Here is a 57,671-nt window from a genome sequence, read left to right as displayed (position 1 = left end):
TGGCCATAGTGTACACCATAAGAAGAAAACTTAAAAATAATGTTCTCATATAAAAGTAATTAATGACTGATTATATTTTTTATTGTATTCCAGTAGCAATATTACGGTATCCCAGTTTCGTTTTTCGGGACTGAGAAAAAAAAATGAAAGTTTTTTTTGGGTATTCAAAATTACCCCATCTACAGTTATTTTTTGTAAGCCAAATGTAGAGGTCTGTATAGGAAAATCTTCTTCTTTCTACTATCTAAACCTATTTTTACAATCCGAAAACTATACATCAATTTTTATATCTTAAAAAGACTACAACTCATCATCTTATCTTAGCACTTATAATCACAACATCTCCTTTCATTACAACATAAACAGCACCTACACTTAGTATGTATCAACCATCAGTATAACTAACATCATCCCCACATCACTTTTATCGATCATCGGCACATTACATATTTTCATCGCATCATTGTGTTTTACCTCGCACTAGTTGTATCGACCATCGGTGTGTCGACAGCTTTCCCCCGAGGTGTAAAACCAACCCGCGCATAAGAGTAAGACTCTCCAATTGCGCGGAAGTCTTACTCTTATGCGCGGGCCAGTTGTAGCTCTCGATTATCGCCGTTTATATTGACTGATATATCCTTTATAACGCTCAGGATCTTTTCTAAAAGCATATTTGCCTGTGTCCCGAACCTCATCTACAGCCTCTTTAAGATGGGTAAAGGCTCTATCCCGGCTTTCTTTGGCTTTAGAATTATCTAAGGTAGTTCCATTAGCTTTGGCCAGTAATTCGGCAAGAGCATCTGATTTCTGTGCTGCCAGTTCTAAGTTTCGAAGATCGTATTTCGTTTTTTCGAGTTCTCGCACATTGGCTTTACCCAATACACTAATATCCATCAAATCCTGGATCATATCTGCATCCCCTTCTCCATCTGCAATAGCTCGTACACGAGCGATAAGGTCTGGTCTTTTTCGAAACGCAAAGCGCAAATCGGCTAGCAAATCATTTCTAAACTCGTATGCTTTAGGAGATTTTTCTTTCCAAACTTTGGAGGCTTCCTCCCGGCTATACCGCTCTTTCATCCACATGGCCTGAGCATATCGACAAGCTCCCGTCCTAATAGGTAAATCTTCTATAAACATCTCCCAACCCAGCCCTTTGGCTAGTAATACTTCTTTGTCTTCCTCTGTCCACACATACAAGTTTTCAGCTTCCTGAATAAATACATCAACTGGAAGTGTTGGTGCCTTTATTTTTTCTTGTGGTAGTGCTTCTAATACGGCTAATTTTACGTCATAATTTTCTTTAGACATGATATTAGTGTTTTTGTGATCTATTGCATGCTATAAAATTTTACAATACATCATAGTTAATAAATAAATTGTGTATAATGATAAAACATACTAGTTCTGAAAAACGGAACTGGAAAAATGAAGTTTTTTTAAGAATGGGGACTAGGTTTATGATTTTGGATCTCATATGTAGCATTTGACTTTACACAATCCACACTTCTGGTTACCCTCCAAAACCATTAAGAATATTTGTTTTTTGACTTTTTGTATAGAATCCAAAAGTAAATCCTACCGGTTCGGCATACACAAAACTTTGTAGAGTAATGTCATACTCAATAGGAGCATTTAAAGTTTTCATGGTATTAATAATGCGATACAGTTTGGTTTTTGAAATTCCTAACTTAGAGATCAGTTCTTCTGGCGACCCCGTAGCTTGCATGCGAATGAGTTGATCCATTCGCTCTATCAATTGTATTTGCTTTACCATCAAATTCATAACTATAGATTAAAAATGTACACTGTACTACGAAATATGAGAAATTGCTCTTTTTAATAGTATTCTTTATGGTTTTGACATCGTAATAAAAATCGAAATTATGGTTTTTCCGTAAGAGATAAATACAGATATCTGTAAACTCCGATGTATTTTAAATTTTGTCTAAAGACATTTACATTTGACATCAAATTTTTGAAGGTAGTACTACGCATCGGTATTCGAAATTGCAAAAAAAACAATACTTTTATCCCATGAATCTGTAATCAAAGTATATGATGCCTATCAACGAACTTCTTATATTTGCCCTTGCCTCTCTAATTATGGTTTTATCTCCCGGACCTAATATGATCTACCTTATTTCCAGATCCTTATCCCAAGGAAAAAAAGCTGGGATTATCTCTCTTTTTGGGGTTATCTGCGGATTTTTATTTCATATTCTTATGGTATCGTTTGGGTTAACTGCCATATTCTTTGCAGTGCCCTATGCTTTTGTGATTGTTAAGTTTCTGGGGGTTGGTTATTTATTGTATTTGGCATACAATACTATTAGATCTGGTGGCACTAAAATATTCGACACCGATCGTTCTTTAAAAGAAGACAAACCTTTTAAGTTATTTAATATTGGGCTTCTTACCAATGTACTCAATCCCAAAATGGCATTGTTTTACTTGTCATTTTTCCCTCAATTTATCAAACCAGAATACGGATCAATTTTAGGGCAAAGTTTTCAATTGGGAATCATACAGATTATTATTAGTTTTTCAATTAATTTTGGTATCGTTATTTCGGCAGCAAAAATGGCGGGTTGGTTTGCCAAAAATCCATTATGGGTAAGGGTTCAAAAGTGGTTTATGGCTTCTGTATTAACAGGATTAGCTGTAAAAATAGCTTTCGCTAAAGCGAAATAACAAATACAATTCAAAATCAAAAAGTAAAAACTTCCTATTTGAATTGAATGCTATATTTGTAATCTATGACATACTTAAAACTTAATAAATCAGATTATAAGCTTCTTATATTTTACTTTATTCTAGCTACTCTCTGGGATGCCGTTAGGTACTACATTTTGGATATGTCCTTATTACAATATGTAGTAAACCTACCTCTTTTTTGGGTAAAAACAATTATTCTACTCTTTCTTTTTAAATACCTCATCATAGAATTACTGGTTAAGAGCAAAAAGTATATTCTGTTTTTTATTTTGGCACTGGGAAGTGTTATTTTAATTGGTTTTGGATCTCTTATCATTGAGTTTTGGTCTAATGGTAATCCACTAGATTTTTCTAATATGAGGACTCATTTATTTTTTAAAAGCTACTATAATTCTGCAATAGATATTGCCATGCCTCTAGGGTTATTATTGGGCAAAAAGTACTATGAAAACTTTATAAAAGTTAATCAAATTGAAAAAGAACAACGAGAAACAGAGCTTAAATTATTACGATCACAGTTTGATCCTCATTTTTTGTTTAATAGTTTAAATACTATGGATGCGCTTATTGATTCTTCTCCTCAAAAAGCAAAAGTGTATACTGCGCGATTAGCTGCATTGTATCGCTACCTAATCCAAACCAAGGATCAGGAAGTTGTCTCTTTGAAAGAAGAAATAAAATTAGCCGAAAACTACTTCTTTCTTATCAAAACTCGATTTGGGCATTCTTATGAATTCAAAATACCAGAAACCAACTTACCAAAAGACAAGTATTTACCTACTGGAGCATTACAGACTGTTATTGAAAATGTAGTAAAACATAATAAACCAACTAACGATCAAATCATTACTACGCAAATCACGATTACCGAAGATAATATCCTGGTAAAAAATAATACCTCAAACATTTCAGAAACTAATCATTCTTTGGGAAGTGGGTTGAATAATATAAAAAAACGGTATCTTTTGCTTTCTGATAGAGAAGTAACTATTGAAGAAAATAAGGCGTATTTTACTGTTTCGCTACCACTTCTAACGTTAAAAGATTAAAACGACATTGTTGATCCTATGCATATTCTGATTTTAGAAGACGAAATTCCGGCTTATGAAAAACTTGAACTATATCTTACTGAGTATTTTGAGTCACATCTTACTTTGGATTGGTCCAGATCGGTAAATGAGGCCACAGTTTTGTTATCCAAACACCAGTATGATTTAATCCTTTCAGATATTCAATTATTAGATGGCAATGCATTTGATCTCTTTGATCAAATACCAATATCTTCTCCTATTATCTTTTGTACTGCCTATGATACATTTCTATTAGATGCTTTTAAAACTAATGGTATTGCATATATCCTAAAACCCTATTCAAAAGAAGAACTTTCTGAAGCACTTCGTAAATATGAAACTCTTATTGCATTGCCAAAAAACACGCCTTCTGTAGGTAAAAATGTTTTTAAAGAGCTTAAAGAATTAATGACCCCCGAAAAAAGACAATTCCTAAAACGTTTTGTGATTAAAAAAGGAAATGGCATCAAGCTAATCGATACAAGTACAATATCACTAATTGAGGCTTATGGAGATTTTTGTAAGATCACAGACACCAAAGGCAATATACATAGTACAACGCAAAAAATAGGCACTCTAACCGATCAATTAGATCCAAAAATTTTCTTCAGAATTAACAGAAGTCAAATGGTGAATATTAATCACATCAAAGCAATGGACAACCACAGTAAAAATAGATTATTAATTATCCTGGATGGAGTTGAGCAAAGTGTAATCACAAGCTCAAGTACAACTTCTGCATTCAGAAAATGGGTACAATTTTAAGCATGTACTTACTTTAATTCTTCAACGGCAAAAAGAAACGCTTTACTGTTCTTTTGCCCCAATTCATCACTATTTTAAGATTAGCTTTTGGGTTACATGCTATATTTAGCTCAGGTTATTACTAAAAATATGAAAAATAAAATTGTAGTCGTGTTGATTAGTTTTTTAATGCACCATGGATTTGGGCAAGAAAACGAGTCATACTCTAAATTATTAAAAGAAGCCTGGGATTTATACCAATCTCGAGAATTCTATACATCTGGACAAAAATATACAGAAGCATTCGCTGTATTAGACAATCAATCAAATATGTCTAACAAAGAGGTTTCTAATCGATTTAATGCTGCATGCGCCTGGGCATTAGCAAAAGAATCTGATGCTGCATTTGTACAATTATTCAAAATAGCAAAAGAGGGAAAGTTTTCTAACTATAAGCAGCTAACAAATGATGGCGATTTAAAATCTCTATATACTGATCCAAGGTGGAAAAAAGTCACAGAAATTGTAGCAGCCGAATATGAAAAAATTAAACCTTTATCTAAGGAAGAATTAAAATCAATTTTCGAAAAATATAAAGATGCTCATCAAAAAGTCTTTAAAAAAGGATCTACAGTAGCAGATGTAGACTTTTTATATCGTTTTTACACCTCAGATTTTGAATATAACCACCCAGGTTATGGCGATATTTATTCCAGAGAATTGCTTTATAACAATACCGTTAAATACTTAAAAAAAGGTAGGTATAATGATTTTCCAAAAAGCAAAATTGTAAATATGATTATTGGATTAAATGCTATTGTTATTGAAGAATTACAAGAAAATAAAACCGAAAGTAAAATGACGCTTATAAAATTTAGAAAAGATAAAATCTACTATATCGAAGAATATTGGTAGTCATGAATCAATCATCGACCATTATGATTTGGTATTAAAACAAATCAATTATTAGAAAAAAACCTCATCAATCACATTATGAAAACGAATAATTTCTCTATAATTACAATCCTTTTATTCACATTTATTTTTACCGGGAAAGCGCAGCAATCTCATGAATCTTCATTATCCAAAATCTCCTCTTCCCCAATCACTTATGCAGAAAAGATTACTTTTCATTCTAAGATTCTGGATGAAAATAGAATAATGAATATTTACGTTCCAGAAAGTTTTCATGTAGCATCAAAAGATCATACTTATCCTGTAGTGATGATAAGCGGTTCTCATGGTGTTAAGTTTTTTCAAATGATATCTGGAGTTATACGACATCTAAGTTCTGTTACTCGAATGCCCGAAGCTATTGTTATTAGTTTTGAAGAAGAAACACATTATGCTCCTAATGTATATGCCAACGGTATGTGGGGAAGTAGAGAGAAACTCGAATTTAACGCCGATCCAGATAAATTCACAAAACATCTTAAAGAAGAACTATTTCCTTATTTAAAAGAACAATATCGCGCTGCTGATTATAGAATGATCATTGGAGTATCAGGAAGTAGTGTATATCCACTACACACATTTGCAAAGGAGCCAGATCTATTTCAGGCGCATATTACTGTTGCTACAGCAGATATGATCGGTATGGGCTATAAGTCCAACACCACCTTCATAGATACTTTTGAAGAGAGTTTTGTTAAAAACCCTAATCGAAAAGCACAATTCTACCTGGGTGTCTCTGAAAATGATATTAGCAAAGACAAACCATATATCAAAAACATGGAGGAGTTGAAAAAACGTTTATCTCCATTTACTTCAAAAAACTTAAATTTAAAAGTTGAGGTCATCCCTAATGAAGATCATTATGCATGTATCATAAAAGCACTGCTTTCCTCAGTAGAAATGATTTTCCCGAAAGAAAAATGGTCTCCAAGATTTAGGGAAATTATTAAACAACCCGGTAATGCTTTAAAGAATATTGATGCTTTTCATCAAAAACTCTCAACAACATATGGTTTTCCTATCCTTCCAAAAGCTGAACGATGGAATAGTGTAAATTCTTTACGATTTATTGGTGGAAAATTATTGCAAGATGGAAGAGTTGAAGAATCTATACAGGTTTTTAAACGACGAATACAATACCGCCCCCGATCTCCATGGGCATATAGCAGTCTATCTGAAGCATTAGAAAAAAACAATCAACTCAATGCTGCATTTGAAACTCAACAAAAAGCAATAGCGCTCGCCAAAGAATATGATACCAAATACCTATCTGAATATGAAGAGCAATTGGCTAAAATTAAAACCAAACTCGAGAAACAAGGTAAACGATAATTTCTACCCGTTGTGCATTTTGATATTTTTGAATCCCAAATTCGTCAATTCGAGTGCTTCGACCATAGGAAGAAGTGTATCGAGAATAGGATTTGGGATCAAAAAAGCTATTCTCGATACAATTTTTCTTCGTTTCACTATGAAAAATCACTCGAATTGATGCTTTTTTTATAGTATTAATTTTAAAATACACAACAGGTTAATTTCTATTATTCAATACATCTTATCACTATGAAGATTAAAAATCCATTTTTACTATGTATCCTATTTAATTTTCTCTTCTGTTCTTCATTCTCGCAAATCCAGATAACAGAAAATACTATAGGAAAGAACTTTATAATTCCTTCTAAAATACTAAATGAAGAAAGAAAAATTCAAATCTTTCTACCAGAAGATTATAATAATTCTTCAAAAAAATACCCTGTAATTTATATATTAGACGGGCAACGGCTTTTTCTTCATGCAGTAAGTTTATCACAATCCTTTAAAAAATTTAAACTCACCCCAGAATGTATCATTGTCGGGATTACAAATACATATCCCAAACGATTTGGTCATTTTAGTTCTGGAGCAAAAACCTTTTTAAGTTTTATCACTCAAGAACTTATTCCATATGTAGATCAAGAGTTTAAAACATCTGAAGAACGATTATTGTTTGGATGGGAATATGCTGGTGGGTTTGTTATTGAGACTATGACCAAAAACCCTGAGCTATTTAATGGATATCTGGCAGCAAGTCCTTTTCCTATTCATGATACAAGTTTACCCATATCAGTAAACAGAATGAAATCTCTGGATAGTATCCTCAACTCTAAGAAAAAACTCGAAACTTTTCTGTTTTTTACTTCTAGTATTCATGAAGGTGTAGTAACAGACGGTACCGAATACCTTAAAAACAAACTAGAATCAGAAGCTCCCGATACCTTGAGGTGGGAATATACCTATCTACAAAACGAGGAGCATCGCTCTACCCCATATCACACCCTTTATCATGGTTTAAAACAGTATTATCATTACTATCCAGAACTTCGGTTTAACTCCTTAGAAGAATATAAAAAATTGGGGGGAATGGATAATGTGGTTACCTATTATAAAAAGAGAGCAGAACAATTTGGTTTTCCCGAAAAAGTTGCACAACCTACAATGTGGAATCTTGTAAAAAAAGCTTCTGATGAAGATAATTATACCGCATTCAATACTTTTATGAATCAGTTTAAACCTAATGATTTTCTCGAACACCTAAGAACAAATTGGGGATGTGTTTTTGCTGCATTTTACATGAAACACAACCAACCCGAAAAAGCAAAGGAACTGTATGCTTTTTTTAGTAAAAAATCCCCTAACTCGGCACGCCCGGTTAATGGATTGGGCGATGTTTATCGTGTTTTAAAAAATAAAAAAGAAGCTATGATTTATTATAAACGTGCTATTCAACTTGGAAAGAAAAATTCTGATTGGAGATTACAAGAATATAAAAAAGATCTATCTGATTTAAAAAACGAATAAGCTCCAAGATCAAATCATTAAACTGTACATATCGGTTATAAAAAACCTCGCAGAAGATGCTAAGCTTATTTTAGCATCTTCTGCGAGGTTTATAATTTATCGTTGAAATTCTTACATCGAAGCCGAAATAGTTTCCATAGATCGATCTACTTTTTTCACCAATCCTGATAATACTTTTCCTGGTCCAACTTCGGTAAATGATGTTGCACCATCTTTGATCATATTTTGTACACTTTGTGTCCATTTTACAGGTGCAGTAAGTTGTGCGATCAAGTTCTTTTTAATTTCCTCGGGATCTGTAACTGCTTTTGTTGTTACATTTTGATACACAGGACAATTAGGTATATTAAATGTTGTAGCTTCAATCGCTGCGGCCAATTCTTCTCTAGCTGGCTCCATTAACGGAGAATGAAAAGCTCCTCCTACAGGTAATACCAGTGCTCTTCGAGCTCCTTTTTCTTTCATCAACTCACATGCTTTTTCGATAGCTTCTACTTCGCCAGAGATTACTAATTGCCCAGGGCAATTATAATTTGCTGCTACTACAATTCCATCTATTGTTTCACAGCCCTGCTCTACTACTTCATCTTCTAATCCCAAAACAGCTGCCATTGTAGATGGTTTCAACTCACATGCTTTTTGCATAGCCATCGCTCGTTTGGATACCAATCGTAATGCATCTTCAAAATTAAGAGTTCCGTTAGCAACTAAGGCAGAAAATTCACCTAAAGAATGTCCCGCAACCATATCTGGTTTAAAACTATCTCCTAATACTTTACTTAAGATAACAGAATGTAAAAAGATAGCAGGTTGTGTTACTTTAGTTTGTTTTAACTCATCTGCTGTTCCTTCAAACATAATTTTGGTAATCTCAAACCCTAAGATATCATTTGCTTTATCAAAAAGTTCTTTAGCGATATCTGAGTTTTCATATAGATCAAGACCCATTCCTGAAAACTGGGCTCCTTGACCAGGAAATACATATGCGTTCATATGATACTGTGTATTTAAAATTTTGACAAAAGTAAGGATAAAGTTGGTACGAGTAACTAGAATTTTTGTTTTGGGCGTCCGGGCGGGCTATTCGTTACAATTCCTCGTATTTTTAACCTTCGACAACACTTCGCCAAGCTCAGTATAGTGAGCTTAAAAAGATAATACTTCGGGATTTCTACTACTATCCCTGACGCAGACATCTCGTTTCAAATTAAGAATACCTATTCACAATACTCTTTACTTCATTGTAATATAAACTCCCAAACAGATTAAGGTGAACCAAAAGGTAATACAATTGCCAAATCGATAATCGATCTTTCCAATTCCCAACAAGAGGAAAAACTTCATTATAGACATCAAACACCCGAGAATTAAAACCGCCAAAAAGATGCATCATACCCATATCCATTTCTCTGGGTGCATAAGCAACTGCCGGATCAATAAGACAAGGATATCCCTGCATATCAGTCATAAAATTACCATTCCATAAATCACCATGAATCAGGCTAGGCTTTTCGTCTGGAATTTCATCTTTAATCGTTTTATAAAATGCATCTAAGTCTGAAAATTTAAATCCTTTTTGTCGCGATAATTCAAATTGTGGTTGTAATCGCTGGGTTACATAAAATTCGTATGCAGAATCACTTATTGTATTGTACTGTGGTAGACTCCCTATATAATTATCATTTTCAAAACCAAAATAAGATTCGTTTTGTCGATGTAAGGCCGCTAATTGTTCTCCAAACATTTCCCAAAAATCATCTGTTTGTTTTCCAGAATCAATATATTCTAATATCAAAAAAGCAATATCATCAAATTCGCCAAAATGAATAGTCCCGGGTATGGTAAATGTATTGGAGTCTTTTAATCGTTGTAATCCCTTGGCTTCTGCCTCAAACATCCCAGGAAATTTTGAAGCACTATTGACTTTGGCAACAAATTTTTGTTGATTTGTATGTATAAGACAGACGTCATTAATGTCCCCTCCTGATAATGGCTGTATCGCTATTATCTTTTCTGAAAGTAATTCTTCAAAATGAGATGTAAGCTTTAAAGAGCGCATTATTTTTTGATATACGTCAAATACGTAAAAGGATACTTATGCTTTTCGTCTACATCATGAAATTGTTCTTTCTCCAACTTCCAGGCTTTAGCATCAATTTCAGGAAAAAAAGCGTCCGCTTCAAAAGACTCATGTACCCGGGTTAACTCTATACAATTTGCATAATCCATCCCCATCGTATAAATCTCGCCTCCTCCTATAATAAAAGGTTGTGCATCACCTTTAGCAATTTCTAAAGCATCCTGCATGTTGTGCACTACTATTACACCTTCTGCCTGATAGTTTGTATTTCTGGTAATAACAATATGTACGCGATTTGGAAGTAATTTAGGAAAAGTTTCAAAAGTTTTACGTCCCATAATAATATGATGACCGGTCGTTAGTTTTTTAAACCGTTTAAAATCATCTGGCAAATGCCAAACCAGATCATTATCCTTACCTAAGGCATTATTTTCTCCTGCCGCTGCAATCATTGTAATCATATTCTTAGCTTCTTTTAACTCTCCCACAATCTCTGATGTTTTTCCTTTTATAAATCCTTCTTTCTTTTTAACCAATTCTGCTTTGGGGTACATTAAATCTACATCTTTTTGGAGCAAAGCAATTTCTTCTTTTTGTTTGGTAATTAATCGTTCCATCTGCCGATCTGCCCACTCTTGCCCCATAAATGTACTAAACAACCATACATTACAAAAATGTATTACCAAAAGGAATGCCCAGGACAGTATTGCAATAATATACCAGTCTATCCCTAATAACGTAACCTCTTTTCCATAACCAAATACTAGATTAAGAATTGCTAAGAATATTGATCCAACTATAAAAATAATAAAGTGTTGAAATAATCTTTTTTTCTGAATAACACGTTTACGTGCATGCTCATATAGCTCACGTTGCTGTGGATCAATTTGTGTTGTTTCTTTCTTTTTTGAAAACATATTAATGCTAACTTAGTACCGGCGAGTAAAGATATAGTTTTTACCAAAAAGCACTAAAATTACTTATGAAGAATTTAAGAAAAGAGTTTCCTGTTTTATCTCATAATACGTATCTCAATACAGCATCTTCTGGATTACTTTATGATTCGCTTTTAGATTTTAGACAGGAGCATGATTTAGATTTTCTTATTGGGGGAAGCCTGTTTAGAGATCATCAACAAGTTTTTTTAAATAATGTGCGTAAAACTATCGCAACATTTTTTGGAAGTTCTGATAACAATGTGGTATTAACTCCTAATTTTTCTTTAGGATTCAATACAATATTGAGTGGGTTAGATAAAAATAAAAAAGTCTTATTATTAGATGAAGATTACCCTTCTATTAACTTTGCCGTGACCAGTAAAGGATTTAATGTTTGCTATGCTACAATAGATGCTACAGTAGAACAAAATATTGAAAGTGCCATACAAAAACACAAGCCTGATATTTTTGCATTTAGCTTAATACAATACATTAATGGCATTGCAATAGATCTTGATTTTCTTACTTCATTAAAAGCCAAATATCCTGATGTGCTTTTTATTGCTGATGCTACACAGTTTTGTGGCACTAGAACTTTCGATTTTAATGCTTCGGGAATTGATATTTTGGGATGTAGTGGTTATAAATGGTTACTGGGAGGATATGGTAATGGATTTATGTTGTTTAACCATCGAATATTAGATCAGATTACACCTTCTTCATATATCGATGCTGCTACCAATACCAATTATGATCCATCATATACAAGTTTGCAAGCAAGATTTGAATGTGGCCATTTGGACACCTTTAATTTTGGAAGCTTACAATATTCTCTGAATTTTCTGAACAAAATAGGCATCGCAACTATTGAAGATCATATGAACAAATTATGTGAGTATGCAAAATCAGAATTCACCAAACTAAATCTATTAGAAGAAGATGTGGTAAAGCGACAAAAACATAGTACTATTTTTAATATAAAGGGCGATCAGGAATTACATTTATATTTAAAAAAACATCAAATAATTACTTCTCTTCGTGGACAGGGTATTAGAGTTAGCCTTCATTTTTATAACACAAAAGAGGACCTGGAAAAACTACTTGATATACTACATCGTTATCGTTAATATCTTATTGTTAAATGTTGATTAAATTACTGATAATCTGACATTTCCTTCTTTTCGTTTTTAATGTTTTGCAGTAACTTAGTTTTTAATTTATTAACCAATATTTAATAGTATATAAATTATGGCGATTACTAAGCAATATTTAAAATCTAAACCTATTTGTAAAGTTACTTTTATTGTTCCTGCGAAAGAAGCAAATAATGTTAGCGTAGCTGGAGAATTTAATGAGTGGAATACAGAAGCTACCATTTTGAAAAAGTTAAAAAATGGAAACTTTAAAGGAACCATCAATCTTCCTAAAGACAATAAATTTGAATTTAAATATATTGTAGATGGTGAATGGACAAATGAAATCGAAGCTGATGGATATCAGTGGAACGATTTTGCTGCTACAGATAATAGTTTACTTGTAATATAAAACTAAAGACTTCAGCTTTTATCAGGTTAAATTAATTTTTAACTCTAATAAAATCTTATAAGGTGTTGAAACGTGTTAATCCACAACCTCAACACCTTTCCAAAAGGCAACATAATCTTTAATTTGTTTTGCTAAATCACTGGTATTTGGATAATACCATGCCGCATCCTTGTTTTCTTTTCCATCTACCTCGATTGTATAATACGATGCCACTCCTTTCCATGGGCAATTGGTATGCATATCACTGGACTTAAAAAATTCTTTTTTTATTGCTTCTGGCGGAAAATAATGATTATTTTCTATCACTTTGGTGTCATTACTTTCTGCTATCACTTGTCCGTTCCAAATTGCTTTCATATTCTGGGTGTTTTTTTGTTTTTTATTCTTCTTTTGTAATTAGATAATCTTTGTAATCGTTATTCTGATCTGAAAAAGATTTCACAATTTTCAAACCAGATTCTTTTGCCAGCCACTTTACAATATCATCATCATATTTCTGAGAAATCTCGGTATGAATACTTTCCCAGGCTTCGAAGTGAACTTGCAACGACAAATTATCAATATCGACAGTTTGTTTTTCTTTGCTCACCAAATAACTTTTAGCAGTTCCATTTTCGGGATCATACGTTTCCCAATGCATGAATTTGTTCAGATCAAAATTTCCATTAAGTTCTTTATTGATTCTTGCTAAAACATTTTTATTAAAAGCTGCTGTTACTCCAGATTTGTCGTTATATGCATCCAAAACTTTCTGGGGGTGTTTTTTTTGGTCAAACCCTATAAAAAGTAGATCACCAGTATGCATTGCATTGTATAATTTTTTCAAAAACTGAATGGCCCTTGCGTGTAATAGATTACCTATATTAGATCCCAGAACCATAATTACTTTTTTACGGTCGCTCATATGCTTTAATCGATCTAAGACTTCAAAGTACTCACCTATTTGTCCTTGTACAGCAACTCCAGGCATTTCCTGGTTTAAGTTTTTTACCAATCCATCAATAGCATTTTCGCTAATATCAATAGGGTTATAAGTAAAATTATAGTGTTGATTTAACAATTCTTGCAATAACACTTTTGTTTTTTTCCCGTCACCTGCTCCCAATTCGATTAAGTCAAAACCTTCTTTATGGGTATCAAATTTTTGAATAATATCAGATTTGTGAGTTTCAAAAATTTCATATTCTGCTCGTGTGAGATAATATTCTGGTAACGCCATTATTTGTTGGAAGAGTTCATCTCCTATTTCATCATAAAAAAATTTAGACGATAAATATTTTGGAAACGCAGTTAAACCTTCGCATACTTCTTTCTCGAAAGTAGAAACCAGTACTTTTTGATCTTTAGAATTCATGTGAAAAAATAGAGTTATTAATCCTTCACTAATCGCAATCCTGTAAATTGCCATCTAAGGTGTGGGTGAAAAAAATTACGATATGTTGATCTTGTATGGTTTCGTGGTGTAGCTACCGATCCTCCTCGCAACACTTTCTGATTTACCATAAATTTTCCGTTATACTCACCTAATGCCCCAGGAGCTTTTTTGTAGTTAGGATAAGGCGAATATGCACTTTCTGTCCATTCCCATCGTATCCCCCATTTGAAAAGAGATTGTGCAGTTTCCCATTCGAACTCGGTTGGTAATCGCTCTCCTTTCCATTGGGCAAAAGCAAATGCTTCAAAGAACGAAATGTGAGTAACCGGAGCTGTATAATCCACTGTTTTTAATCCCCGCAAGGTATATTGATAGTATTGTCCATCTATTTTATGCCAATATAATGGAGCTTTGATGTTATCTTTATGTATCCAATCCCAGGCTTCTGCATGCCATAACAAGCTATTTTCATACCCTTTATCTTCGATAAAATCAAGATATTCTCTATTTGTTACAAGTGCATTTGCAATGGTATACTCTCTAAGGTATACTTTATGTCTACCAAGCTCATTATCATAACAAAATTTATTTCCTTTATATCCAATCTCATAAACACCTTCTTCTACGGTACTATATTCAGGAGTTTGATCATCATTAGAAATAGGGTTTTCAGAAAACGTATCATTATATTTAGGAAACAACGGATTATTTCCCAATATAAATTTTATATCTGTAATCAATAATTCCTGATGTTGTTTTTCATGATGGATGCCAATCTCTACCAATTCTCTAATTTCTGGATCATCATTTTCCTCTAAAAAAGTCTGCAAGTGCGAGGTAATATAATCTCTATATTCATATACTTCACTTACTGTTGGTCTAGAAAGATTTCCCCTATCGGTACGTATTACCCGTTTCCCAACACTTTCATAATAACTATTAAAAACATAGGCATACTCTGGATGAAATCGTTTAAAACCTGACACATATTTTGATAGAATGAATTCTTCAAAAAACCAGGTAGTATGTCCTAGGTGCCATTTTGGAGGAGAAACATCTACAATAGGTTGGATGACATAATCCTCTATCTGGAGAGGAGCACAAATTTCTTCGGTATCTGATCGGGTTATTAAAAAGGAAGTTATTAAGTTATCTGTAATGATCATAAAAAAGAGTGTATACGACTTACGTATACACTCAAATTTACTGATTTTTATTATTTTTTATCCTATAACAAGGTTAATCCAATGTTAAAATTAGAATATCTAATCTATATATTACTGTGGTTTTCTAAAAGTAATTGGAACAGTATAAGCGATGGCTATTGGTTTTTCTCCCCATTTACCGGGTTTCATCTTAGGTATGGCTCTAATAATTCTAATAGCTTCTCTTTGTAAGTATCTATGTGCTCCTGTAACTTCAAGTACTTCTACCTTTCCTTTTTTATTTATAATAAACTCTACCGTTACTGTACCGCTCAATCCTTCGTTCATAGCAATTTCTGGGTACTCAAAATTTTGAATAATATGATTTCTCAATTTTTGGTCAAAACATTGAGTAGGGGCCTGTCTTGATCGATCACATTTTGGCCACATCGGTGTGATTCCTTTTTCATTCGCATTTTCCTGCGATAAAATTATTGCATCCTGGGAAAAAGAAATTCCTGAAAGCAAAAGTGTTAAAATAAGTAATGTTTTTTTCATCGTAGTTCATTTAAAATTTGGGCTTAAACTGCAACCCTTCCCTTTATATGAGAGTGTGGATCATAGTCTACTAACTTGAAATCATCAAAAACGAAGCCAAAAATATTTTTCACCTCTGGATTAAGTATCATTTTGGGCAATTTTCGAGGTGTTCTAGATAGCTGAAGTTCTAGTTGTTCTGTATGATTATTATAGATATGAGCATCTCCAAAAGTATGTATAAACTCACCTGCTTCATAGCCACAAACCTGCGCCATCATCATGGTAAACAAGGCATAAGAAGCTATATTAAATGGTACTCCTAAAAAAATATCTGCACTACGCTGATACAATTGACAAGATAGCTTGCCATTAGCAACATAAAATTGAAAAAAAGCATGACAAGGAGGCAATGCTGCCTTACCATTAGCTACATTTTCAGAAAATGACTTTGATGTATCTGGCAGGACACTTGGGTTCCAGGCAGATACTAACATACGTCTACTATCGGGGTTGTTTTTAAGCGTCTCTACTATTTCCTTGATTTGGTCAATTTCATTACCATCCCAATTACGCCATTGATGACCATATACAGGACCTAAATCTCCATTATCATCGGCCCAATCATTCCAGATACGAACACCATTTTCCTGAAGGTAACCTATATTAGTATCTCCTTTCAAAAACCATAATAATTCGTGAACTATAGATTTTAGATGTAGTTTTTTGGTAGTAACCATAGGGAAACCTTCACTAAGATCAAAACGCATTTGGTAACCAAAAACGCTTTTTGTACCTGTTCCAGTTCGATCTTCTTTTGCATTTCCATTTTCAATTACATGATTCACAAGATCAAGATATTGCCTCATATTCTCTCTTACAGTTTATGTTAATCTTTAAAGTTAAAAGTGCTTTCCAAATATACAAAAAATAGCATACGAGATACTCTTTAATTTATTGATTTAAGGATTGTTGTACAATAGTTTTTAACAATACATTATGAATTAAACTATTATCCTATTATCATTCCAGCAATTGTAGCAGATAACAGGGATGCTATCGTACCTCCGATCAGTGCTTTCATACCAAATTCAGACAATGTTTTTCGCTGACCAGGTGCCAAAGAACCAATACCACCTATCTGTATCCCGATTGAAGCAAAATTTGCAAAACCACATAGCATATAAGTAGCCATAATCACAGATTTATTATAGGTAAAATGTAGTGCGCTAGCTGGGTTTTTTAGATCTGCTAATTGTATATATCCTACAAACTCACTTGCTGCCAATTTAATTCCTAGGAGTTGACCCATTAAAGCTATATCTTCTTTGGCGACTCCAATCATCCACATTAATGGCGCAAAAAGATAACCTAAAATAAGTTCAAGAGATAAGCTTTGGTAGGCTGTGTTTGATGCTATCCAAGTATTTACAGAAGTGATGTCTCCAACCCAACTTAACACACCGTTCAGCATAGCAATAAAGGCTACAAACACTAATAACATAGCACCAACATTTACAGCTAGTCTTAAGCCTTCAGTTGTTCCGTTTGCTATAGCGTCTAAAATATTAGATCCTATTTTTTCTGAAGAAACATGCACGTCTGTATTAATTTTTTCTGTTTGCGGAAATAGTATTTTAGAAATAACAATTGCTCCAGGAGCTGCCATTACTGATGCTGCTAATAGGTGTTTTGCAAATTGTAATCGTAAAACCGGGTCGTCTCCTCCTAAAAACCCAATATATGCTGCCAGTACAGCTCCAGCAACAGTTGCCATGCCACCGATCATAACTAATAGCATTTCAGACTTATTCATCTTTTCTAAATATGCTTTAATTAATAGAGGCGCTTCTGTTTGACCTAAAAAGATGTTACCAGCAACACTTAAACTTTCTGCTCCAGATATCTTGAGTGCTTTGGTCAACAACCAAGCTAAGCCTTTTACTACTTTTTGAATAATACCTAAATAAAATAATAAGGAAGTTAAAGCTGAAAAGAATATAATAGTTGGTAATACTTGAAAAGCGAATATAAAACCAAAAGTATCCATATCTACAACCAAACCTTCAAACAGAAATTTACTTCCCGCTCTAGTAAAGTCTAAAACATTAACAAATAGGCCTCCAACCCATTCAAATATCGTTTGAACAAACGGTACTTTTAAAACTCCAATAGCAATTATTAATTGAAATCCGACACCTAATCCAACTGTTTTCCAATTAATAGCTTTTCGGTTACTGCTAAATAAAAATGCAATTATCAGAAGTGCTATCATTCCTAAAACACCTCTCCATAAACTACTAAAAGAGAAACCCTGGTTAGGTATAAGTTGATTAACTTCTGCAACAGGAGCTACTTGTACAGTTTCTTCCTGAGTAGTAAGAGCATATGATATATTATTTTTTGAAATGACCAGCGTAGAATCAGTTAAGGTAGTAACTTTATATCGTATTAGGGAATCCTGAGCTGTCTCGGGGAAAAGTAATAAAACGCTATTTTGCTGTAAATAATCTCCTTGTAGCGTTTCTGAAGCACCATTAAAAGAATATGAAAACTGGCCTTGTTCTAATGAAAGGTAATCTCCATTTTTAACGGCAAAAGTTTCTTCTGGAGTTCCATTAACTTTTTCTAAAATCCATTTTTTCTCTATGGATTGTGCTGATAATATGGTGAAAACAAATAGTGATAACAGAAAAGTAAGTAATCCTTTCTTCATAAAAATTGAACTCATTTAAAATAGATTAGATCTTTAATGCTGACATACAAATTAGCCTCGTTTGGAAATTTCATCGCGAATCCTTGCTGCTAATTCATAGTCTTCATTAGTAACTGCCTGATCAAGCATTCGATTGAGTTCTTCAATAGATAAGTCTTTATAACTTGTTTCTTTACCTACCATTTCAACATCATCAGAAACCAGTTCATCTACCAAAAGACTTTCGGGATCAGTCTCATCATCCTTTTTAGGATTTACTTTAAGATATATACCAGCCTGATCCAAAATATTTTTATATGTAAATATAGGAGCTTGAAATCGTAAGGCCAATGCAATAGCATCGCTTGTCCTGGCATCAATGATTTCTTCAATTTTATCGCGTTCACAAATAACACTGGAATAAAAGACACCGTCTACCAGTTTATGAATAATTACTTGCTTCACTATAATATCAAACCGATCTGCAAAATTCTTAAAAAGATCATGGGTAAGTGGTCTTGGCGGTTTTATTTCCTTTTCTAAAGCAATAGCTATAGATTGCGCCTCAAAAGCACCTATAACAATTGGCAACTTTCTTTCTCCATCCACCTCACTTAAAATTAGCGCATAAGCACCATTTTGGGTTTGACTGTATGATATTCCTTTTATGTTCAGTCGAACTAAACTCATATTGCTCTCAATAAAAAAGGGCTGTTTGAATATGCGGATTTTTACATAGGTTCAAACAGCCCCTAATTGGGCACAATTTATGAAAATTATGCGTTATTCGATTTAAATTCTTTTAATTTTTCAATAAGTTTTGGCACTACTTCAAAAGCATCTCCTACTATTCCGTAGTCTGCCGCTTTAAAGAAAGGTGCCTCGGGATCGTTATTAATCACCACTTTTACTTTACTGGCATTAATCCCTGCCAAGTGTTGAATAGCTCCAGAAACTCCAATAGCTATGTACAGGTTTGACGCAACTGGTTTTCCTGTCTGTCCTACGTGTTCGCTATGAGGTCTCCATCCCATATCACTTACTGGTTTTGAACATGCGGTAGCGGCACCAAGCACTTCTGCCAGCTCTTCTATCATTCCCCAGTTTTCAGGACCTTTTAATCCACGTCCTCCTGATACTACAATTTCTGCATCTGCGATAGAAACCTTATCTGTAGCTTTATCCACAGCGGTTACCTGTACTCCAAAATCGTCATCAGAAAGTGACGGATCAAAAGCCTCAGAAGTTGCAGATCCAGCATTTTCCTTAAGACCAAAAGCATTATTGGATAGACCAATCACTTTAACATCAGTTGGTATTTCTGTAACATTAAATGCTTTATTGGTAAATGCAGTACGTTTCACTTTAAAAGGAGAAGCACTTTCTGGCAACCCTACAACATTAGATGCATATCCCGCATTAAGGTGCACAGCTAATAAAGGTGCTAAAAATTTACTATCTGCTGTAGAACTTACCACAACAACCTTTGCTCCTTCTTGTACTGCTGCTTGTTTTATTGCATCTGCATATGCTTTTGCATTAAATGTAGATAGTTTATCATTTTTTATCTCTAAAACTTTATCTACTCCATACGCTCCTAATTCACTACTATCTCCTCCATTTATACTTACAGCGGTTACAGTTGTACCAAGCATAGCAGCAACTTCTTTTGCATAAGATGCTACTTCGAAAGCGGCTTTTTTAAATTTTTGGCCTTCACTTTCTGTATATACTAAAATTGACATAAAAATTTTGTTTAATTTTTCCCGAATCTGTTTCAGGAACTGTTTGATTGTTTTGTTAATTTTCAAAAGACTCCGAAAGGAATTCGGAATGATTTAGTCTTCAATTAAATCACCTTAGCCTCGTTGTGTAATAATGCAACCAATTGATCTACATTATCAGGAGCTACTAATGTTACCTCTCCTTTTGGAGTTGGTTTTTGAAATTGAACAGCTTTTGTTCCCTGATCTGCTTCAATTGGCTCTACTACGGTAAGTGGTTTTTTACGGGCCATCATAATTCCTCTCATATTCGGAATACGCAAATCACTTTCTTCTACCAGTCCTTTTTGTCCGCCAACGATTAAAGGTAATTTAGCTGTAGAAGTTTCTTTCCCTCCATCAATTTCGCGAGTAACTGTTGCCGTATCTCCTTCGACTTCTAAACCGATGCATGTATTTACAAAATTAGCACCTGTAAGAGCAGAAATCATCCCAGGCACCATACCTCCATTATAATCAATAGATTCTCTACCAGCAATAACTAGATCATAACCACCATCCTGTATAACTTTTGCTAATTGTCGAGCAACATAAAAACCATCTGTAGCTTCAGTATTTACTCTAATAGCATTATCTGCACCAATCGCCAAAGCTTTACGCAAAGTAGGCTCTGTCTCTGGACCACCAACATTTGCAACATCTACAGATGCTCCTTGCTTTTCTTTAAACCACATTGCACGAGTTAATCCAAATTCATCATTAGGATTAATTACAAATTGCACTCCATTGGTATCAAACTTAGTATCTCCATCCGTAAAATTAATTTTGGAAGTTGTGTCTGGCACATGGCTAATACAAACTAATATTTTCATTTTATATATGTATTTTTTGAGAATTTAATAATAAAAGCGAAGGTACAAATAAAAAGTATAATTTACTATGCACGCATAATAAATTTTTTCAATATTCAACCCCTATCAAAGGGTTTTAATTGCTACTTTTGCCTTCGTTATGGCACAAAATATTTTTTTAAAATAAAATTAGTAGAATTTAAATTATCATTAAGTGTTACATATACGGATAATTTTAATTCCAAAAATAAACAGTGTCGACTAAAAACAATAAAAAGAAGCACATGAAAACCATACAATTCAGAGAAGCAATTTGCGAAGCAATGACTGAAGAAATGCGACGAGATGAATCCATATATTTAATGGGTGAAGAAGTTGCAGAATATAACGGAGCGTATAAAGCGAGTAAAGGCATGCTGGACGAGTTTGGTCCAGATAGAGTTCTTGACACTCCTATCTCTGAATTAGGTTTTGCTGGTATTGGTGTTGGAAGTGCCATGAATGGTAATCGACCAATTATCGAATTCATGACGTTTAATTTTTCATTGGTCGGAATAGATCAAATCATTAATAACGCTGCAAAAATGCGCCAAATGAGTGGTGGTCAATTTAACATTCCTATTGTTTTTAGAGGCCCTACTGCTTCTGCAGGTCAATTAGGAGCTACACACTCACAAGCTTTTGAAAATTGGTTTGCTAACACACCAGGATTAAAAGTAGTGGTTCCTTCAAATCCAAAAGACGCCAAAGGGTTATTAAAATCTGCTATTAGAGATAACGATCCCGTTATCTTTATGGAAAGTGAACAAATGTATGGTGATAAAGGTGAAGTACCAGAAGGTGAATTTACAATTCCTCTTGGAGTAGCAGAAACTAAGAGAGAAGGTAATGATGTTACCATTGTTTCATTTGGAAAAATTATCAAAGAAGCTTATAAAGCAGCAGATGAATTAGCTAAAGAAAATATTTCCTGTGAAATTATAGATTTAAGAACTGTTCGTCCTTTAGATCTGGATGCTATATTTACTTCTGTCAAAAAAACAAATCGATTAATTGTTCTTGAAGAAGCTTGGCCTTTAGCTAATATTTCTTCAGAAATCACATATCAGGTGCAATCCAATATCTTCGACTATCTAGATGCACCCATTATAAAAATCAATACAGCAGATACACCAACTCCATATTCTCCTCAATTATTAGAAGAATGGTTACCAAACAGTAAAGATGTTGTTAAAGCTGTTAAAAAAGTGATGTATAAATAAAATGAACTCCTTTATTTTGCGTTTCATCAGTTTTCGGAACACCATCAAATACAAAAATGGCCCAAAAATTGAGGTGATCCACTAATTATCACAAGTATTAATCTTAATAATTTTAGATGAGACATTTGATTTTAGGAATACTTTTTACTTTATGTAGCGGTACATTTCTTTATTCACAAACTAAAATTGGTGGCCAGGTTTATGATAATAATAAGCAACCTGTTCCTTTTGCTAATATTGTATTTGCAAATTCTACTATAGGTACCATAACCGATGAAAATGGTAGGTTCTATATGGAATCCGACAACAATTATTCTAATGTCAAAGTTTCGTTTATTGGTTTTAAAACCAAAACTATAAAGCTAACCAAACGGGTTACTTATAAGATGGAAATCATCCTCGAAGAGGAAGCCGCTGCATTGGATGAAGTTGTTATTTACAAAGGAAAAACTTCTAAAAAGAATAATCCCGCTATTGATATTCTAAGAAAAATCTGGAAAAATAGACGGGAAAATGGAGTTAAGAAGTTTAAACAATATACCTATGATAAATATGAAAAATTAGAATTTGACCTCAACACTATTGATAGTGCTTTGGTCAATAGTAGGATTTTTAATGGTATGGAATTTATTTTTGATGATGTAGATACGTCGAGAATAACCGGAAAAACCTATTTGCCTATTTTTCTTAATGAAGCTCTTTCTAAAGTATATGGTGATAATATAATCAATCAAGAGAAAGAAGTACTAGCAGGAAATAAAAATGCCGGATTTAGTGATAATCAAACTTTAATTGCATTTGTTAAAGATCTGTACTCTGATTACGATGTATATGAAAATTATTTAAAATTCTTTGACAAAAGCTTTACCAGTCCACTATCTCGAACCGGGATTAGCGTATATAATTATGTCTTAACAGATAGTGCCTATATAGGCAACAAATGGTGTTATAATATCATATACTACCCCAGAAGAAAAAACGAATTGACTTTTAAAGGCGATTTTTGGGTAAATGATACTACATGGGCTATTAAAGAAATAAACTTAGAAGTTACAAAGAGTGCCAATATTAACTGGGTAAAAGATTTATATATCGAACAAGAGTTCGATGTGCTAAATGATTCTATTTTTCTAATTACAAAAGATTACTTTCAGTCTGATTTCGCTTTTAGTAAGAAAGAAAAATCACGCGGAGTATATGGTAAAAGAACAACTTTATATGACAATTATAAATTTGACATAAAAAAGGACAACAAATTCTATCAAAGCCAAGTAGATCCATATAATCAAGACATTTATAATAGGGAGGATTCTTTCTGGGCTAATGCCAGAATGGAAAAACTTAATAAAGATGAAGAAAAAGTTTACAAACTGCTCGACACTCTTAAAACGGTAAAAGCTTTTAAACGCCTTTATAATATTGGAACCATATTAGCTTCGGGGTACGTAGAGTTTAATGGTTTTGATTTTGGACCACTTTTTAATACTATTGGATTTAATGATATTGAAGGGTTTAGACTTAGAGCAGGTGGTAGAACCTATTTTACTTCTAATGATAGATGGCGTATCGAAGGATATGGTGCTTACGGTTTTAAAGACAATAAGTTTAAATATGGGATTTCAGGAAAATATCTTGTCGATCGAAAATCAAGACTTATCGTAGCTGCCGGAAACCGACGAGATGTAGAGCAACTTGGTGCCAGTCTAACCAATACTAATAATGTTGAAGGGAGAAGTCTGGCCTCCTCTTCTGTTATTGCTACTGGAGATAATGATAGACTTACATCTATCAATCTGTCTGCTTTTTCTATGCAAATAGAACCCAAAAAAAACCTAACAATTGGAGTCACAGGATCCTATAGAACTTTAAAACCAGCAGATCGTTCATTATTTAGCTTAGATTTTCTTGATCCCGAAACCAATGAATTACGTACTCAGATCAAACAAACCGAAATAGCAACACAAATTACATATACACCAGGTAGGAAAACTACAGGATATGGTGTAGATAGAATTGTTGTAAATGATGGGGATTTTTCAACTCTATTTCTAAATTATAGTGTTGGTGTAAAGGGTTTAATAGAAAGTGATTTTGAATATCAAAAATTACAATTTTTCTACCGACAACCATGGAACATTGGAGGTTTCGGTGTATTAAACAGCTCACTGGAAGTTGGAAAAACATTTGGCGAAGTCCCTTTAGGCTTGTTAAGTGTTATCCCAGGAAATCAAACTTATCTTTCAATATATAATACTTTTCCATTATTAAACTATTATGAATTTGTTACAGATACTTATACCTCTCTTCACTTAGAACATAATTTTAATGGTAGAATATTTTCTAGAATCCCGTTACTAAGAAAACTAAATCTTAGAGAATTGGTTGGTATAAGAGGTGTTTGGGGAGAGTTATCTAATGAAAACATCGCAATCGATGCTTCAGGGTTTTTACAAAGTGTAGGAGCTCCAAATGACGAAATTTATTGGGAATATAGTTTGGGTGTAGGGAATATTTTTAAGGTTTTCAGAATAGATTTTCATTTTAGAGGGAACTATTTCGATAATCCAGATGCTCGTAAATTTGGAGTTACCGGATCTTTTGGATTTTATTTCTAGAAAAAGATTACTGTATACTGGTTTAAAAACATCGATTGCATCATACAATCATTATATTTTTCTGTATTGTTACCGTGTATTTTTATCTAAAAACCTTTTAGTTCATCACAATATTAAGATTTAACTAAAAAAGTAATAATTTTTCTTTATAAATTTTAACTAACCCCTTGTAATACCTATATTTGCCGCCCATTAAAAAGAGAATAGAATTATGAGTACAGCTACTAAAGAAAGCTTTGACGTACTAATTGAAATACCAAAAGGAAGTAGAAATAAATACGAGTACGATTTTGATATAAAAAAAATCAGATATGATCGTATGATCTTTTCCTCTATGATGTATCCGGCAGATTATGGATTTATTCCTGAAACTCTGGCTTTAGATGGAGATCCTCTAGATGTTTTAGTGTTAGTTACAGAACCAACATTTCCTGGTTGTGTAATGGAAGTTAAACCTATTGGTGTTTTTCATATGGCAGATGAAAAAGGACCTGACGAAAAAATCATATGTGTTCCTGTTTCTGATCCTATTGCAAGTCGACTTGCCGATCTAAAAGAAATGAATCCTCATTTAATAAAAGAAATAGAACACTTTTTTCAGGTATATAAAGATTTAGAGCGAAAAAAAGTTGATGTAGGTGGATGGGGTAATATTGATGAAGCTAAAGATATTATCAAGGCCTGTATTAAACGTTTTGATGAACTAGAAAACAAACCAAAAGGATTATTTAGTATTTACTAAATATCAATTCTAAGAACTTTAAAAAGCATGGGGTTTTCTTTTAAAGAAAACCCCATGCTTTTTATTTTACATCATACTCAGAAGGAAATTCTCTTTCATACTTTTTCATTTGAAGCATACTCATATGTTGAGTAATTTCATAATTCCTTTTGTATGTATACTGAATAAGAATTGGATAATCTACTTTAAAATTTACATTTCTTAAACTCTCATCACTATACTCAAAAACATTATAAGCCCAATAACTGTGTCCATTAGCATGCTCCAGATTCATTGTTATGATTTCATGATTACCATCATCATCAACATCTCTTTCTGCTCGATGCTCCTCAAACACCATATCATCAAAAGATATTTTTTGAAATAATGCATCATTTTTTTGAAATAAATACAAGACCTTAACGAGCATACCCATCACTCCGTTTCCTGTACCTTGTTGTATCATCTTTACATCTTTATACCCATCACCATTAATATCCGACACCATAACAAGTCCTCCTTTCATAGTTAAAGGAGAAAATGAACCTGATTGTTTCATTTTTTGAATTTGCCTTTTATTGCGAAAAATACGAATCATCCCAAAATCGATTTGGGCAGCGAACCAGGTTAATTGGATCGTTAAACTATCTTTATTATCAAAAAATTGATCTATCGATAAAGTACAATCATAGGTTCCTTTAGTGGCTATCTTATCATATTCTTTCCACGTATTATATGTTTTGTAGAATGGTGCAGAATGTTTTTCAAATGCATATTGAGCATTTGAAGAATTTATAAAAAAAATACTATAAAACACTATCAGAAACGCAGTTCTATAAAAATATAAAATCATACATCTATCTTTCTTTTTTAAACTTACACAAAAATAGAGCATCACAATCATAATTTACTCCCCCGAAAACAGTAGTTTTTTTCATTTTTCGTACGATCAATTATTTAAAATTATTGCCATCTAACTATCCTTTTGTATTTAGGGTATTTTTACTACTTTTAGCGACGAATTAACTTAAAATATATTTAATGGAATCGAATATGATTTATATGCCCATTGTTTTGGCATTACTAGGGCTAGTTTATATGCTTATCAAAAAATCTTGGGTAATGAAACAAGATGCAGGTGATGGTAAAATGAAAGAAATTTCGGATCATATTTATGAAGGTGCTTTAGCTTTCTTAAATGCAGAATACAAATTACTTGCAATATTCGTGGTAATAGTAAGTGTTTTATTATTTATAGTTTCTATAGTAGTAGACACAACACACTGGTTGATTGTGATCGCTTTTATTTTTGGAGCAGTATTCTCTGCCTTTGCTGGAAACATAGGGATGAAAATTGCTACCAAGACAAATGTTAGAACTACCCAAGCAGCTCGTACTAGTTTACCAAATGCACTTAAAATTTCTTTTGGTGGTGGTACGGTAATGGGACTTGGTGTTGCAGGATTAGCAGTATTGGGATTAACAACTTTCTTTATCATATTTTATAATGTCTTTATGGGAGGTGAATGGACTTCTGCCGATAAAATGACTATCGTTTTAGAAACCTTAGCCGGATTTTCTTTAGGAGCAGAATCTATTGCACTATTTGCTCGTGTTGGTGGAGGTATTTATACCAAAGCAGCAGATGTAGGAGCAGATTTGGTTGGTAAAGTAGAAGCTGGTATCCCAGAAGATGATCCACGTAACCCTGCTACCATTGCAGATAATGTAGGTGATAATGTAGGTGATGTTGCTGGTATGGGTGCCGATTTATTTGGATCTTATGTAGCAACTGTCCTTGCAGCTATGGTATTAGGTAACTATGTGATCAAAGATATGGGAGGTTCTATTACAGATGTTTTTGGGGGTATTGGACCAATCTTATTGCCAATGGCAATTGCAGGTGTTGGAATTATCATCTCTGTAATAGGTACGATGCTTGTCAAAATTAAAAGTAACGATGCCAAAGAAGCTCAAGTAATGGGAGCACTTAATATTGGTAACTGGACATCAATTATTTTAGTAGCAGTAGCCTGTTTTGCATTATGTAAATGGATGCTTCCCGAAACAATGAAAATGGAATTCTTTGGTGAAGGTCTTGTTGAGATCTCTTCGATGAGAGTTTTTTATGCAACTTTAGTAGGTTTATTAGTGGGAGCAGTAATCTCTTCTGTAACCGAATATTATACTGGGCTAGGTAAGTCACCTATCCTTAAAATTGTACAACAATCAAGCACAGGTGCTGGAACAAACATTATTGCTGGTTTAGCAACCGGGATGATTTCTACATTCCCTTCTGTATTATTATTTGCAGGAGCTATTTGGGCATCTTATGCCTTTGCAGGGTTTTATGGAGTTGCACTAGCAGCCTCTGCGATGATGGCTACTACAGCTATGCAATTAGCTATTGATGCTTTTGGACCAATATCTGATAATGCTGGTGGGATCGCAGAAATGAGCGAACAGGAGCCAATAGTAAGAGAACGAACAGATATACTAGATTCTGTAGGAAACACAACAGCAGCAACAGGAAAAGGATTTGCTATTGCTTCTGCTGCGCTAACATCTTTAGCCTTATTTGCCGCTTATGTTACCTTCACAGGAATTGACGGAATTAATATTTTCAAAGCACCTGTATTAGCAATGTTATTTGTTGGAGGTATGGTGCCAGTAGTATTCTCTGCTTTAGCAATGAATGCTGTAGGAAAAGCTGCTATGGAAATGGTACAAGAAGTACGTCGCCAGTTTAAAGATATAGCAGGAATCATGGAAGGAACAGGAAAACCAGAATATGATAAATGTGTAGCTATTTCTACTAAAGCATCTTTAAGAGAAATGATGTTACCCGGTTTATTGACTATTGGATTCCCACTAGTAATAGCTTTCATTCCAATGATTTTTGGTATGGATACTAAAGCCATTGCAGAAATGCTAGGAGGATATATGGCAGGAGTTACTGTGAGTGGTGTGTTATGGGCTATTTTCCAAAACAATGCAGGTGGTGCCTGGGATAATGCTAAAAAATCATTTGAAGCCGGTGTCGAAATCAACGGAGAAATGACATTTAAAGGTTCTGATGCTCATAAAGCTGCAGTAACAGGTGATACTGTTGGAGATCCATTTAAAGATACTTCTGGTCCATCGATGAACATTTTAATTAAATTAACATGCCTTATAGGACTGGTAATTGCTCCTATTTTAGGAGGACACACTTCTGAAACTGCTGTTGCAACTAATACTATAGAAGTGACACAATCAATGAATAATGCTTCTGAAAAGAAAATTGAAGTTCGTATGAATATGGAAGGTGAGTTAGCAACTGCTACTGTTACCATAGAAACTTCTGAAGAAGGAAAAGTAAAACGTGATATAAAAGAATTAAAAGGATCAGAAGCTGAAGTAAAAGCAGAAATTGAAGCAATTAAAGCTTCTATAAAATAAGAATCCTAAAATTAATGTATAAGACAACCTCGCTCTTTGGGCGAGGTTGTTTATTTTTATGATATCTCTTAGTAAAAAAACTAAATAACTACGACTAATACATAAAATTATACCAAACGAAGCATAAGCAAATTACTAAAATTTATATTTTTTATGTTTAAGAAAAAAGCTTTACGTATCAATACTTACCTTGGTTACGGCACGAATTCCATTTTTCGTGCAACAGGAAGAGCTCTTGAAGATGAAAATATTGATTTTAGTACAAATCAAAATATATTTAAAACCCTACGGAATATTTACAGACAGCTTGAAAGTGATGAAATCCGGAACATCAAAATAGAACTAAAATTACCCGATGGACAAGTTATAGAAACAAATACAGACCTCGAAGGGTATTACAACCTGGAACTCGATATCCCTACGCTGTCTAAATATATAAATGAAAAAGGTTGGATTTCGTATAGTGTATCCTACAAAAAAGAAGATACACGTAAAGAAATAAGCAATAAAAATATATTTAAAAGCCAAATGCTTGTCCCTTCAGATCATGCAGAATTCGCAATTATAAGTGATATCGATGATACTATTATACATACAGGTGTCGCTTCATTATTTAAATGGAGAGTTATTGCTAATACACTTTTCAAAAACTTTGATAAAAGAACTGCAATAGAAGGCACGGTGAAATTTTGCAAAAAATTACATCTGGGCACAAAAGAATCACCTGTTAATCCGTTTTTTTATGTAAGTAATAGTCCGTGGAATTTGTATGATTATCTAAGTGCGTTTTTTAACAAACATCATTTCCCAAAAGGTCCAATTTTACTTAGAGATTTTAGAACACCATTTGATAAAACACCAAAACCTAAAGTTCCTCATAAGCAGTCCGAAATTGTAAATCTTTTAACGATGTATCCACATCTTAAATTTATTCTTATTGGAGATAGCGGAGAAAAAGATGCCGATATTTATACTAAAATTGCAGAGCAATATCGTGGTCGTATTTTAGCCATTTACTTAAGAAACGTAAAGCATCGCCGAAAAGAAAACCGAATTAAAAAGATTATACATTCTTTTACTGCCTCTCCTATTCTTCTTGTTCACACTTATGATGAAGCTATCAAACACGCACAAGAGTCTGGGTTCATAAATTAGTGTTTCATACTTCTCACCTCAGAGGTTAATTCCAGCATCGCCTCTTGTAGCTGTTTCATACTAGCCGTATCAGAATTAGCATCAATATTGAAGCTTAACTTACTATTTATTTCCCAAAGCTCAACTATTTGATGTGTTTGAATGGTATATGGTAAGTACTCAGAATTTAAAGAGATTAACGTTATTATAGAAGCATCTTTATTTTTTCTGATTTTCTTTACCACTACACTATCTTCTAAAACGATTACGCAAATTGTATTATTACTCACTTCAGAAAGGTTATTTACCGCTTTACCAATCACCCATTCTTTGGGTTCTAGTAATGGCAGCATACTATCCCCTTCTACCTGAAAACCACGATATGTAGCATTTCTATATTCTGGTAAAGGAATATCAAATGCAGGTAATTGCTGATACCAGTCTAAATCCTGAACATTATGAGGATATCCTGCTGCGGCTTTTACATTTACCAAAACTATATTTTCATTATTCTGAGAATCTATAGTAACAACTTTTGGAGATACATCACCCAGGTGTAATTGTATTTTCTTTTGAGTACTCTCTCCAAACAACCACAAGGGATTAATATTGAATTCCTGCAATAATCTGGCTACAACTTTTCCTGAAATCTTGGTCTTACCCCTTTCTATATCAGCTGTAGAGTTTTTAATCTGCAAAACTTTAGCAAAATCAGATTGGGTATAATGATTTTCCTCGCGAATTTGTTTAAAACGCTTTATGGTTTGGTTGGTTGAATTATCCATAAAATCGAAATTTTAATAGTATTATCATATAAAAATGGTGCTGTGACCTGGGATAATTAGTAGCAAAGATACAAGATTTTGGAATATTTCCAATTTTAACATAATTTTATTTTAATATTTATGGAAAAATTCCATAAATTTGGAAAAATTACAACTAAATACATCTACTATGTCTTCACAAACCATTCCTTTATACCAAAAAGTATCAGAGAAAATCATTAGACATTCACTCGATAGTTCTATTACAACTATAGATCAACTTCATCAAAAACTCACAGAAAAAGGGTTTCATTTTCTTAGAAATAAGGCCGTGAAAAATTACAATTTTGATTTTTATTGTACTACATCAAAAATTGCTATTGAAATTGACAGTTATGCACACGAGTTCTCGGATATCCACAACTTAGATGCACCAAAAAAGTTATTTATTTCTTCATTAGGAATTACCGTTCTTAGATTTACAGATTATCAAATATTGACTGATATAGAAGAAATAATAAGAACTGTAAAAAATCAAATAAAAACCTCTACAGAATGCATCTATGTCGTTTGAGCGAATACGTCAAAAACTCTCCATTTTGGCAGATGCCGCAAAATATGATGTTTCATGCGCCAGTAGCGGAGGTAAAAGAGCCAATACTAAAAAAGGATTAGGAAATAATACAGGTTTCGGAATTTGTCATAGTTATACAGAAGATGGGCGCTGCGTTTCTTTATTAAAAATTTTGCTTACTAATCACTGCATTTATGATTGTGCCTATTGTATTACCAGAAAAAGTAATGATATCCAAAGAGCTGCTTTCAAAATTCAGGAAGTAGTTGATCTAACTATTAATTTTTATAGAAGAAATTATATAGAAGGGCTATTTCTAAGCTCTGGGATATTTAAAAATTCAGATTTCACCATGGAACGATTAGTTGCTGTGGCCAAAAAACTTAGGTTAGAAGAGAATTTTAATGGTTATATCCACCTCAAATCCATTCCTGGCGCAAGTGATGAATTGATGCGTGAGGCGGGATTATATGCAGATCGATTAAGTGTGAACATTGAAATTCCCACTAAATCCGGATTAAAACTTTTGGCACCAGATAAAAAACATGAGGATTTCATAAAACCTATGCAAAAGGTTAAAAATGAAATCATTCAATATAAAGCAGAGCGTAAAACTATAAAGAACACTCCCAAATATGCTCCAGCAGGGCAAAGTACCCAAATGATCATTGGAGCAACTGGTGAGAGTGATCGAGATATCATGTATTCTGCCACCTATTACTATAAGAAATTTGATATGCGACGAGTATATTACTCTGGATATATTCCTGTTATGACAGACTCTCGTTTACCATCCTTAGGAACTGAGGTTCCTATCCTTAGAGAAAACCGTCTTTACCAAACCGATTGGTTATTGAGATTTTATGGGTTTTCTGTTAACGAAATATTGAATGACACATACAAAAACCTGGATTTAGATATTGATCCAAAACTAAGTTGGGCATTACGTAATCTACACCTCTTTCCTATTGACATCAATAAGGCCGACAAAAGGATATTAGCCAGGGTTCCCGGTATCGGTATGCAATCAGTATATAAAATATTACAAGCCCGAAAATTTAGAAACCTAGATTGGACCCACCTCAAAGCTATTGGCATAGCCATAAACAGAGCACAATATTTTATCACCTGTGGCTCTAAGGATTTTTACAACAAAGACCTAGATCCTCATACATTAAAATCCAAAATCCTAAAGAACTCGAATAGCAAGTATAAAAAATATTTTAATCAACAATTAAGTCTTTTCTCCTAATATCAACACTTATGAATCCGCAAACGATATTACTATATGATGGAAGTTTTGAAGGATTTTTAAGTTGTATTTTTATGGTATATGATCAAAAAATATCTGATGCAGTTATTAGAAAAGAATCAGAAACCAATACTCAACTATTTACAATAACAGAAGAAGTTATTACCGAGAAGCATAAAGCATCCAGAGTATGGAAAGGGTTTAAATCTAAAACAACCCGTAATGAACAACAAGATTTCTTTAAAGTATTTTTGAGCGAAATCAAAGGTGTAGAAAATACATTATTGAGTTATGTACAAAACATTTTTACCAAAAAAAACAATAGAAATATTGATTTCAGTAATAAAGATATTCTAAAAATTAGCCAGGTTGCCAGAATGGTGGGTCGAGAAAAACACAGAATGGAAGCATTCGTACGTTTTCAATTAACCAATGACAATATATACACCGCCACTGTTGAACCTGACTTTAATGTTTTACCATTAATCATTCATCATTTTAAAGATCGCTATGCTGATCAGCAATGGGTTATCTATGATATTAAAAGAAATTATGGTATTTACTACGATCTAAACACTGTAGAAACAGTAACTATAGAAGGCTTTTCTAAAAAAACAACCAGTATTTCAGAAAAGGTACTCGCTAAGAATGAAACCGAATTTCAAAAATTATGGGGAACATACTATAATAATGTTAATATAAAATCCCGTAAAAACGACAAATTACATAAACAACACCTTCCAAAACGCTATTGGAAATACTTAACCGAGAAAAATAGCAGCCTATAATATTATAAGGTTAAGAAATCTTCACCTATATAAACACCTAGTTTACAAGTATACTAAGGACTTAGGCTTATATAATGGCTAAATAATAAAAACCAGTGTGTATTTTTTACCCATCTTAAATTTCGAATAGATAAAATAAAGTATTAGATTTGGCGTTAAGTAACCAAAATTAACTATATCTATTTATTATGAAAAAATTTTTTTTAGGAGCTTTAGCTCTAGTGTTTTTAACAGTGATCTCTTGTAAAGACGCTGCTAATAAAGCAGAAGAAGCAGCTGATACAGCAGAAGAAGCTGTTGAAGAAGTTGCAGAAAAAGTAGAAGAAGCTACTGAAGAAGTTGCTGAAGCCGTAGAAACTGCTGTTGACGGTGTTCCTAATTTTGACAACGCTGATGTACAAAAATACGTTGAAAAATATGAAGCTTATATGGCTGAATATGCAAAAATCGTAGAAAGCAAAGATATGACTGCTTTTGCTGGACTTGCTCAAAAAGGATCAGATCTTGGAAAAGAAGCTGGTGATATTGCTGGTAAATTATCTGGTGATGACGCTAAAAAGTGGACTGACTATATGACTGCTAGTTCTGCAAAAATGCAAGAACTTGCTAAAAAAATGACTCAGCAGTAGTCGTATTTTAAAATACAATAAGTCGTATGACTTATAAAAACCATCCACAATGTGGATGGTTTTTTTATTCCATCCATTGTACTTTACTCTCTATCGGTTCTCGTTTTGAAGTGTTTTTCTCGTCTTCATCATAATACCCGAGATAAAAGAAACCTAGACAACGTTCTCCTTCTTCAAAATCAAAAAAATCATTCATATAGTTGATCAACTTAGGGCTACTCCAATAACAACCGATATCGTTTGCCGTACATGTTAGCCACATATTCTGTACTGCCATTGCAGTTGATGCAACTTCTTCCCACTCAGGAATACGCTCTTTTGGATCTCGTTGCATACATATTACCACTATGGCACTAGCCGATTTACAATTATTGATAATTTTAGTATACTTAAATGGAGAAAAATCTTCATCAGAAGTGATATCGGTATATGTATCTGATAAAAATGCACCCAATCGATCTTTGGCTTCTCCTTCTACCACCTTAAAACGCCAGGGTTGTGTGAGTTTATGTGTCGGAGCCCAATTTGCATTTTCCAATACCATTTTAATCAATGCTTTGGGCACAGCTTTCCCATTATATTGTGCCGGAAAAACAGATCGTCTTCTCCTAATTATTTCATTAATATCATCACTAGTCATATAATTTCGTCTTTTTTTGTAAAGTTATTATTATTCTAAGGACTAAAAATACTAGTATCATTAATTAATACAATATTGTGAACCTTAGAGTTCGATTACATAAACCTGAGCAACTTGACAATTTATCCTTATCAGGAGGGATGCTAGATACAACATTAGCCAGTTTAAAATTTATCAATACTTATTTTGGTAATCACAGACAATTAAGTAAGGCCATTTTGCACTATTGTATAACACATCCAACTATAGAAAAAATTCATATTGTTGATATTGGTTGTGGTGGTGGAGATTGTATTATGCATATCTCAGAAACACTAAAGAAACATAATATAAAAGCCACATTTACAGGAATTGATGGTAATCTTAAAAGTATTTCTTATGCGCAGCAAAATAACCCCGATCCTACTCATATTAATTTTAATACCGCTGACATTCTAGATAAGGATTTTGTATTACCTAATTGCGACCTCTTGATCAGTAGCCATTTTATATATCATTTCAATAATGAAAACCTAGTTTATTTTTTAAAAAAATTGCAATCTAATACTGTAAAACATATTATTTTTAGTGAATTGTATAGAAGTAAAATGGCATATCATATGTTTAAAACAATACGTTTTATGCTTCCAGTTTCGGATATGGCAAAGAAAGATGGGTTGATTGCTATACAAAGAGCTTTTACTAATAAAGAATTAGAAACTATTATTCGCAAGAGTGCAATAGAAAAACATAGTGTTACCAAAAAGCCGTTTTTCCGTATGATTGCTCAAATATATCTTCATAATGAAAAGAATACTGTCTAAACATATAGATACTCTAAAAGAAGCTCCAAAAACTTTAATCCTAACCTATATTATTATCTACTTCTTATGGGGATTGGGGATGAATCGTTTTGGAATCGAAGTAGAAATTGCCAGGTTTACATATTGGTGGCAAGTAATTACATGTTACATCTTATATATGGTACCAATTTCAATTATCTTAAAGGAATACACTTTTTTTGAGCAATATGCATATGGATTAGTTGCAATGGGAATATTAGAATTTTTAGGATATTGGCTTCAGTCATCTTATGTATATCCAGATAATATCCTGGATAAGGTATTTAGCCCTCAAAACTTCAGTTTAGGGATGGCTTTATTCTTTGCCTTATATTTTCCGGCAGGAAATTGGCTCGTTAAAAAAATACACAGCCTAATTTTTATACGCGATAAATAGTATTATTTTTTGGGAACCAGAACAAACTGTTTCTTTCCTTGTTTTTTAATCCTATATTTTTTTTCGATCTCTCCGGCGCCTTCCAGATCTAAAGTGTCTGAAATATATGTTATCCAATCTTGTCTATCTACAATAACATTATCCAAAATGGCATCTGTTAAATTTACATTTTCTAATTTGGTTCCCCACAATATAGCTTCAGAGAGATCAGCTCCGCTAAGATCTGCACCATACAAATTAGCATTTGTAAAATCAACACTTAACAATTCTGCTCGTTGCAGATTAGCATTATGTAACCGTGCTCTTTTTAAGTTACCGTCTGATAAATTAATTTTACTCATTCGTACTTCTTTAAGGTCGCAGCTTTCCATATTAGCAGCAGGCATTTGAGCTTCTGTAAAATCAGAATAATCCAATCTTGCGTATTTAAGATTAACCCCTCTTCCCAGGTTCACCTTTTTAAGGTTTGTATATCTAAACTCTGCAGAATTTAAAATATCTTGTGAAGACTCTAGACCTAAATCACTTTTTAAAAGTGTAAACAGTAGTTGCCCCCGCTCTGGACTAATTGGCTTTTCAATTAACACTCCCTGATCAATATAGCGATATGGTTTCATTGCCATACACAGACCAACTATTCTAGCTTCTAATGTTCTGCTTATATTACGACTACCAGAGCCTTTATATTTCAATTCCTCATTTAAATCGGTAAGAACATCGCCCATTACAAATACTAATGATGATCTTCGGTCTGCCTCTACAAGGTTATTCTGGCTGGTAATTAATTTATTTTGATTTAGCAATAGCTTTGTCTGAAAAATCAATACTAATGAAGGTACTATCGCAAACAAAAATGCAAACAATCCAATTCTCGTAACTCGCCAGATTACACTAGATGACACATCAGAAACCGTATCTACAGAAACTGTTTTATATTCTTTATACTCATTAATAGCGGCACTAATACTTCTCTTAAGTCGATTGCCAAAAATTGGAGTACTGGATTTTTTTAAAAGCCACCACCTAAATTTTCTTTTTTTCTGTTTCCCTTTATTAATTTTATCCAGCTTATCCTGAAGTAACTTATTTTCATTTTTTAACCGTTCAATATAATCTTGTTCGTTCACAGCGCTATAGATTTGGATATTAAAACGCATAAGATATAAAAGTTATTTTTACTTTAAAAAAAAGAGAGCTTTCTTAACGTAGTAAAAAAGCCCTCCTCAATCATAGTAAAATCAGTAGTGGTGTTTTTTCATTCGAGATAAGTCGAGATATCTTCTGCAATATCTTCTATTATAGAGAGTTCTTCCTGATCATCGATTAGATGAATAGTTTTTATCAAAAGCTGTACATATCCCGCTACATATGCTTTCTTTTTTTTATCGCTCACATACTCTTTGCCTTCTACCACTATAAATGCGATTAAATTGCGTATGATTAATTGGATCTCTGAAATATCTAGCTCCTTTTTCATTAGAAATATTTTAAGTAACTCCCTAAGAATTAGACACTAAAATATAATTATGCAATTCAAAAAATAAAAAAACAGCCTAATTAAAAGACCGATCTTCGATTAAAAGCAACTTTTATCGTTTTGTAGAATACCCCAAAAACTTTATCTTTTAATGATCCAAAAAAGATTACATTTGGATAACCAGCTTGAAACAACTTAGATACAAAACACAATTACTAAATGAATAAAGACAAATACTGCAAAAGATATAGAAAAGAGACACTATTACTTATCTTTTTAGCAATAATTACAAGTTGTAAAAAAGAACAAGAGCTCAAAAAAGTTGAAAAAACTTCAACTACACAACAGACACAAATCATTAAGGATGTACCAGAAGGAATAACAATACCAGAAGGAATGGTTTGGATTCCCGGAGGAAGCTTCAATCAAGGAGCTGTAAAAAATGATCGTATGATCATGAAACATGAGACTCCTGCTCACCCTGTTTCTGTAGATGGTTTTTTTATGGACATAACAGAAGTTACAAATGCACAGTTTAAAAAATTTATTGACGCCACTAAATATATAACAGTAGCAGAGCGAGAAATTGTTTGGGAAGAAATGAAAAAACAATTACCCCCCAATGCTCCCAAACCCCATGACTCTATATTACAACCCGGATCGTTAATTTTTAAAAAAACTAAAGAGAGTGTTCCTAATCTTTTTGACTATTCTCAATGGTGGTTATGGAAAATCGGAGCTAACTGGAAACATCCTTTAGGCCCTGAAAGTTCTATTGAAGGAAAAGACAAGTATCCAGTTGTACATATTGCTTATGAAGATGCTATTGCATATTGCACCTGGGCAGGTAGAAGACTACCTACTGAGGCAGAATGGGAATATGCATCCAGAGGGAAAGAAAAAAACACTATTTTTTTCTGGGGAAATGATATACAAAACTTAAGTAATCATGCCAATACGTGGGAAGGAGAGTTTCCTCTAGAAAACACCAAAACAGACGGTTTTGAAAATAAAGCTCCGGTTCGCTCTTATCCACCCAATTCGTATAACCTATATGACATGGCCGGAAACGTTTGGGAATGGACACAAGATTGGTACAATACAACTTATTACAACCAATTAAAGCAACAAGGTTTGATTCATAATCCTAAGGGCGCTGTAAAACCTTATAATCCTAATAATCCTGCTTTGCGAGAAAAGGTAATAAAAGGCGGTTCTTTTTTATGTAGTGATTCTTATTGTGCTAGTTATCGTAATAGTGCCCGAATGGCTACTAGCACAGACTCTTCACTAGAGCATCTAGGATTTAGAACAGTACTGAGTATTAATATGATCAATGCTTCAAAAAATGTAGAATAGGTATTACTTATCACTGATTATAAGCTGAATCCTACTATACCATTGCACCTGTATCAAATAGATTTTTGAATTCCCAAAACAACATAAATAATGGATAAGGTAATTTTATGTATATCAGTTTTATCTGTCATACAACCAGCTTAACATTATCATAACATTAATAATAAATTATTTATGCTACACATTTTACCCCTTTATAGTTAAATAACAACACTTTACGTAATGAAACCGTCGATTAGCATAAGAGAGTTTAATCTTTGTAATTGTTGATTTTATATTTGAGTATTATTAATTTTTTAACACAAACTTAATTTCACACAATTATGAACACAAAAAAAAAATTCAGAGCATTTAAAACTCTGGCACTGGGTACAGTATTACTTTTTGCCTCTTGTCAAAAAGAGGACGTAGAAGAAAGTGTAACTGAAAACGCAACAGCATCCAACGAAAAATTAATTGAAAAGTATTTTGATGGAGATTTAGTTACTGTTGAAGAAATGGGTAACGGAGAATACCTTTACAATGATGATATTATTCTTTCTGAAGAACATGTATCAGACACTCCTCAAGATATTGATCAAAAGCTAGCAATATATGGACCTGCTAGAAAATGGCCAAACAACACTGTTATTTATGTCCTAAGTAGTAATTTAAATAGTAGATTACGTACTAATATACGAACGGCCATGAACAGATGGAGTAGAAAAACTAATATAAGATTTAAACAAAGAACCAATGAGTCTTATTATGTAACGATCAGACAATCTACAGCTGTATGTTCGGGTTGCGGTTCTGCATCACTTGGAGTAAACGGTAATAGAGGAAGTCTTAGATTAGGCCGAAATGCCAGTGCCAGCCTTGTTGCCCATGAATTAGGTCATACGCTTGGTTTTGTTCACGAACAAACAAGACCAGACAGAGACAACCATGTTATTATAAAATGGGAAAACATCCAGAGTGGTAAGGCAGGTAACTTCAGAAAATCTAATAATTCAAGAAGATTAACCAGTAAATTTGACATCAAAAGTATAATGATGTATCATGCCTATGGTTTTTCTAAAAATGGTAAACCAACAATTACGCTACGTAATGGCAGAACCTATACCGGAGCTCAGAGGACTATATCTCCGTTAGACATTCAAGGAACCAATGCAGCGTACCCTAGGAGGTAATTCTAAATCTTGGTGATCTTACACACATACAAACCTGTGATGTAGAAACCAACTGGATCATCGTATCCAGTAAAATATCAATTTTAAGTACAACAGGGTGTTTGAGAAATCAGGCACTCTTTTTTTTGTTGTAAACGTATTTTGTGTACATATTTATCATTAGAAGATAGTCAAATAGCTAATTAAAATCAATATTTATTAACTTTTTGGAGGCCATTCTGAAAACCTTAAGAAAAATCCAGTTATTAAATCAAGAGCTTATTACTTTAAAAACAAAAAACCCTCAAAATCAAAAGACTTTGAGGGTTAAGTACTGAAGGCGGGACTTGAACCCGCACGGCCTTACAGGCCATTGGATTTTAAGTCCAACGTGTCTACCAATTCCACCACTTCAGCTTGGTATATATTTTATCTCAGAGCGAAAGACGGGATTTGAACCCGCGACCCTCACCTTGGCAAGGTGATGCTCTACCCCTGAGCTACTTTCGCAGTATGTTTTATGAACTTCGCAACTCGTTATTGCGGATGCAAATTTAAAACAATTCTAGTAATACCAAAGTCTTTTTACAAAAAAGAATATTTTTTTTTACACCTGCGATGCTTTCTTCCTGGTTAACATACGTTTAATCTCATTAAGCTTCATTAATGCTTCTACCGGAGTAAGTGTATCTATATCGATATCCAGAATTTCTTCCTTGATTTCTTCTAGTAATGGATCATCCAAATTAAAGAAACTCAATTGCACCTTATCTTCTTCTTGCATCCCTTTGATCTTATCGGTAAGCTCTTCACTACTATGAGATTTTTCAAGTTTTTTAAGCATCTTATTTGCTCTATGTAACACCTGTTGAGGCATTCCTGCCATTTTAGCCACATGAATTCCAAAACTATGCTCACTACCACCAGGAACTAATTTACGCAAGAAAAGAACTGTATCTTTTAATTCTTTTACTGATACGTTATAATTTTTAATACGACCAAAGGTCTCACACATCTCATTTAACTCGTGATAATGTGTGGCGAACAAAGTCTTTGGCCTTGCCGGATACTCGTGTAAGAATTCACTAATTGCCCAGGCAATAGATATTCCATCGTAGGTACTTGTTCCTCGACCAATCTCATCTAACAACACCAAACTACGATCAGATATATTATTTAAGATACTTGCAGTTTCATTCATTTCTACCATAAATGTAGATTCTCCCATAGAGATATTATCACTCGCTCCTACTCTGGTAAATATTTTATCAATCACTCCTATTTTTGCTTCTTCCGCAGGAACAAAACATCCCATTTGCGCCAATAACACAATCAATGCTGTCTGTCTTAATATTGCAGATTTACCACTCATATTAGGGCCCGTGATCATAATAATCTGTTGATTATCTCTATCCAACAGAACATCATTAGCGATATATTGCTCACCGGGTGGCAATTGTTTTTCGATTACAGGATGTCGACCATTTTTAATTTCTAAATCATGCGATTCGTCTATTAAAGGGCGTACATATTGATTTTCTGTGGCTAACTGAGCAAAAGAACATAAACAATCCAGTTGACCAATCAAGGTAGCATTTAGCTGTACAGGTTTGATATACTCACTCATCCAAAGTACAAGATCACCAAACAACTGTTGTTCTAGTGCTAGAATTTTTTCTTCGGCTCCAAGGATTTTGGCTTCATATTCCTTGAGTTCTTCTGTAATATAACGTTCTGCATTTACCAGAGTTTGTTTACGAATCCAGGTATCAGGAACTTTATCTTTATGTGTATTTCGAACCTCGATATAATATCCAAATACATTATTAGAAGCTATCTTTAAAGAAGTGATACCAGTAGTTTCGGTTTCCCGTTCCAGCATTTTATCCAAATAATCTTTTCCAGAAAAGGCAATAGATCTTAACTCATCTAACTCTTCTAAATACCCATTAGCAATTGTGTTTCCTTTCAACACATTTACAGGAGCTTCTTCATTTAAAGTCTCTTTGATCTTATTGCGTAATAACTCACAGTCATTAAGAGTTTCTCCTATTACTTTTAGCGCTTCATTATCACTATTTGATGCTTGTGATTTTATAGGCACAATTGCTTCCAAAGAGTTTTTAAGCTGAATAACCTCACGAGGGTTTACTTTTCCGGTAGCTACCTTAGAAATCAAACGTTCAACATCTCCTATCTGCTTAATCTGATGCTGAATTTTTTGATGTAATGTTGTATTATTCAAAAAAAACTGCACTACTTCATGACGTTTTTGAATGGCAGAAATATTCTTAAGCGGTAATGCTAACCAGCGTTTTAATGTACGACCACCCATCGGTGAGATCGTTTTATCTATAACATCAAGTAAAGTTACCGCATTTGCTGCATTGGCATGATATAGTTCAAGATTACGTATCGTAAAACGATCCATCCAGATATACTGATCTTCTGCAATACGTTGGATTCCTGTAATATGTTTTAATTTATGATGTTGGGTTTCTCCAAGATAATGAAGAATTACACCTGCCGCTATAACACCTTCCTGCAAATGATCTACCCCAAATCCTTTTAATGTCTTTGTCTCAAAATGTTTGTTTACTGTCTCATCTGCATAATCAGTTTTAAATACCCAATCTTCCATAAAGAATGTATGAAAGTCATGGCCAAAATCTTGTTCAAAATCTTTCTTTTTTGGCTTGCTAATCAGAACTTCACTAGGACTAAAGTTTTGCATCAACTTATCCATATGAGCTACATCGCCCTGAGCGGTAAGAAATTCTCCTGTAGAAACATCAAGAAATGCTACTCCCAATTCTTTTTTTCCATAGTGCAACGCACATAAAAAATTATTGGTTTTGCTCTGTAACACCTCATCATTAAGCGCAACTCCAGGAGTTACAAGTTCTGTTACACCTCGTTTAACAATAGTTTTGGTCTGCTTAGGATCTTCTAATTGATCACAGATAGCAACTCGCTCACCAGCTTTAACCAATTTTGGTAAATACGTGTTTAAAGAATGATGCGGGAATCCAGCTAATGCTGTTTCCTGCTCACTCCCATTACCTCTTTTGGTTAAAACAATATTCAAAATAGCCGCAGCTTTAATTGCATCTTTACCAAAAGTTTCATAAAAATCCCCTACTCTAAATAATAATAATGCATCAGGATATTTAACCTTAATAGCATTGTATTGTTTCATTAATGGAGTTACCTTTTTTCCGTCTTTTGCTGCCAATGAAGTATAGTTTTATGAATCATGCTAAAGTAGCTATTCTTCTATCTTTTTTGAAATATAGCCCGTAGGAGTTATTCAATTTTATTCACAATTTTACTTCAATACAGAAAGAAGCCCATACTACCTTAAATAAGGTACTTCATAATTTATTTTATATAATGATTGTCTAACACTATAATTCGTTTCAAAAAATGTAAAGAATTCTCAAAGTTTTATTGAGTATAAATCGTAGAATTTGTGATAAATACTATTTTTGCGATAATGGAAGGAAGCAGAAAACTCAAAAATAGCGAACTTGATCGCAAGACTGTAGAAGAATTTAAGGCATCAAAAAAGACTCCTTTAATTATTATTCTGGACAATATTCGAAGTTTAAACAATATCGGATCAGTATTCAGAACTGCTGATGCATTTTTAGTGGAAAAAATATACCTCTGTGGTATAACTGCAACTCCTCCTCATAAAGATATTCAAAAAACTGCATTAGGAGCTACCGGCACTGTAGATTGGGAGCATCAAAAAGACACAATACAACTCGTACAGAATCTTAAGTCTCAGCATGTAAAAATCTTATCTATCGAACAAGCAGAAAATGCAATTATGTTAAATGACTTTAACCCAGAACCCAATCAAAAATATGCAATTATTTTTGGGAATGAGGTTAAAGGTGTCCAGCAGCAAGTTGTTTCTGAAAGTGATACTGTTATTGAAATCCCTCAATACGGTAGCAAACATTCCCTCAATATTTCGGTTAGTGCAGGAGTTGTGATCTGGGATCTGTTTAATAAGATTTAGGAATTTTGAAACAATTCATTTAAGGCATTTAAAAAAACCAATTACGCCTCTTACACTCAAAAGAACTAGTTATTTAATTCACTCAAAATCAAATATCCACATAAACAAACCCAATAATTAACTAGGGGGTAATTGTGTTTTATACGTCATAATTAATAGACACCGTTTTTTAATTAGTAACCAAATTAAAACTATGCAAACTCACAAAACCTTAAATAACAAAATTGTTTTCCCTTGACCCTGATGTCACCTTAGACAAAAAAGAATTTACAAATAGTCGTTATCTATATTTATTTAAATAAGTCAAAATATTAGTTGATAATTGTCAGGTTTTTTATTGATCGATGCAGTAATCTGACCAATAACAAATAAGTATTTTAGTAGCGTAAAAAACGTAAGCCAACTCTTAACACACACACAAATCTACAGCAAACTCATGAAACCAAACCCCTTCTTCATTCTTTTACCATGTAAACCATCGCACTAATATCTTTTCATTTTAAAATTATTGGTGAAACCTTTTTTTTGATGTGTATTTTTAAAAAGAAAGGAATTATCCAATTAGGACTTATTTGGTATATGACACTTAATTTTTTATATCCTTTTAACATAATGAAACACTCTTTTTTTGTTCAGGAACTTGGAACAGAAATCTTCATAAAAACAAATTCCTTTACAACATTACAATGAAAAAATAATTAATCTTAATTTAAATATTTGACTCATGAAACCTAAAAAAAAGTTATTATTCTTGACCACCCTGATACTCATAGCAGCTATGAGTATTGGATGGGTTCACAATGAACCATTTAAAGTAGAGCCCCCAGAAAAAAATGGTAAGTTCGTACTACATAAAATTAAATCAATTGAAACTCTAGAAGAAATAACTGCTACTAGTTTTGCCTATTGTACTGCGAACGGAAATGATATCAGTGATGAATTTATTTCCAGAGTTCAATTAGGGAGTATTGATAATGCATCTCAAGGAGGAACCGGAGGCTATTCTGATTTTACATCGATCTCTACAAATCTAACAAAAGGAGCTACAACAACCATCACAATTACTCCGACCTGGACAGGGCAGCTTTATAGTGAGGCATATCGAGTTTGGATTGACTATAATCAAAACGATGTTTTTGATGACGCCGGAGAGGAAATATTCTCTCAGACTCCAACTCAAACAACCCCGATAACAGGTACATTTATTGTACCGGACAGTGCTTTGAATGGGGCTACAAGAATGCGTGTAATATTACGGTATAATGCTTTACCATCATCTTGCGGAAGTTTTAATTATGGAGAAGTAGAAGACTATACTGTTGTCATTGGTTCTAACGGAGGAAGTGATACCCAAGCACCAAGTGCACCGGGAAGTTTAGCCGCTTCTAATATTGGAGCAACAACAGTCGATTTATCCTGGACTGCTTCTACAGATAATATAGGCGTTACCGAATATGAGATATTTCAAGGAGGTAGTAGTATAGGAACATCGACAACCACTAGTTTTAGTGTTACAGGTCTTACTGCTTCAACAGCATATAGCTTTACAGTAAAAGCCAAAGATGCTGCTGGTAATGTATCAGCAAACAGTAATGTTGCTAATGTTACTACCACAGCTACTCCAGGATGTGCTGGGATTAACAGTTTTCCATACAGTGAGAGTTTTGAGTCTGATTTTGGAGTTTGGACCAATGCTACAGGAGATGGTATTGATTGGACTAGAGATTCAGGAGGTACTCCATCGAGTGGTACTGGTCCTGCAAGCGGACAGGATGGTTCATTCTATCTGTATACCGAAGCATCGACCAATGTAACTCCACCAGGTAGCCCAAATAAAGTAGCATTATTAAATAGTCCTTGTATAGATCTAACAGGAGTTCCTAATGGATCATTAGAGTTTGGATACCATATGCAGGGAACCGCTATGGGTAATATGGAAGTTTTGGCAAGTACCGATAATGGAGTTACTTATACTTCAATCTGGTCAAAGAATGGTAGCCAGGGAGATGTTTGGAACCAAGCTACTGTTGCACTTACTTCCTACGCTGGATCTGTAATCCAATTACAATTTAAAGCAACTACAGGATCAGGATGGAGTAGTGATATAGCGATCGATAATGTGAAGATTATTTCTATCATTCCCGATACACAAGCACCTACAGTACCTGCGAACTTAACAGCTGCTAATATTGCAAACACATCATTAGATCTTAGCTGGGATGCCTCTACAGATAATACAGGGGTTACCGGGTATGATGTATATCAAGATGGAGCAAGTATTGGTTCATCAACCACTACTACGTATAGTGTTAGTGGTCTTACTGCCAATACTAGTTATAGTTTTACGGTGCGAGCCAAAGATGCTGCAGGTAATGCATCTGCAAATAGCACTGCTGCTAATGCCACCACAACAAATGTTGTTCAATATACCTTAACGACCAATACGACAGGACAGGGAACTGTAAGTGGTGGTGGAACTTATAACTCAGGAACCTCAGTTACTGTTACCGCTACTGCTGCATCAGGATGGGATTTTAGTGGATGGTCTGGTGCCTTGTCTGGTAATACCAACCCGGGATCTGTGACCATGAGTTCTGATAAAACAGTAACAGCAACCTTTACTGAAACTCCAGTGATCAGTACATCAACAGAAAAGTATCGATTAACCTGGAGAGGTAACACATCCACGACTATGGTTGTAGGATGGAATCAAGTAACAGGAACCAATCCTGTGGTACATTATGGTACTACAGATTTTGGTAGTAATGCTGCATCATATCCATTTAACAAAGCTGTAGACAGAACTGTTTCCAGTAAAGGAATGAATAATAACTATGCAAGACTAACAGGACTTCAGGCAGATACTGCTTATTATTTTGTGATCAAGGATAGTGAAGGGGTTTCTAAGAGGTTCTGGTTTAAGACAGCACCTAGTGATCCTAATACTCGTTTATCAATTATTGCAGGAGGAGATTCGAGAAACAATCGTACTCCAAGACAGAACGCCAATAGACTGGTTGCTAAGATCAGACCACATGCGGTACTATTTGGAGGAGATATGACAAGTTCTTCTTCTAGTTCTCAATGGAAAAACTGGTTTGACGACTGGCAATTGACTATCGGTGCTGATGGAAGAATGATTCCGGTAGTAGCTGCACGAGGGAATCATGAAAGCTCTAATGATATCAGAGATCTTTTTGATATTCCTACTGCTGCAGGAGGAGAATATTATGCATTGAGTTTTGGAGGGAATCTGATAAGAACCTATACCTTAAACACAGAGGTAACCCCAGCAGGTACACAGGGAACTTGGTTGGCTAATGATTTAGCATCCAATTCTGCTAGTCACACCTGGGCTGTAGCTCAATATCATAGAGCAACCAGACCTCATGAACCTGGTAAATCAGAACAGAATGATCAGTATGAAGCATGGTCTAAACCTTTTTATACTCATGCCGTACAATTGGTGATGGAGAGTGATTCTCATGTGGTGAAACGTACCTGGCCAATCAAACCTTCGACAGGTTCAGGAAGTGATGAAGGATTTGTGAGAGTGGATACCGATCCAAAGAGAGCTGTTTATGTTGGTGAAGGATGTTGGGGAGCTCCCTTACGTAATGCTTCTGATACCAAAACATGGACAAGAGCTGCTGCATCGTTTAACCAATTTAAGTGGTTATGGATCGATAAGAATAAGATAGAGCTTAGAACTATTAAAGTAGATAATGCTACCAGTGTTGGGCAGGTGAGTGATAACAACTTGTTTGTTTTACCAACCAATATCGATGTTTGGAATCCTACAGGAGGTAGTCTTGTGACTATTGATAACCCGCATACTATCGCAGCTGTTGCGCAAAGAAGTAGCACAGTACTAGCAAATAATAACAATACTATTGAAAGAAAACTGGAAATTCATCCAAATCCGATAGAATCTGGTGTATTACACATCAAATATCCTAATTATACTAAGGCCAATAGGTCTGAAGCTATCATTAGAGATATGTTCGGAAGGGTGGTTGATAAAGTATACTTTAAATCAGAAACAACAACCTATGCTATTGATAAATTAAATGCAGGGGTATATTTCATTGTTATTAAAACAAGAGAAGGAGAGGAAAGTAAGAAGTTTATTAAGAAATAGAACATCTTTCTTACTAGTAGTAAACTGCCTGAACATCTGTTCAGGCAGTTTTTTATGAAGTATAATGATGAATCATAAACCTAATAGTTAAGTGTTTTTTCTCAAACAATAGCTCTTTTTAGACACCTATCTCAAATTGTTTTATTATCATTTTTTTAACACAAAAAAATAACTCTATAAGGGTAATCTGGTTTTTTTACGTCTATATTAATAAGAACTATTAAAAAACACTAACAAACAAACTCAAATTTATGAAATCAAGAAAACAAGTAGTTGTTCTTCTTACACTTATGATGTTAACAACTATACAATTTGGATTCGCTCAAGAACCAGAATGTGGTGCAACTCCTCCAAAAAATTACAAAACTTTTATGCTTAAGCGGCTTAAGTCTATTACCGAAAATGGCAATAAAGCTTTAGCAGCTCCTGTATCACTACCAATACAACATCATGTTTCGCGTAACTCGAGCGGAGGTTCCCCTGCAGTATCCAGTGCGCAAATTCAAAATGTAATGGATGAACTAAATGCAACTTATGCTCCAATGAATATTTCATTTCACGAATATGCTCCTACAAAATTTATAGATAACAGCAGTTGGAATCCTTCCTTCAACAAAAGTAATGATAGCCAACTAGCGCAATATGAAGTCGCAGAAGCTATTAATATTTTTTACTTTTCTAAAGTAACTTCAGGGAGTTCTTCTATCTGCGGATTTGCCAAATTTCCTGGTACTGGAAATCGAGCAATATTAGCTACTTCTTGTTCACAAAATGGCTCTACTTCTTCTCACGAATTGGGGCATTATTTTTCTGTCTTACATACACATTCTACATCTGGTGGAAGAGAGCTTGTAAAACGAACAAATTGTTCTTCTGCCGGAGATTTTTTCTGTGATACCCCAGCAGATCCAAGACTTAGTAGTCTTGTTAATTCTAGTTGTAATTATACAGGAACAGCAACAGACGCTAATGGAGATCAATATCAACCTGATGTAAACAATGTAATGTCTTACACCCGTAAAAGCTGTCGTACCGGAGGTTTCTCTAGTCAACAACAAGATGCTATTGTGGCATCATTAGAATCAGACAGAGCCTATCTAATCGGTCCAACAACCCCACCTGTATGTACTACCATTAGTAATTTTCCGTATAGTGAAAGTTTTGAATCAGGATTAGGAGATTGGACCAATGCTACAGGAGATGATATTGAATGGACAAGAGATTCTAATGGAACTCCTTCAACGGGAACCGGGCCTTCTACAGCACAAAATGGTTCTTTCTACCTTTATACAGAGGCATCTACAAATGTAACTCCTGCGGGGAGTCCTAACAAAACAGCAATATTAAACAGCCCATGTATAGATCTAAACCAAGCTAACAATATGTCTCTAGAATTTGGATATCATATGCTAGGTAGTGACATAGGAACTATAGAAGTTTTGGTAAGCACCAATGATGGAACATCTTATACTTCTATATGGTCTCAAAATGGAGCTAAAGGAGATACCTGGAATCAGGCAATTGTTAATCTTTCGGGATACTCTGGCTCTGTAATTAGATTACAGTTTAAAGGAACTACGGGAGCTAGCTGGAGAAGTGATTTGGCAATTGATAATATCAAAATCAAAGCAACCACAACCAATCCTCCTTCTTGTAATGGGATTACCAGTTTTCCTTATAATGAAAGTTTTGAATCCGGAGTTGGCGAATGGACACAAGAAACCAGTGATAATATAAACTGGACAGTTGATAGCAATGGTACGCCATCATCTAGCACAGGACCATCTTCTGCCACTAACAGTAGTAATTATATCTTTACTGAAGCTTCTGGTAACGGAAATGGGTTTCCTAATAAAGTAGCTTTATTAACAAGCCCTTGTATAGATTTAACCAATGAATCAAATGCACAACTTAGCTTTGACTATCATATGTATGGATCAAATATGGGTACTTTAGAAGTACGTGTATCGACCAATGATGGTGCAAACTGGACTACTGCCTGGAGCAAAAATGGAAATCAGGGAAATAGTTGGAATTCTCAAACCGTAAGCTTATCTACTTATAGTGGGTCTACCATAAAATTGCAGCTTAAAGGAACTACAGGATCCAGTTACAGAAGTGATATGGCTATCGATAACTTGAAAATCACCTCTGGTTCTGCAGATAGTGATGTCGCTGATAATGACACTCATTCGATAAACCAAAAGATAAGTATCTATCCTAATCCTATCACATCAGGTTCTTTATCGATCAAATACCCAGGATTTTCTAAAAGTGAAGGGAAAACACAAATCACCATCACAGACTTTCTAGGAAAAGCAATTGATGTGGTCGATTCTAATAACGAAACCACTTCTTACGATGTTAGCAATCTAAGTAACGGTGTTTATTTTATAATCATTAAGAATATAGAAGGACAAGTAACTCGAAAATTTATCAAAAGATAAGATTTGTTTAGTTTTTTTTTGAATGTACCCCAGCTGCCCGAGAACTTGTTTTCGGGCAGTTCTTTTTACACAAAACATCATATGGAATTTGTTTTGTAAGTTTAAGGCTCTATAAAACACATAATCATATTTAATTATGAAAAACTTTTCAATTTTTGCTGCTATTGCTCTCCTACTTATTTCATGCAAACAAGAAAATATGAAAAAAGATACTTCTACAGAAGATCAATCAACCACTACAGAGGATCAACTTATTGCTAAAGCAAAAGAGATTCATAATAAAGTCATTACTCTCGACACCCACTGTGATATCAATATAAAAAACTTTACCGATTCTATTAACTACACTCAGGATCTTAGTTCACAAATCACTTTACCTAAAATGAAAAAGGGTGGATTAGATGTTGCCTGGTTTATTGTTTATACCGGGCAAGATTCACTAACAACCAAAGGGTATGAAAAAGCCTATGAAATTGCAATGTCAAAATTTAAAGCTATCCATAAACTAGCAGAAGAAATTGCACCGGATCAAATTGAATTGGCCTTAACATCGGATGATGTTCGTCGTATCCATAAAAAAGGAAAGAAAGTAGCTATGATTGGTATCGAAAATGGATACCCTGTAGGAACCGACATCAATAACATAAAGAAATTTCATGATCTTGGTGCCAGATATATGTCACTTTCTCATAATGGGCATAGCCAGCTTTGTGATTCTAATACTGGTGAAGCAGATGACATTTGGTTACACAATGGATTAAGTGATCTGGGAAAAGAAGTGATTGCAGAAATGAATAAAACAGGGATCATGATAGATGTTTCCCATCCTTCTAAAGAATCTATGCGACAAATGATCAAACTTACCAAAGCTCCGATCATTGCTTCTCACTCTTCTGCAAGAGCATTATGTGATCATAGTAGAAATCTGGATGACGAGCAATTGCAATGGTTAAAAGAAAATGGTGGTGTGGTTCAAACCGTAGCTTTTACTTCTTACCTGAATACAGAGAAATTTGAAAAACGAAATAAGAAAGAAGTAGAAATAGCCAAGCAAATCGCTGATTCTATGGGAGTAACTTGGATAGAACGAAAAGAAATAGCTAAACTAGGTGCCGAAGAAAAAGAAAAGTACTATGATTTTTATATGAAAATGCTAACGATTCGAAGAAAAAAAGTAAAGGAAATGGATGATCTTCCTCCTGCTGTCGATGTCGTGGATTTTGTAAATCATATTGATTATATGGTTAATAAAATTGGCATTGATCATGTAGGGATTAGTTCTGATTTTGACGGAGGCGGTGGAATTGAAGGATGGAGTGATGCTTCTGAAACTTTTAATGTAACTCTGGAATTGGTAAAACGCGGATATACAGAAGAACAAATCGGAAAGCTCTGGAGTGGAAACCTGTTACGTGTTCTTGATGAAGTACAAAAGGTAGCTAAAGAGTTAGGTCATGCTGGATAGCATTATTTTGAAATCTCTTCGATAATTGAAATGTAATCAGATCGGTTTGCTATAAAATCCCGTTCAGATACATCGATTATCTTTATATTAAATTGCGGTTGTGATTTCATGAATTGCAAATACCCCTTATTGATCTTATCCAGATATTCTGCAGGGATTTTTTGCTCATAGTCTCTACCTCTTTTTTTGATATTTTCTAAAAGACGTTCTGTATTTTGATATAAATAAACGTATAGCCCGGGTTTAGCCAAATTTCTATACATCAGGTCAAATACTTTTTTATACAGCATAAACTCTTCTGATTGTAAGGTGACCTTAGCAAAAATCAATGATTTAAACACATCATAATCACTCACTACAAAATCTTTAAACAAATCAAATTGTGCAATATCATCTTGTAAACGTTGATAACGATCCGCCAGAAAAGACATCTCGAGAGGAAAAGCATAACGCTCCATATCCTCATAAAACTTTGGCAAAAAAGGATTATCGGCAAACCGTTCCAGAATGAGTTTTGCATTAAACTCTTTAGCAATCAATTGTGCCAAACTTGTTTTACCAGCTCCAATATTTCCCTCAACAGTAAGGTATTGAAACCGTGACAAAGTATATTTCTCTTTTGGGTTTATTATTTTTTCACCAAGTAGAGTCACTTTCGAATCATCAGAAGTACTCTCTAACAATTGTTTTACGGTTAACTTCAATATTGGATGTACAATATCTCCTGCAATCTCTGCTAGTGGTTCTAGCACAAATTTTCGATCCTGCATTGCAGGATGAGGAACTATCAATTCTTTGGTTTCTATATTTCCTTCCGAAGAAAAAATAATATCCAGATCAATTGTTCTTGCCTCATACCCTTTACCATCTGTTCTATTTCTACCCAGAGAATTTTCGATTCCTAACAAGATCGTCAATACTTCAGTTTCAGAAAGAAAAGTACGTACTGTAATACAAGCATTATAAAAATCATCACTATTAAATCCCCAGGCCGGAGTTTGATATACGCCAGAAATTGAGACTAGGTCTCCTACCGTTTCATATATCTCATTAACAGCGTTCTGTAGAAAATCCATGCGATTTCCTATATTACTTCCTAATGAAATATGTAACAAACGGGATGTTTTCAATATTGGATTTTTTATATTCTGATCAGAACTCCTTATTTTTAGGACAAATTAAACAAAACAAAATCACTTCGCCTTATTTTTGAGCGAACTATTATTAACTATTATTTTATTTTGAGCGAAACTCTTCTAAACTTAAAAAATAAACGTACTGCTTATAGAATATACCTGATACTTGGTGCGCTTTTTATTTCATCTTTGGTTGTATCTAACCTTATTTTTCAAAAATTCTTTTCTTGGGATTTTTTCGGAGTATACACTTTTGAAATTTCTGTGGGTATCCTACCGTACCCTATTACTTTTTTGATCACAGATATTATTAGTGAAGTATATGGTAAGAGAAAAGCTAATCAAATTGTTACTGCTGGTATTTTTGCATCTTTTTTCTCATTACTCATTGTATATGCTTCATCTTCGGTTCCTGCTACGTCATGGTCCCCTATAGATGATAAAATATTTAATCAGGTTTTTGGCGCCACAGTAATTGCCGTATTTGCATCAATGATGGCGTATCTTTTTGCACAATATATCGACATCCAGATTTTTCATTTTTGGAAACGCATTACCAAAGGAAAACACCTTTGGTTGCGAAATAACTTCTCTACTTTTTCTTCCCAGTTTATAGATACGCTAACAGTTCTTTTATTACTATGCTCTGCTGGGATTATCGATTGGGATCGTTTTGGGATATTATTACTTAATGGTTTTTTGTTTAAAATATTGGTTGCTGCGCTAGATACTCCCATTTTGTACCTATGTGTATATGTCATAAGAAAACGATTTAAGCTAAAACAAGGCGGTGAATTAGCTCTGGAAATTTAAAATCTAACAAATAGTTAACTTAAAAAAAGTAACATCGTATCTTTGTAAATCGTTACTTTATCTCAAAGCTATTTTTATCATGAAAAAAGTCCTCAAAATTCTTGGTATTTTTTTACTATTACTTATCATAGGTGTCATCTCAATTCCTTTTTTATTTAAGGGAACTATCCAGGATAAAGTACGTTACCTGGTGAATGAGCATGTACATGCAAAAGTAGATTTTGCAAATTTGGACATCAGTCTTATCAGGAGCTTTCCTCAAGCATCTGTGGTTATCGATGAACTTTCGATCATTAATTATGCGCCTTTTGAAGGAGATACCCTTGCATATTCTAAAAAAATTGCATTGGATATGTCTATTAAAGAGTTGTTTAAAAATGCTTCAGAACCTATTAGTGTTCAAAAAATAGTAATCGATGAAGCCAATATTGCAATCAAAACTGATTCATTAGGGAACTCTAATGTTGATATCGTTAAAAAACAGGAAGATGTTGCAGAAACTCAACCGGAAGAAGAAAGTGGTGCTTTTACCTTTGCTTTAGATCATTATGAAATAAACGATAGTAAAATTCTATTTAAAGATGATATAAGCAAAACCATATTGGCGATGACAGATCTTAATCATAGCGGTGATGGGTCGATCTCTGGTGAGAAAATAATTTTGGATACCAAAACAAATACTGAAGCCTCATTAAATCTCGATGGCACTAAGTATCTAAATAAAAATAAATTACAACTTGATGCTCAAATAGAATTAGATCTTGAGAATCAACGTTATTCTTTTAAAGAAAACAAGGCCCAGATCAACAGATTACCTCTTGAATTTGCTGGTTATGTTCAGTTATTCGAAAAATATACTGATGTAGATCTTAGTTTTAAAACCCCTTCGTCTGATTTTAAGAATTTCCTGGCTGTTATCCCCGAAACTTATGTCAAAAACCTGGATGGAATACAAACTAGTGGAGACTTTTCTATTAATGGAGTTATTAAAGGAAAATCTGACGACACTTATATTCCAAAAATGGATATCAAGATCGCTTCAAGTAATGCTTCTTTTAAATACCCTGACTTGCCTAAAGGCGTTAAAAGCATAAATATTGATACTCAGATCAAGAATGAAACCGGGTTGGTGGACGATACGTACATAAATATTGACAATCTAACTTTCAAAATAGATCAGGATTCTTTTGCTGCCAAAGGTAGTCTGCGAAATCTAACTAAAAACATGATCGTAGATATGATGCTGAAAGGCACATTAAACCTGGCTAATCTAAATCAGGCATATCCGTTACAATTGGAAGAAAAAATAAATGGAATTGTTAATGCAGATGTCAAAACTAATTTTGACATGCAATCTTTAGAAAAGGAACAATATCAGAATGTAAAAAGCTCAGGTACTGCCAGTATCTCTCAATTTACATATGCTTCTTCTGATACGCCTAATGAAATAAAAATTGAAAACGCCAATGTAAGTTTTACACCAGAAACCATTTCATTAGATAAGATGCAGGCTACCACCGGAAGATCAGATCTTGCAGCTACAGGTACTATACAAAATCTTATGGGCTTTTTATTTGCTAAGCAAGACCTAAAAGGAAATTTTGATGTTAACTCTAATGTGTTTGCTGTAGATGATTTTATGGTGAGTGAACAAGAGGTCGAAGCCGAAGAAGAGGTCGCAAGCACAACAGAAGATGAGACCATGAGAATTCCCTCTTTTCTGGATGCTACACTAAACTTTGATACCAAAAAAGTTTTCTACGATAACTTAGAATTACAAAATACAAAAGGAACAGTAAAGATAAAAGATGAAACTGCCTATTTAGAAAACGTAACTTCTAATATTTTTGATGGAGGAATGGCTCTTAATGGTAACGTATCTACTAAGTCTAAAGTTCCTACTTTTGATATGGCTCTCGATTTAAGTAAAATCGATATCGTAAAATCTTTTAATAATTTAGAATTAATAAAAGGTCTAGCTCCCATAGCAAAAGCACTTACTGGTAACCTTACAACAAAAATCAACCTTAATGGTAATCTCAATGAAAATCTTATTCCTGTTTTAACCTCATTAAAAGGTAAAGCACTTGCTGAAATTCTTAATGCACAAGTTTCTACAACTAAGACTCCATTCTTATCTACCTTAGATAACCAGCTTAATTTTGTAGAAATTGATCAATTAAATCTAAAAGACATTAAAACTAACCTGAGTTTTGATGATGGAAAAATTAATGTAAAACCATTTGAGTTTGATGTCCAGGGAATAAAAGTTACTGCTGGTGGAAATCATAGTTTTGAACAAAACATGAATTATAATATCAAACTAGATGTACCTGCCAAATATCTAGGTAGTGAGGTTGGAAATTTGATCTCGCAACTTGATCAAAAAGAAGCCAATAATATGACTGTTGGGCTACCAATTGGACTCTCTGGTAATTTTAAAAACCCAAAGATTAACTTAAACACAGACCTAGCTATAAAACAACTCACACAACAAATTGTAGATAAACAGAAAGAAAAAGTGAAAGGAGAACTTATCGGTAAGGGCGGAAAAGTATTAACAGATCTATTAGGAAATTCTAAAAAACAAACTGATTCTTCTAAAACGAATTCAAATAATACTGAAGAAACATTAAAAAATACTGCAAAAAATATTTTAGGAGGTTTTTTAGGCAAGAAAAAGAAAAAAGACTCTACAAAAACAAAGAATTGATAAATATAATAGAGAAGAGTGTAGGTGTACAACAAGTTTTTTTCTTCCCACATTTATCACCAAATGAAGTGAAGTCTCCCTCTATTGCATCCCCCTACTCAGATATTAAGCAGCTGCTTGTCATTTAGTGCAGAAATTGTATTCTTGTTTAAAACTAGCTTTTTTTCATGATTTAAAAATTTTGAATTAAGAGTATTCTTAAAGTAGTGATAATTGGATAACTATTCTGAATGCTACTAGATACTCATGTGAAGATTACAAACATTAGGACTAGTAACTATTACGATAACTGGTACAATAGAAATCACTATATAAAAAGAGAATACCTGATTTCTCAAGCACCCTCTTGTACTCAAAAATAATTTTTTATTGGACACGATGATTCAATTGGTTTTTACATCACAGATTTATATATGTATAGGAGACTCCATCAAAATTTAAAATTACCTCTTAGGATATGCTGCATTAGTACCTATAATGTCTAACGGAGATATAGTTTCCTGAGCTCCTGTATAGCCTTCACCATTAAGTAACGTAATTGTTGGTTTACCATTTTTAGAAAAAGCATATTGATGATACATCATTATACTATTGATGTCAAATGCCCTAGTTAATCTTCTTGAATTCTTAAACTCAAATTGATCTTCTTTACCACTCTTGATATTTTCCCATTTTATAACAATATAG

The 57,671-nt window shown here is 33.8% G+C and carries 50 protein-coding genes, 2 tRNA genes and 1 pseudogene (2 of these 53 running past the window's edge); 27 read left to right on the top strand and 26 right to left on the bottom strand.

Going from position 1 to position 57,671, the window contains the following annotated elements:
• The 3 genes from AAFU52_RS12965 to AAFU52_RS12955 form a co-directional block, all read right to left on the bottom strand.
• Positions 1 to 49, bottom strand: partial view of a PKD domain-containing protein gene (locus AAFU52_RS12965; protein ID WP_438422225.1) — the 5' end (the start) only. The gene continues 4,256 nt to the left of window position 1, outside the view; the window shows 49 of its 4,305 coding nt (coding positions 1-49); it begins with the start codon at positions 47 to 49; the stop codon falls past the left edge of the window.
• A gap of 560 nt (positions 50 to 609) precedes the next feature.
• Positions 610 to 1,311, bottom strand: coding sequence for a hypothetical protein (locus AAFU52_RS12960; RefSeq protein WP_438422224.1), 702 nt, complete (start codon positions 1,309 to 1,311; stop codon positions 610 to 612).
• Between the two features lie 202 nt (positions 1,312 to 1,513).
• Positions 1,514 to 1,786 (bottom strand): hypothetical protein, encoded by a 273-nt coding sequence (locus tag AAFU52_RS12955; protein WP_024770615.1) that lies wholly within the window; start codon positions 1,784 to 1,786, stop codon positions 1,514 to 1,516.
• A gap of 272 nt (positions 1,787 to 2,058) precedes the next feature.
• Here AAFU52_RS12955 and AAFU52_RS12950 point away from each other — a divergent pair, with 272 nt between their 5' ends.
• The 6 genes from AAFU52_RS12950 to AAFU52_RS12925 all read left to right on the top strand — a co-directional run bounded on the left by AAFU52_RS12950 (position 2,059) and on the right by AAFU52_RS12925 (position 8,324).
• The gene (locus AAFU52_RS12950; protein WP_024770614.1) at positions 2,059 to 2,694 is read left to right on the top strand and encodes a LysE family translocator; all 636 of its coding nucleotides are present in this window, start codon (positions 2,059 to 2,061) and stop codon (positions 2,692 to 2,694) included.
• A gap of 65 nt (positions 2,695 to 2,759) precedes the next feature.
• Complete coding sequence (locus AAFU52_RS12945; protein WP_438422223.1) at positions 2,760 to 3,767, top strand: sensor histidine kinase; 1,008 nt, start codon at positions 2,760 to 2,762, stop codon at positions 3,765 to 3,767.
• Positions 3,768 to 3,785: 18 nt separating this feature from the next.
• On the top strand, positions 3,786 to 4,553 hold the full coding sequence (locus AAFU52_RS12940) for a LytR/AlgR family response regulator transcription factor (protein ID WP_438422222.1): 768 nt from the start codon (positions 3,786 to 3,788) through the stop codon (positions 4,551 to 4,553).
• A gap of 129 nt (positions 4,554 to 4,682) precedes the next feature.
• Positions 4,683 to 5,447: a hypothetical protein gene (locus AAFU52_RS12935; RefSeq protein WP_438422221.1), complete on the top strand. Its 765-nt coding sequence runs from the start codon at positions 4,683 to 4,685 to the stop codon at positions 5,445 to 5,447.
• Between the two features lie 78 nt (positions 5,448 to 5,525).
• A complete protein-coding gene (locus AAFU52_RS12930; protein WP_438422220.1) occupies positions 5,526 to 6,818 on the top strand; it encodes an alpha/beta hydrolase-fold protein in 1,293 nt (430 codons plus the stop codon).
• Between the two features lie 231 nt (positions 6,819 to 7,049).
• On the top strand, positions 7,050 to 8,324 hold the full coding sequence (locus tag AAFU52_RS12925) for an alpha/beta hydrolase-fold protein (RefSeq protein WP_438422219.1): 1,275 nt from the start codon (positions 7,050 to 7,052) through the stop codon (positions 8,322 to 8,324).
• 111 nt (positions 8,325 to 8,435) lie between these two features.
• Here AAFU52_RS12925 and fabD read toward each other — a convergent pair whose 3' ends face one another.
• From fabD to AAFU52_RS12910, 3 genes are all read right to left on the bottom strand, one after another.
• Complete coding sequence (gene fabD / locus AAFU52_RS12920; RefSeq protein WP_024770608.1) at positions 8,436 to 9,317, bottom strand: ACP S-malonyltransferase; 882 nt, start codon at positions 9,315 to 9,317, stop codon at positions 8,436 to 8,438.
• Positions 9,318 to 9,531: 214 nt separating this feature from the next.
• Complete coding sequence (locus AAFU52_RS12915; protein ID WP_438422218.1) at positions 9,532 to 10,383, bottom strand: fructosamine kinase family protein; 852 nt, start codon at positions 10,381 to 10,383, stop codon at positions 9,532 to 9,534.
• Positions 10,383 to 11,321, bottom strand: a complete 939-nt coding sequence (locus AAFU52_RS12910) for a dihydrofolate reductase (protein WP_438422217.1) — start codon at positions 11,319 to 11,321, stop codon at positions 10,383 to 10,385. Before AAFU52_RS12910 ends, AAFU52_RS12915 begins: the two co-directional genes overlap by 1 nt.
• A gap of 65 nt (positions 11,322 to 11,386) precedes the next feature.
• On the opposite strand from AAFU52_RS12910, the gene AAFU52_RS12905 reads away from it, so the two are divergent.
• Positions 11,387 to 12,469 (top strand): aminotransferase class V-fold PLP-dependent enzyme, encoded by a 1,083-nt coding sequence (locus tag AAFU52_RS12905; protein ID WP_024770605.1) that lies wholly within the window; start codon positions 11,387 to 11,389, stop codon positions 12,467 to 12,469.
• A gap of 121 nt (positions 12,470 to 12,590) precedes the next feature.
• Positions 12,591 to 12,887 (top strand): isoamylase early set domain-containing protein, encoded by a 297-nt coding sequence (locus tag AAFU52_RS12900; protein WP_024770604.1) that lies wholly within the window; start codon positions 12,591 to 12,593, stop codon positions 12,885 to 12,887.
• 75 nt (positions 12,888 to 12,962) lie between these two features.
• Here AAFU52_RS12900 and AAFU52_RS12895 read toward each other — a convergent pair whose 3' ends face one another.
• From AAFU52_RS12895 to AAFU52_RS12855, 9 genes are all read right to left on the bottom strand, one after another.
• The gene (locus AAFU52_RS12895; protein ID WP_438422216.1) at positions 12,963 to 13,244 is read right to left on the bottom strand and encodes a DUF427 domain-containing protein; all 282 of its coding nucleotides are present in this window, start codon (positions 13,242 to 13,244) and stop codon (positions 12,963 to 12,965) included.
• A gap of 22 nt (positions 13,245 to 13,266) precedes the next feature.
• Positions 13,267 to 14,241, bottom strand: a complete 975-nt coding sequence (gene egtD, locus AAFU52_RS12890; protein ID WP_024770602.1) for an L-histidine N(alpha)-methyltransferase — start codon at positions 14,239 to 14,241, stop codon at positions 13,267 to 13,269.
• Between the two features lie 17 nt (positions 14,242 to 14,258).
• Positions 14,259 to 15,428 (bottom strand): ergothioneine biosynthesis protein EgtB, encoded by a 1,170-nt coding sequence (gene egtB, locus AAFU52_RS12885; RefSeq protein ID WP_024770601.1) that lies wholly within the window; start codon positions 15,426 to 15,428, stop codon positions 14,259 to 14,261.
• Positions 15,429 to 15,539: 111 nt separating this feature from the next.
• Entirely contained in the window at positions 15,540 to 15,965 is a 426-nt protein-coding gene (locus tag AAFU52_RS12880; RefSeq protein ID WP_438422215.1) for an energy transducer TonB, read from the bottom strand.
• Between the two features lie 23 nt (positions 15,966 to 15,988).
• Positions 15,989 to 16,813 carry a thymidylate synthase gene (locus AAFU52_RS12875; RefSeq protein ID WP_024770599.1) on the bottom strand — a complete coding sequence of 275 codons (825 nt, stop codon included), beginning with the start codon at positions 16,811 to 16,813 and terminating at the stop codon, positions 15,989 to 15,991.
• 143 nt (positions 16,814 to 16,956) lie between these two features.
• A complete protein-coding gene (locus AAFU52_RS12870; protein ID WP_438426637.1) occupies positions 16,957 to 18,660 on the bottom strand; it encodes a NupC/NupG family nucleoside CNT transporter in 1,704 nt (567 codons plus the stop codon).
• 51 nt (positions 18,661 to 18,711) lie between these two features.
• Positions 18,712 to 19,329: a bifunctional nuclease family protein gene (locus AAFU52_RS12865; protein ID WP_024770597.1), complete on the bottom strand. Its 618-nt coding sequence runs from the start codon at positions 19,327 to 19,329 to the stop codon at positions 18,712 to 18,714.
• Between the two features lie 86 nt (positions 19,330 to 19,415).
• Positions 19,416 to 20,384, bottom strand: coding sequence for an electron transfer flavoprotein subunit alpha/FixB family protein (locus AAFU52_RS12860; protein WP_024770596.1), 969 nt, complete (start codon positions 20,382 to 20,384; stop codon positions 19,416 to 19,418).
• Between the two features lie 104 nt (positions 20,385 to 20,488).
• Positions 20,489 to 21,235 carry an electron transfer flavoprotein subunit beta/FixA family protein gene (locus AAFU52_RS12855; protein ID WP_024770595.1) on the bottom strand — a complete coding sequence of 249 codons (747 nt, stop codon included), beginning with the start codon at positions 21,233 to 21,235 and terminating at the stop codon, positions 20,489 to 20,491.
• 233 nt (positions 21,236 to 21,468) lie between these two features.
• Here AAFU52_RS12855 and AAFU52_RS12850 point away from each other — a divergent pair, with 233 nt between their 5' ends.
• From AAFU52_RS12850 to AAFU52_RS12840, 3 genes are all read left to right on the top strand, one after another.
• The gene (locus AAFU52_RS12850) at positions 21,469 to 22,476 is read left to right on the top strand and encodes a pyruvate dehydrogenase complex E1 component subunit beta (protein ID WP_438422214.1); all 1,008 of its coding nucleotides are present in this window, start codon (positions 21,469 to 21,471) and stop codon (positions 22,474 to 22,476) included.
• A gap of 116 nt (positions 22,477 to 22,592) precedes the next feature.
• Entirely contained in the window at positions 22,593 to 25,091 is a 2,499-nt protein-coding gene (locus AAFU52_RS12845) for a DUF5686 family protein (RefSeq protein WP_438422213.1), read from the top strand.
• 211 nt (positions 25,092 to 25,302) lie between these two features.
• Positions 25,303 to 25,833 (top strand): inorganic diphosphatase, encoded by a 531-nt coding sequence (locus tag AAFU52_RS12840; RefSeq protein ID WP_106794783.1) that lies wholly within the window; start codon positions 25,303 to 25,305, stop codon positions 25,831 to 25,833.
• 61 nt (positions 25,834 to 25,894) lie between these two features.
• Here the strand turns inward: AAFU52_RS12840 and AAFU52_RS12835 are convergent, their stop codons facing one another.
• The gene (locus AAFU52_RS12835; protein ID WP_024770591.1) at positions 25,895 to 26,665 is read right to left on the bottom strand and encodes a hypothetical protein; all 771 of its coding nucleotides are present in this window, start codon (positions 26,663 to 26,665) and stop codon (positions 25,895 to 25,897) included.
• Positions 26,666 to 26,853: 188 nt separating this feature from the next.
• Here AAFU52_RS12835 and AAFU52_RS12830 point away from each other — a divergent pair, with 188 nt between their 5' ends.
• Complete coding sequence (locus tag AAFU52_RS12830; protein WP_024770590.1) at positions 26,854 to 29,253, top strand: sodium-translocating pyrophosphatase; 2,400 nt, start codon at positions 26,854 to 26,856, stop codon at positions 29,251 to 29,253.
• Positions 29,254 to 29,406: 153 nt separating this feature from the next.
• Entirely contained in the window at positions 29,407 to 30,408 is a 1,002-nt protein-coding gene (locus AAFU52_RS12825) for an App1 family protein (protein WP_438426616.1), read from the top strand.
• Here the strand turns inward: AAFU52_RS12825 and AAFU52_RS12820 are convergent.
• The gene (locus AAFU52_RS12820) at positions 30,405 to 31,172 is read right to left on the bottom strand and encodes an XRE family transcriptional regulator (RefSeq protein WP_024770588.1); all 768 of its coding nucleotides are present in this window, start codon (positions 31,170 to 31,172) and stop codon (positions 30,405 to 30,407) included. The two genes, AAFU52_RS12825 and AAFU52_RS12820, sit on opposite strands and share 4 nt — an antisense overlap.
• 139 nt (positions 31,173 to 31,311) lie before the next feature.
• Here AAFU52_RS12820 and AAFU52_RS12815 point away from each other — a divergent pair, with 139 nt between their 5' ends.
• The 4 genes from AAFU52_RS12815 to AAFU52_RS12800 all read left to right on the top strand — a co-directional run bounded on the left by AAFU52_RS12815 (position 31,312) and on the right by AAFU52_RS12800 (position 34,394).
• On the top strand, positions 31,312 to 31,725 hold the full coding sequence (locus tag AAFU52_RS12815) for an endonuclease domain-containing protein (protein ID WP_152538554.1): 414 nt from the start codon (positions 31,312 to 31,314) through the stop codon (positions 31,723 to 31,725).
• Positions 31,715 to 32,977, top strand: a complete 1,263-nt coding sequence (locus AAFU52_RS12810) for a putative DNA modification/repair radical SAM protein (protein ID WP_438426615.1) — start codon at positions 31,715 to 31,717, stop codon at positions 32,975 to 32,977. Before AAFU52_RS12815 ends, AAFU52_RS12810 begins: the two co-directional genes overlap by 11 nt.
• An 11-nt stretch (positions 32,978 to 32,988) precedes the next feature.
• Positions 32,989 to 33,765, top strand: a complete 777-nt coding sequence (locus AAFU52_RS12805) for a TIGR03915 family putative DNA repair protein (RefSeq protein ID WP_438426614.1) — start codon at positions 32,989 to 32,991, stop codon at positions 33,763 to 33,765.
• A gap of 188 nt (positions 33,766 to 33,953) precedes the next feature.
• The gene (locus tag AAFU52_RS12800; RefSeq protein ID WP_438426613.1) at positions 33,954 to 34,394 is read left to right on the top strand and encodes a hypothetical protein; all 441 of its coding nucleotides are present in this window, start codon (positions 33,954 to 33,956) and stop codon (positions 34,392 to 34,394) included.
• Between the two features lie 64 nt (positions 34,395 to 34,458).
• On the opposite strand, the gene AAFU52_RS12795 is transcribed toward AAFU52_RS12800, so the two are convergent.
• Positions 34,459 to 35,034, bottom strand: coding sequence for a nitroreductase family protein (locus tag AAFU52_RS12795; RefSeq protein WP_438426612.1), 576 nt, complete (start codon positions 35,032 to 35,034; stop codon positions 34,459 to 34,461).
• A 77-nt stretch (positions 35,035 to 35,111) separates the two neighbouring features.
• Between AAFU52_RS12795 and AAFU52_RS12790 the strand changes: the two genes are divergently transcribed.
• Positions 35,112 to 35,837 carry a methyltransferase domain-containing protein gene (locus AAFU52_RS12790; protein WP_438426611.1) on the top strand — a complete coding sequence of 242 codons (726 nt, stop codon included), beginning with the start codon at positions 35,112 to 35,114 and terminating at the stop codon, positions 35,835 to 35,837.
• Positions 35,818 to 36,252 (top strand): hypothetical protein, encoded by a 435-nt coding sequence (locus AAFU52_RS12785; protein WP_024770581.1) that lies wholly within the window; start codon positions 35,818 to 35,820, stop codon positions 36,250 to 36,252. Before AAFU52_RS12790 ends, AAFU52_RS12785 begins: the two co-directional genes overlap by 20 nt.
• Positions 36,253 to 36,254: 2 nt before the next feature.
• Here the strand turns inward: AAFU52_RS12785 and AAFU52_RS12780 are convergent, their stop codons facing one another.
• Both AAFU52_RS12780 and AAFU52_RS12775 read right to left on the bottom strand, forming a co-directional pair.
• Positions 36,255 to 37,379 carry a pentapeptide repeat-containing protein gene (locus tag AAFU52_RS12780; protein WP_438426610.1) on the bottom strand — a complete coding sequence of 375 codons (1,125 nt, stop codon included), beginning with the start codon at positions 37,377 to 37,379 and terminating at the stop codon, positions 36,255 to 36,257.
• A gap of 128 nt (positions 37,380 to 37,507) precedes the next feature.
• The gene (locus tag AAFU52_RS12775; RefSeq protein ID WP_074409613.1) at positions 37,508 to 37,729 is read right to left on the bottom strand and encodes a hypothetical protein; all 222 of its coding nucleotides are present in this window, start codon (positions 37,727 to 37,729) and stop codon (positions 37,508 to 37,510) included.
• A 219-nt stretch (positions 37,730 to 37,948) separates the two neighbouring features.
• Here AAFU52_RS12775 and AAFU52_RS12770 point away from each other — a divergent pair, with 219 nt between their 5' ends.
• Complete coding sequence (locus AAFU52_RS12770; protein WP_438426609.1) at positions 37,949 to 39,088, top strand: formylglycine-generating enzyme family protein; 1,140 nt, start codon at positions 37,949 to 37,951, stop codon at positions 39,086 to 39,088.
• A 323-nt stretch (positions 39,089 to 39,411) separates the two neighbouring features.
• A complete protein-coding gene (locus AAFU52_RS12765) occupies positions 39,412 to 40,260 on the top strand; it encodes a M12 family metallopeptidase (protein WP_024770577.1) in 849 nt (282 codons plus the stop codon).
• A 311-nt stretch (positions 40,261 to 40,571) separates the two neighbouring features.
• Here the strand turns inward: AAFU52_RS12765 and AAFU52_RS12760 are convergent.
• The 3 genes from AAFU52_RS12760 to mutS form a co-directional block, all read right to left on the bottom strand.
• A tRNA-Leu gene (locus AAFU52_RS12760) sits at positions 40,572 to 40,656 on the bottom strand.
• A 21-nt stretch (positions 40,657 to 40,677) separates the two neighbouring features.
• Positions 40,678 to 40,749: transfer RNA gene (locus AAFU52_RS12755), tRNA-Gly, on the bottom strand.
• 97 nt (positions 40,750 to 40,846) lie between these two features.
• The gene (gene mutS, locus AAFU52_RS12750; protein ID WP_035091946.1) at positions 40,847 to 43,438 is read right to left on the bottom strand and encodes a DNA mismatch repair protein MutS; all 2,592 of its coding nucleotides are present in this window, start codon (positions 43,436 to 43,438) and stop codon (positions 40,847 to 40,849) included.
• A 297-nt stretch (positions 43,439 to 43,735) separates the two neighbouring features.
• On the opposite strand from mutS, the gene AAFU52_RS12745 reads away from it, so the two are divergent.
• The 4 genes from AAFU52_RS12745 to AAFU52_RS12730 all read left to right on the top strand — a co-directional run bounded on the left by AAFU52_RS12745 (position 43,736) and on the right by AAFU52_RS12730 (position 52,322).
• Positions 43,736 to 44,269 carry an RNA methyltransferase gene (locus AAFU52_RS12745; RefSeq protein WP_024770545.1) on the top strand — a complete coding sequence of 178 codons (534 nt, stop codon included), beginning with the start codon at positions 43,736 to 43,738 and terminating at the stop codon, positions 44,267 to 44,269.
• A gap of 724 nt (positions 44,270 to 44,993) precedes the next feature.
• On the top strand, positions 44,994 to 48,410 hold the full coding sequence (locus AAFU52_RS12740) for a fibronectin type III domain-containing protein (protein WP_438426608.1): 3,417 nt from the start codon (positions 44,994 to 44,996) through the stop codon (positions 48,408 to 48,410).
• A 251-nt stretch (positions 48,411 to 48,661) separates the two neighbouring features.
• Complete coding sequence (locus tag AAFU52_RS12735) at positions 48,662 to 50,857, top strand: choice-of-anchor J domain-containing protein (RefSeq protein WP_438426607.1); 2,196 nt, start codon at positions 48,662 to 48,664, stop codon at positions 50,855 to 50,857.
• Between the two features lie 136 nt (positions 50,858 to 50,993).
• Positions 50,994 to 52,322, top strand: coding sequence for a dipeptidase (locus tag AAFU52_RS12730; RefSeq protein WP_024771544.1), 1,329 nt, complete (start codon positions 50,994 to 50,996; stop codon positions 52,320 to 52,322).
• A 2-nt stretch (positions 52,323 to 52,324) separates the two neighbouring features.
• On the opposite strand, the gene folK is transcribed toward AAFU52_RS12730, so the two are convergent.
• Positions 52,325 to 53,452 (bottom strand): 2-amino-4-hydroxy-6-hydroxymethyldihydropteridine diphosphokinase, encoded by a 1,128-nt coding sequence (folK, locus tag AAFU52_RS12725; protein ID WP_024771545.1) that lies wholly within the window; start codon positions 53,450 to 53,452, stop codon positions 52,325 to 52,327.
• A 111-nt stretch (positions 53,453 to 53,563) separates the two neighbouring features.
• On the opposite strand from folK, the gene AAFU52_RS12720 reads away from it, so the two are divergent.
• A complete protein-coding gene (locus tag AAFU52_RS12720) occupies positions 53,564 to 54,271 on the top strand; it encodes a queuosine precursor transporter (RefSeq protein ID WP_438426606.1) in 708 nt (235 codons plus the stop codon).
• Between the two features lie 79 nt (positions 54,272 to 54,350).
• Positions 54,351 to 56,984, top strand: a complete 2,634-nt coding sequence (locus AAFU52_RS12715) for an AsmA family protein (RefSeq protein WP_438426605.1) — start codon at positions 54,351 to 54,353, stop codon at positions 56,982 to 56,984.
• A gap of 98 nt (positions 56,985 to 57,082) precedes the next feature.
• Here the strand turns inward: AAFU52_RS12715 and AAFU52_RS12710 are convergent.
• Both AAFU52_RS12710 and AAFU52_RS12705 read right to left on the bottom strand, forming a co-directional pair.
• A pseudogene (locus AAFU52_RS12710) lies at positions 57,083 to 57,148 on the bottom strand (class I lanthipeptide); the annotation flags it as partial.
• Between the two features lie 279 nt (positions 57,149 to 57,427).
• Positions 57,428 to 57,671: the 3' end of a M12 family metallopeptidase gene (locus AAFU52_RS12705; RefSeq protein WP_024771548.1), read on the bottom strand. The gene runs 602 nt beyond the window's last position; only the last 244 of its 846 coding nucleotides appear in the window; the start codon falls outside the window, past its right edge; it ends in the stop codon at positions 57,428 to 57,430.

Origin of the sequence: Aquimarina macrocephali (assembly GCF_051627225.1) — a bacterium.
GTDB lineage: Bacteria > Bacteroidota > Bacteroidia > Flavobacteriales > Flavobacteriaceae > Aquimarina > Aquimarina macrocephali.
Note: the sequence above shows the minus strand (reverse complement) of the source record. Positions and strands in the feature narration are given on the sequence as shown.

Bases quoted from the DNA above. Each gene is read 5' to 3' on its own strand.
- AAFU52_RS12960 (WP_438422224.1), bottom strand. From the start codon at position 1,311: ATGTCTAAAGAAAATTATGACGTAAAATTAGCCGTATTAGAAGCACTA.
- AAFU52_RS12955 (WP_024770615.1), bottom strand. From the start codon at position 1,786: ATGAATTTGATGGTAAAGCAAATACAATTGATAGAGCGAATGGATCAA.
- AAFU52_RS12950 (WP_024770614.1), top strand. From the start codon at position 2,059: ATGATGCCTATCAACGAACTTCTTATATTTGCCCTTGCCTCTCTAATT.
- AAFU52_RS12945 (WP_438422223.1), top strand. From the start codon at position 2,760: ATGACATACTTAAAACTTAATAAATCAGATTATAAGCTTCTTATATTT.
- AAFU52_RS12940 (WP_438422222.1), top strand. From the start codon at position 3,786: ATGCATATTCTGATTTTAGAAGACGAAATTCCGGCTTATGAAAAACTT.
- AAFU52_RS12935 (WP_438422221.1), top strand. From the start codon at position 4,683: ATGAAAAATAAAATTGTAGTCGTGTTGATTAGTTTTTTAATGCACCAT.
- AAFU52_RS12930 (WP_438422220.1), top strand. From the start codon at position 5,526: ATGAAAACGAATAATTTCTCTATAATTACAATCCTTTTATTCACATTT.
- AAFU52_RS12925 (WP_438422219.1), top strand. From the start codon at position 7,050: ATGAAGATTAAAAATCCATTTTTACTATGTATCCTATTTAATTTTCTC.
- fabD (WP_024770608.1), bottom strand. From the start codon at position 9,317: ATGAACGCATATGTATTTCCTGGTCAAGGAGCCCAGTTTTCAGGAATG.
- AAFU52_RS12915 (WP_438422218.1), bottom strand. From the start codon at position 10,383: ATGCGCTCTTTAAAGCTTACATCTCATTTTGAAGAATTACTTTCAGAA.
- AAFU52_RS12910 (WP_438422217.1), bottom strand. From the start codon at position 11,321: ATGTTTTCAAAAAAGAAAGAAACAACACAAATTGATCCACAGCAACGT.
- AAFU52_RS12905 (WP_024770605.1), top strand. From the start codon at position 11,387: ATGAAGAATTTAAGAAAAGAGTTTCCTGTTTTATCTCATAATACGTAT.
- AAFU52_RS12900 (WP_024770604.1), top strand. From the start codon at position 12,591: ATGGCGATTACTAAGCAATATTTAAAATCTAAACCTATTTGTAAAGTT.
- AAFU52_RS12895 (WP_438422216.1), bottom strand. From the start codon at position 13,244: ATGAAAGCAATTTGGAACGGACAAGTGATAGCAGAAAGTAATGACACC.
- egtD (WP_024770602.1), bottom strand. From the start codon at position 14,241: ATGAATTCTAAAGATCAAAAAGTACTGGTTTCTACTTTCGAGAAAGAA.
- egtB (WP_024770601.1), bottom strand. From the start codon at position 15,428: ATGATCATTACAGATAACTTAATAACTTCCTTTTTAATAACCCGATCA.
- AAFU52_RS12880 (WP_438422215.1), bottom strand. From the start codon at position 15,965: ATGAAAAAAACATTACTTATTTTAACACTTTTGCTTTCAGGAATTTCT.
- AAFU52_RS12875 (WP_024770599.1), bottom strand. From the start codon at position 16,813: ATGAGGCAATATCTTGATCTTGTGAATCATGTAATTGAAAATGGAAAT.
- AAFU52_RS12870 (WP_438426637.1), bottom strand. From the start codon at position 18,660: ATGAAGAAAGGATTACTTACTTTTCTGTTATCACTATTTGTTTTCACC.
- AAFU52_RS12865 (WP_024770597.1), bottom strand. From the start codon at position 19,329: ATGAGTTTAGTTCGACTGAACATAAAAGGAATATCATACAGTCAAACC.
- AAFU52_RS12860 (WP_024770596.1), bottom strand. From the start codon at position 20,384: ATGTCAATTTTAGTATATACAGAAAGTGAAGGCCAAAAATTTAAAAAA.
- AAFU52_RS12855 (WP_024770595.1), bottom strand. From the start codon at position 21,235: ATGAAAATATTAGTTTGTATTAGCCATGTGCCAGACACAACTTCCAAA.
- AAFU52_RS12845 (WP_438422213.1), top strand. From the start codon at position 22,593: ATGAGACATTTGATTTTAGGAATACTTTTTACTTTATGTAGCGGTACA.
- AAFU52_RS12840 (WP_106794783.1), top strand. From the start codon at position 25,303: ATGAGTACAGCTACTAAAGAAAGCTTTGACGTACTAATTGAAATACCA.
- AAFU52_RS12835 (WP_024770591.1), bottom strand. From the start codon at position 26,665: ATGATTTTATATTTTTATAGAACTGCGTTTCTGATAGTGTTTTATAGT.
- AAFU52_RS12830 (WP_024770590.1), top strand. From the start codon at position 26,854: ATGGAATCGAATATGATTTATATGCCCATTGTTTTGGCATTACTAGGG.
- AAFU52_RS12825 (WP_438426616.1), top strand. From the start codon at position 29,407: ATGTTTAAGAAAAAAGCTTTACGTATCAATACTTACCTTGGTTACGGC.
- AAFU52_RS12820 (WP_024770588.1), bottom strand. From the start codon at position 31,172: ATGGATAATTCAACCAACCAAACCATAAAGCGTTTTAAACAAATTCGC.
- AAFU52_RS12810 (WP_438426615.1), top strand. From the start codon at position 31,715: ATGTCGTTTGAGCGAATACGTCAAAAACTCTCCATTTTGGCAGATGCC.
- AAFU52_RS12805 (WP_438426614.1), top strand. From the start codon at position 32,989: ATGAATCCGCAAACGATATTACTATATGATGGAAGTTTTGAAGGATTT.
- AAFU52_RS12800 (WP_438426613.1), top strand. From the start codon at position 33,954: ATGAAAAAATTTTTTTTAGGAGCTTTAGCTCTAGTGTTTTTAACAGTG.
- AAFU52_RS12795 (WP_438426612.1), bottom strand. From the start codon at position 35,034: ATGACTAGTGATGATATTAATGAAATAATTAGGAGAAGACGATCTGTT.
- AAFU52_RS12785 (WP_024770581.1), top strand. From the start codon at position 35,818: ATGAAAAGAATACTGTCTAAACATATAGATACTCTAAAAGAAGCTCCA.
- AAFU52_RS12775 (WP_074409613.1), bottom strand. From the start codon at position 37,729: ATGAAAAAGGAGCTAGATATTTCAGAGATCCAATTAATCATACGCAAT.
- AAFU52_RS12770 (WP_438426609.1), top strand. From the start codon at position 37,949: ATGAATAAAGACAAATACTGCAAAAGATATAGAAAAGAGACACTATTA.
- AAFU52_RS12765 (WP_024770577.1), top strand. From the start codon at position 39,412: ATGAACACAAAAAAAAAATTCAGAGCATTTAAAACTCTGGCACTGGGT.
- mutS (WP_035091946.1), bottom strand. From the start codon at position 43,438: ATGAAACAATACAATGCTATTAAGGTTAAATATCCTGATGCATTATTA.
- AAFU52_RS12745 (WP_024770545.1), top strand. From the start codon at position 43,736: ATGGAAGGAAGCAGAAAACTCAAAAATAGCGAACTTGATCGCAAGACT.
- AAFU52_RS12740 (WP_438426608.1), top strand. From the start codon at position 44,994: ATGAAACCTAAAAAAAAGTTATTATTCTTGACCACCCTGATACTCATA.
- AAFU52_RS12735 (WP_438426607.1), top strand. From the start codon at position 48,662: ATGAAATCAAGAAAACAAGTAGTTGTTCTTCTTACACTTATGATGTTA.
- AAFU52_RS12730 (WP_024771544.1), top strand. From the start codon at position 50,994: ATGAAAAACTTTTCAATTTTTGCTGCTATTGCTCTCCTACTTATTTCA.
- AAFU52_RS12715 (WP_438426605.1), top strand. From the start codon at position 54,351: ATGAAAAAAGTCCTCAAAATTCTTGGTATTTTTTTACTATTACTTATC.